The sequence below is a fragment of the Paenibacillus pabuli NBRC 13638 genome, assembly GCF_001514495.1.
Taxonomy (GTDB): domain Bacteria; phylum Bacillota; class Bacilli; order Paenibacillales; family Paenibacillaceae; genus Paenibacillus; species Paenibacillus pabuli.
Map to the genome: position 1 here is coordinate 230687 of NZ_BCNM01000008.1, position 41110 is coordinate 271796.

At 44.6% G+C, this 41110-nt stretch carries 35 protein-coding genes (1 of these 35 only partly in view); 8 read left to right on the forward strand and 27 right to left on the reverse strand.

What is annotated here, in order from left to right:
- Positions 1-717: the 3' end of a methyl-accepting chemotaxis protein gene (locus PPA03S_RS13230; RefSeq protein ID WP_245683606.1), read on the forward strand. 1023 nt of this gene lie to the left of the window's left edge; only the last 717 of its 1740 coding nucleotides appear in the window; its start codon lies beyond the left edge, outside the window; its stop codon occupies positions 715-717.
- Between the two features lie 113 nt (positions 718-830).
- Here PPA03S_RS13230 and PPA03S_RS13235 read toward each other — a convergent pair whose 3' ends face one another.
- The 9 genes from PPA03S_RS13235 to PPA03S_RS13275 form a co-directional block, all read right to left on the reverse strand.
- A complete protein-coding gene (locus PPA03S_RS13235) occupies positions 831-1793 on the reverse strand; it encodes a glycosyl hydrolase (RefSeq protein ID WP_062323565.1) in 963 nt (320 codons plus the stop codon).
- 36 nt (positions 1794-1829) lie between these two features.
- On the reverse strand, positions 1830-3521 hold the full coding sequence (locus PPA03S_RS13240; protein WP_245683607.1) for an ABC transporter substrate-binding protein: 1692 nt from the start codon (positions 3519-3521) through the stop codon (positions 1830-1832).
- 59 nt (positions 3522-3580) lie between these two features.
- Entirely contained in the window at positions 3581-4519 is a 939-nt protein-coding gene (locus tag PPA03S_RS13245; protein ID WP_062323566.1) for a carbohydrate ABC transporter permease, read from the reverse strand.
- A gap of 16 nt (positions 4520-4535) precedes the next feature.
- Complete coding sequence (locus tag PPA03S_RS13250; protein WP_062323568.1) at positions 4536-5495, reverse strand: ABC transporter permease; 960 nt, start codon at positions 5493-5495, stop codon at positions 4536-4538.
- A gap of 226 nt (positions 5496-5721) precedes the next feature.
- Positions 5722-7884 carry an alpha-galactosidase gene (locus tag PPA03S_RS13255; protein ID WP_062323569.1) on the reverse strand — a complete coding sequence of 721 codons (2163 nt, stop codon included), beginning with the start codon at positions 7882-7884 and terminating at the stop codon, positions 5722-5724.
- Between the two features lie 112 nt (positions 7885-7996).
- The gene (locus PPA03S_RS13260) at positions 7997-9592 is read right to left on the reverse strand and encodes a glycosyl hydrolase (RefSeq protein WP_062323570.1); all 1596 of its coding nucleotides are present in this window, start codon (positions 9590-9592) and stop codon (positions 7997-7999) included.
- A gap of 237 nt (positions 9593-9829) precedes the next feature.
- Positions 9830-11371 carry a response regulator transcription factor gene (locus tag PPA03S_RS13265; protein WP_062323571.1) on the reverse strand — a complete coding sequence of 514 codons (1542 nt, stop codon included), beginning with the start codon at positions 11369-11371 and terminating at the stop codon, positions 9830-9832.
- Positions 11359-13149, reverse strand: a complete 1791-nt coding sequence (locus PPA03S_RS13270) for a cache domain-containing sensor histidine kinase (protein WP_062323572.1) — start codon at positions 13147-13149, stop codon at positions 11359-11361. The genes PPA03S_RS13265 and PPA03S_RS13270 overlap by 13 nt, the downstream gene beginning before the upstream one ends.
- A gap of 406 nt (positions 13150-13555) precedes the next feature.
- Entirely contained in the window at positions 13556-14227 is a 672-nt protein-coding gene (locus tag PPA03S_RS13275; RefSeq protein ID WP_062323573.1) for an NAD(P)H-dependent oxidoreductase, read from the reverse strand.
- Positions 14228-14479: 252 nt separating this feature from the next.
- On the opposite strand from PPA03S_RS13275, the gene PPA03S_RS13280 reads away from it, so the two are divergent.
- The gene (locus PPA03S_RS13280) at positions 14480-14833 is read left to right on the forward strand and encodes a winged helix-turn-helix transcriptional regulator (RefSeq protein ID WP_062323574.1); all 354 of its coding nucleotides are present in this window, start codon (positions 14480-14482) and stop codon (positions 14831-14833) included.
- 139 nt (positions 14834-14972) lie between these two features.
- Here PPA03S_RS13280 and PPA03S_RS13285 read toward each other — a convergent pair whose 3' ends face one another.
- The 9 genes from PPA03S_RS13285 to PPA03S_RS13325 all read right to left on the reverse strand — a co-directional run bounded on the left by PPA03S_RS13285 (position 14973) and on the right by PPA03S_RS13325 (position 30893).
- Positions 14973-15377: a VOC family protein gene (locus PPA03S_RS13285; RefSeq protein WP_439955830.1), complete on the reverse strand. Its 405-nt coding sequence runs from the start codon at positions 15375-15377 to the stop codon at positions 14973-14975.
- A gap of 180 nt (positions 15378-15557) precedes the next feature.
- On the reverse strand, positions 15558-20111 hold the full coding sequence (locus PPA03S_RS13290) for a golvesin C-terminal-like domain-containing protein (protein ID WP_167666029.1): 4554 nt from the start codon (positions 20109-20111) through the stop codon (positions 15558-15560).
- A 296-nt stretch (positions 20112-20407) separates the two neighbouring features.
- Positions 20408-21616, reverse strand: a complete 1209-nt coding sequence (locus PPA03S_RS13295; protein WP_062323577.1) for an SGNH/GDSL hydrolase family protein — start codon at positions 21614-21616, stop codon at positions 20408-20410.
- Positions 21617-21633: 17 nt separating this feature from the next.
- On the reverse strand, positions 21634-23850 hold the full coding sequence (locus PPA03S_RS13300) for an FAD-dependent oxidoreductase (RefSeq protein WP_245683608.1): 2217 nt from the start codon (positions 23848-23850) through the stop codon (positions 21634-21636).
- A gap of 99 nt (positions 23851-23949) precedes the next feature.
- The gene (locus tag PPA03S_RS13305) at positions 23950-25569 is read right to left on the reverse strand and encodes a response regulator (RefSeq protein WP_245683609.1); all 1620 of its coding nucleotides are present in this window, start codon (positions 25567-25569) and stop codon (positions 23950-23952) included.
- Entirely contained in the window at positions 25569-27311 is a 1743-nt protein-coding gene (locus tag PPA03S_RS13310) for a sensor histidine kinase (protein WP_062323583.1), read from the reverse strand. Before PPA03S_RS13310 ends, PPA03S_RS13305 begins: the two co-directional genes overlap by 1 nt.
- Before the next feature lie 95 nt (positions 27312-27406).
- On the reverse strand, positions 27407-28993 hold the full coding sequence (locus tag PPA03S_RS13315) for an extracellular solute-binding protein (RefSeq protein ID WP_062323585.1): 1587 nt from the start codon (positions 28991-28993) through the stop codon (positions 27407-27409).
- Positions 28994-29062: 69 nt separating this feature from the next.
- Complete coding sequence (locus tag PPA03S_RS13320) at positions 29063-29932, reverse strand: carbohydrate ABC transporter permease (RefSeq protein WP_062323587.1); 870 nt, start codon at positions 29930-29932, stop codon at positions 29063-29065.
- 13 nt (positions 29933-29945) lie between these two features.
- Entirely contained in the window at positions 29946-30893 is a 948-nt protein-coding gene (locus tag PPA03S_RS13325; RefSeq protein ID WP_062323589.1) for an ABC transporter permease, read from the reverse strand.
- Between the two features lie 176 nt (positions 30894-31069).
- On the opposite strand from PPA03S_RS13325, the gene PPA03S_RS13330 reads away from it, so the two are divergent.
- From PPA03S_RS13330 to PPA03S_RS33935, 3 genes are all read left to right on the forward strand, one after another.
- Positions 31070-31471: a TetR family transcriptional regulator C-terminal domain-containing protein gene (locus tag PPA03S_RS13330; protein WP_062323590.1), complete on the forward strand. Its 402-nt coding sequence runs from the start codon at positions 31070-31072 to the stop codon at positions 31469-31471.
- A gap of 78 nt (positions 31472-31549) precedes the next feature.
- Positions 31550-32452, forward strand: coding sequence for an MFS transporter (locus tag PPA03S_RS13335; protein ID WP_245683610.1), 903 nt, complete (start codon positions 31550-31552; stop codon positions 32450-32452).
- A gap of 8 nt (positions 32453-32460) precedes the next feature.
- Entirely contained in the window at positions 32461-32760 is a 300-nt protein-coding gene (locus tag PPA03S_RS33935; protein ID WP_245683611.1) for a hypothetical protein, read from the forward strand.
- Positions 32761-32940: 180 nt separating this feature from the next.
- Here PPA03S_RS33935 and PPA03S_RS13340 read toward each other — a convergent pair whose 3' ends face one another.
- The 3 genes from PPA03S_RS13340 to PPA03S_RS13350 are packed head-to-tail and all read right to left on the reverse strand — an operon-like array spanning position 32941 to position 34264.
- The gene (locus PPA03S_RS13340; protein ID WP_062323592.1) at positions 32941-33255 is read right to left on the reverse strand and encodes a DMT family transporter; all 315 of its coding nucleotides are present in this window, start codon (positions 33253-33255) and stop codon (positions 32941-32943) included.
- Between the two features lie 3 nt (positions 33256-33258).
- A complete protein-coding gene (locus PPA03S_RS13345) occupies positions 33259-33600 on the reverse strand; it encodes a DMT family transporter (protein ID WP_062323593.1) in 342 nt (113 codons plus the stop codon).
- A gap of 55 nt (positions 33601-33655) precedes the next feature.
- Complete coding sequence (locus PPA03S_RS13350) at positions 33656-34264, reverse strand: GNAT family N-acetyltransferase (RefSeq protein WP_062323598.1); 609 nt, start codon at positions 34262-34264, stop codon at positions 33656-33658.
- A 241-nt stretch (positions 34265-34505) separates the two neighbouring features.
- Between PPA03S_RS13350 and PPA03S_RS33325 the strand changes: the two genes are divergently transcribed.
- Complete coding sequence (locus tag PPA03S_RS33325) at positions 34506-34679, forward strand: hypothetical protein (RefSeq protein WP_167666030.1); 174 nt, start codon at positions 34506-34508, stop codon at positions 34677-34679.
- Positions 34680-34858: 179 nt separating this feature from the next.
- Here PPA03S_RS33325 and PPA03S_RS13355 read toward each other — a convergent pair whose 3' ends face one another.
- Both PPA03S_RS13355 and PPA03S_RS13360 read right to left on the reverse strand, forming a co-directional pair.
- Positions 34859-35728 carry an SDR family oxidoreductase gene (locus tag PPA03S_RS13355; protein ID WP_062323600.1) on the reverse strand — a complete coding sequence of 290 codons (870 nt, stop codon included), beginning with the start codon at positions 35726-35728 and terminating at the stop codon, positions 34859-34861.
- Between the two features lie 416 nt (positions 35729-36144).
- Entirely contained in the window at positions 36145-37041 is an 897-nt protein-coding gene (locus PPA03S_RS13360) for an AraC family transcriptional regulator (RefSeq protein WP_062323602.1), read from the reverse strand.
- A gap of 162 nt (positions 37042-37203) precedes the next feature.
- Here PPA03S_RS13360 and PPA03S_RS13365 point away from each other — a divergent pair, with 162 nt between their 5' ends.
- Positions 37204-37962: an SDR family oxidoreductase gene (locus PPA03S_RS13365; RefSeq protein ID WP_062323604.1), complete on the forward strand. Its 759-nt coding sequence runs from the start codon at positions 37204-37206 to the stop codon at positions 37960-37962.
- 208 nt (positions 37963-38170) lie between these two features.
- On the opposite strand, the gene PPA03S_RS13370 is transcribed toward PPA03S_RS13365, so the two are convergent.
- The 3 genes from PPA03S_RS13370 to PPA03S_RS13380 form a co-directional block, all read right to left on the reverse strand.
- Positions 38171-38392 carry a hypothetical protein gene (locus PPA03S_RS13370; protein WP_062323606.1) on the reverse strand — a complete coding sequence of 74 codons (222 nt, stop codon included), beginning with the start codon at positions 38390-38392 and terminating at the stop codon, positions 38171-38173.
- 118 nt (positions 38393-38510) lie between these two features.
- A complete protein-coding gene (locus PPA03S_RS13375) occupies positions 38511-39047 on the reverse strand; it encodes a YfiT family bacillithiol transferase (RefSeq protein WP_062323608.1) in 537 nt (178 codons plus the stop codon).
- A gap of 47 nt (positions 39048-39094) precedes the next feature.
- The gene (locus tag PPA03S_RS13380) at positions 39095-39757 is read right to left on the reverse strand and encodes a nitroreductase family protein (RefSeq protein ID WP_062323610.1); all 663 of its coding nucleotides are present in this window, start codon (positions 39755-39757) and stop codon (positions 39095-39097) included.
- Positions 39758-39947: 190 nt separating this feature from the next.
- Between PPA03S_RS13380 and PPA03S_RS13385 the strand changes: the two genes are divergently transcribed.
- Positions 39948-40538 (forward strand): TetR/AcrR family transcriptional regulator, encoded by a 591-nt coding sequence (locus tag PPA03S_RS13385; protein ID WP_062323612.1) that lies wholly within the window; start codon positions 39948-39950, stop codon positions 40536-40538.
- A 164-nt stretch (positions 40539-40702) separates the two neighbouring features.
- On the opposite strand, the gene PPA03S_RS34255 is transcribed toward PPA03S_RS13385, so the two are convergent.
- Complete coding sequence (locus tag PPA03S_RS34255) at positions 40703-40831, reverse strand: hypothetical protein (protein WP_281189052.1); 129 nt, start codon at positions 40829-40831, stop codon at positions 40703-40705.
- Positions 40832-41110 lie beyond the last annotated feature (279 nt).

Consider the following 41110-nt stretch of genomic DNA (forward strand, 5'->3'; position numbering starts at 1 on the left):
ACTTCAGAACAGCTATCTGCCGTGCAAGTACAAGTTACACGTGAACATGAGGTTCTACTTGAAAAGAGTCGAGAGAATGCGAAGCGTGTTGAGCATCAGCAGGGAATTTCCAGATCACTAACGTCTCAATCGGAACTCGCTTCTTCCATTAGCGGACAAATACACAACATTTTAAAACAAACTCAAATTTTATCGCTGAATGCTTCAATCGAGGCAGCCCGTGCGGGAGAAGCGGGTAAAGGCTTTGCGGTCGTTGCTGGTGAAATGGGACAGCTGGCTCAGCAATCCGAACGTTCGATCCAGGAGATTGATGAGATCCTGAGTTCATTTGTTCAAGAGATACACCTTATGGGCAGTCATTTTGATGCGAACATGTTGGCGGTCAAGGAACAGGAAGGACAGATCGCTGATTGCCTCCAGACGTTCAGACAGGTTAGCCGCTTATCGACCGAGGTGCAGGAGCTGGCTCAGCGTTTGGAAAGCCGGACGGTAGATATGCACTCCATTCGTCAGGAAGTGGAACAGTACTTGAGCTATATCGCTTCCGCAACCGAGGAAACTTCAGCCATGGCCGAAGAAGTTACGGCAAGTGCTGTAGAGCAGCAACGGTCGGCGAGCGAACTGTCGAACATCTCCGGGCAGCTCGGCAGCCTTGCAGGGAACCTCAAATCATATTCCGATCAATTTCAGATTGAAGTCCGCAAAACAGATCTATAATAATGAAGAACCCCGTTACCTGTTGAAACAGACGACGGGGTTTTTGAAATATTTAATTGATTACTGAATAATACATTTCATGAACACCCTTTTTAGCTTGATTAAAAAAATGTTTAATATAGCTTCGGTAGCTTATCCAATGTTATCGCGTAGTCACAGTGATAGGCTCTCTGCAGCTCCTCTTTTGTCGTAAATTTCTCCGTTTTACCAAAATCCTGGGACCACGTCATAAACCACAGCCACGGAATACGTGAGGCAGATAAACTTCCGACACTCGGAATCGGACCAATCTCCCCGATAGCAGCAAGTTTTGATGTCCGTGTGATGGCAACCAGCTCCTCATACTCCTTTCTTAAATCCGTATGTTGATGAGCCGGGGGATACATATCCCTGGAAATAATGTCAACGACGTCATCCCCCACATAACCTTCGGCGAGGGGGGAGTTCCACACCCAAATTAAATTCGTTAGATTATGATAATTCGTATATCTCTGGTACATGATTCGGTACAATTGTTTTGCAATCTCGGGACCTTGGCTTCCCCACCAGAACCAGGTTCCTTCCGCTTCATGAAAGGGTCTCCACAAGATCGGAATGCGTTTGTCGCAAAATTCCCGGAGGATTTCGGCCATATGATCCATATCGGACAGCAGGGCTTTGTATTCTTTGGTCCCTTCCATAATCGCCTTACTCACGTTAAAATCTGTATGTTCCGTGTAGAAGCTTTTATCCCTTCCATTAAGCGGAGAAAACCAATGCCATGTAAATGTAAGCAAACCTTTGCTTTTTTGCGTCCACTCCCAAGCTTTTTGCAGCGTATCCTGATTTTCAGCAACTTCCAGCAAACACTCTTCACCACTATCTTCATAATTGATATTCGGTGAATAACCGAGAAGCTCAAATCCACATAACGCTGGCCACTTCCCTGTTACTTGATGAATATAGTCCAATTCCTCCTGTGCCATCGTTTGCGTGTGCTGTCCTGTAATGATGCCCTTCCCTTCAATCTTACTGAAATAGTTCAGTACAGACCGTACTTCATCCGAAGCTTTTGGATTGCAAGGTATCGTTTTCATCTGATCCTGCCTTTCTGTCTATCGTTTGTAACGTGCTCATTGATCGCTCCATAATTTAACGCGGTCTTTAACGTATTGTCCAAAAGCCTCTTCCATCTCTTCTACTCCTGCCTTTTCCAGCTCTGCCATGTAATCATCCCAGACTTTATCAAAATTTTCCGGTTTGGCCATGACAGCTTCAGGAATTCGCTTCCATGTAATATCCTTCATTTTGGCCATGAGAATGGTCGCCTGGCTATCACTAGGCAGAGCAATATTGTACACTGCACCGGCTTTACGTTCAGGAAACTCCTCTTCTTTTGGGAAAAGATCTCTCCAGTGCTCGACTTTGTAAGCAGCCAAGGCTTCTTTTTCGGATTCACTGTATGTAGCGGTTAGAAGATCACTATTGGTTTTCGTAAAATAATTTCCTGTGGAGTCTTCAATTCCGTCACCAAAATGAACCGAAAGGTTCCAATATAGGCCGAGACCCGATTCCTTCATGTAAGCACTGCCTTCACTATCCATCTTTTCTTGTACTTCCTTCGGTACGGTTCTTTTTCCATCCTGTACAACGTAATCTTTTCCTTCGATCCCCCAGTTCATAAGGATCTGCCCTTCTTCCGAAGCAAGATAATCCAAAAATTTAATTGCAGCTACAGGATCCTTGCATTCGCTGGAAATCGCAATGCCGTATCCTCCGTCAAAACCGGCTGACCAGAAATTTGTATCCTTGTACTCCTCAGACAACGTTACTGGATAATGGCCGTAGGTTTGGTCAAATTTGCCTGCAGCTTTCAGGGCTTGCTGTGCATCTCCATAGTCCCAAGCAGGGTCGATTAGTCCAAGTACTCGCCCGGAAGAGACTTTGGATTTAAACTGGTCCGTCTTTTGAACAAAGCTTTCTTTATCCAGCAAACCGATATCGTTCATGTGGTTTAACCATCGGAAATATTCCCGTTCCTCCGGACGGCGGAAATGATAAGTGACGTCGAATGTTTCTTGGTTCACATAATACTCACCATCATCTGGCGCACCTGTCGTGAAGAATCCCATGTTCGTTACCTGATACATATGCCAATCATCCGCATTAATGGTTAATCCGATATTTTTGTTGCCGTTTTCGTCCGTTGGATGTTTCGCCAGATAATCTGTAATCACCTTCTCATAATCCTTTATCGTACGAATCTCAGGATAGCCTGCTTCTTTTACAACACGATGCTGGAGCTGGAAGCCGCCATCCGCTTTAAATTTACGTTCATCGATCGCAGACCAGGTCGGAACGGCATAAATTGCTTGATCATCCAAACTGTATTTGGCGCGAACAATCTTATCACCCAGCATTTTTTTAATATTGGGAGCATGCTCTTCTATCAAATCCGTTAGGTCGAGAACTGCCCCAACGTCCACTAACTTTCCAATATCCGACTTGGCAGCAATGAGATCGGGAACTTCACCAGTAGCAGCCATAATAGATACCTTTTGCACAGGGTCTCCAACTGCGAATTCGGCATCCAACACGACGCCTGTTTTCTCAGTAATAACCCTCCCTATACGATCTTGCATGTTATTCCAGTTGGGACTCCCGTCCTCTGAAAAGTAGGTTAACGTAACGGGCCCCGTACCGTTACCAGCTTTACCGGAATCCGCGCCATCTTTATTCCCCGTACAGCCTGCAATCAGACTCAGCGCGAGACCAAAGGATACCATTGAAACGATTGTCTTTTTTCGAATTGGCTTTTGCATCATGACATGCACACTCCCTTTTTTCATCCTATATTAGCTGATTTCCCAGGAACCATCTTTACTCAGCTTTTGACAGCACCCAGTGTCATCCCTTTAACGAAGTACTTCTGCAAGAACGGATAGACGATAAGAATCGGAATCGTTGCAATAATTGTAATCGCCATCTTGACCGAATCCGGAGACACCTGTGACAACAGTTGAGACATATTTTCCCCTCGTACGTTGTTAGAGCTGACCGTGGTGCTCTGCAGTACTTTCATAAGCTCATATTGCAACGTTGTCAGGGATTCATTGGAGCCATTAAAAAGATAGGTGTCAAACCAAGAATTCCATTGGCCCACGGCGAGGAACAATGCGACCGTTGCAAGCGCTGGCTTGGAAAGCGGAAGAATGACACGCCAATAAATGGTGAAGTCGTTCGCTCCGTCCAGCTTTGCAGATTCTTGAAGTGCATAAGGAATCCCGTCGATAAACGAACGGATGATAAAGATATTGAAGGCGCTTACGAGCCCCGGTAAAATATACACGGCGAACGTATTGATCAGATCCAGGTTTTTTATCAGGATAAAACCTGGAATCAATCCTCCAGATACGTACATCGTGATCGCCAGAAACACAGAAACAAAACGCCTAGCTTGAAATTCTTGTCGGGACAGCGTATAGGCCACCATCGAGCCACTGACGAGCCCCGCGAGCGTTCCAACGACTGTACGAAGCACCGAAATTTTAAATCCGGTAATTAACCCATCGTAGCTGAAGATCAACTTGTAATTCTCCAGAGTGAACTCCCTGGGATATATCGAAATGCCTCCCCTAACCGTATCTACGGAATCATTGAAAGAGATAGCGAGTACATTCAAAAATGGATACAACGTCGCGACCGTAACGATTCCAATAAACAGGTACACGAAGGTATCGAAAATCCAGTCTTGGGGAGACCTGAAGGACAGCTTCGATCGTTTGATCTTACCAGTGGATGCTGTCGATTCGGATGCGTCCATGTCTAAAAATTCCTCCTCACATAATGCTTTCGTTTGCAAATTTTTTGAAGAAACCATTCGCAACGAACAACAGAATCACGCTGATCATCGAGTTGAAGATACTGATAGCAGTCCCGAAAGAATATCTCCCCATGGATAAACCGTAGTTCAACGCATATAAATCCAGTACCTCAGAATAATCGCTTACCATATGATTGCCTAGCAGGAACTGTTTCTCGAATCCGATTCCAACGAGATGGCCAATCGACATAATAAAAAGCACAATAATGGTTGGCCGGATGCCCGGAAGTGTGATATGCCATATTTGTCTGATCCGACTGGCGCCGTCAACCTTAGCTGCCTCATACAGTTCAGGTCCAATGCCGGAGATGGCTGCCAAATAGATTATTGCGTTCCAGCCTGTTTCTTTCCAGACGTCCGCTCCAGTCACGATCCCCCAAAATAATTGGCCCTTAGCCATAAACTGGATGGGCTGGTCGATAAGATTCAGTCCCAAGAGCAGGTCGTTCACGGCACCTCCTTCAGTCGATAGCATTTTGATGACAATTCCAGCTGCGACTACCCAGGACACAAAGTGCGGCAGATACGAAACCGTTTGCACAAATCGCTTCATGACCTGAACCCGAACTTCGTTTAGCATGACGGCGAACAGTACAGGAAACACGAAACCAGCCACAAGTCCCATAAAACTCATTGCCAGCGTATTTCTCAGCACCAAGTAGAAGTGCTCATCTTGGAACAACATCTGGAAATGATCGAATCCGACCCATTTTTGCTCAAAAAATCCTTTGCCCGGTTTGTAGTTTTGAAATGCCATTGTCCAGCCCCACAGCGGCAAATACTGAAACACAAAAACCCAAATTACAAAGGGAAAAGACATCATGTACAGGTATTTCTGATTTTTGAATACTATCCACTTTTGTGTGTTTTTACGCCTTTCATTGTGGGTTCGACTTTTAGCTGTTATCGCTTTCATTTTGTCCCCCTCCTTTCTTTTTACAATCATAAGGCAAAGGTTAATTCGACAACATATCAGGGATTTCGCATCATTTCATTCCACAATCTCCTTAATTTTCAGAAAAAATCATGATTTTCATTTTTATTCGAACGAATCCCCTGCTGATCGGAATAACCTGCAGGGGGTTCCAGTCTTTGAATATATGGAATGAAAAACAGAATAACTCTGGCTCCGTCCTCTCCTTTTATCGGGTAGAGATTAATTTATACCACACACTGCAATAATCGCCCGCAAGTTGGGGAAGGATCATTCCTGCATGCATCAAACGATCTCCGCCATAAGTTCCAACGATCCCTCCCGACCCTTCAATGGTGTAGGCAAATGAAGGATCAAGCCCTTTTAGCTTGAGCATTTCAGGTGCAGGATTAGGTTTGGCAAGAACACGAAAGAAGAACACAAGTGCCTCTGATCGATCTTCTGTAACGAACATCCAAGACGTTTCATTGCCTGCAAATGGACTGCGCAGCCGATAAAGGTCACCTTGTTGTACAAGAGAACGCAGCTCTTTGTACATAGCAATTTGTTCTCTAACCTGAGTCTTTTCGTCGTTGCTGAATGTGGTCAGGTCAAGTTCATAACCAAAATTGCCAGACATCGCAACATCACCACGGAATTTCAGCGATGTTTCACGGTTAACCTGATGATTCGGTACAGCGGAAACGTGGGCTCCAATGGTACTCACCGGGTAAATCAGGCTGGTACCATATTGGATTTTCAGACGTTCCACAGCATCCGTATTGTCGCTTGTCCATGTCTGAGGCATGTAATATAGCATACCGGGATCAAATCGCCCTCCACCACTAGAGCAGCTCTCAAACAATATTTCCGGAAAAGCCGAAGTCAATTTTTCCAGCAGTTCGTATAGTCCAAGCACGTAGCGATGCGCCGTTTCCTGCTGATGCTCCGGCAAAGCCGTCGCCGAGCATATCTCTGTCAACGCACGATTCATGTCCCATTTGATATAAGAGACGGGTACGTCGGTGAAGATGCTGGCTAATGCATCGTATAAATAATCGCGCACCTCCGGCCTTGTAAGGTCAAGCACCAATTGCCATCGCGCTTCCGTGCGACGACGACCAGCAACATGCAAACACCAATCAGGATGTTCGCGATACAAGTCGCTGTCAGGCGAGATCATCTCCGGCTCAAACCACAGACCGAATTTCAGTCCATGACGTTCGATCCGTTCAGCCAAGTCACGCAGACCGTTCGGAAGCTTCCGGTGATCTTCCACCCAATCTCCAAGGGAACTGTTATCACTGTCTCGTTTGCCAAACCAGCCGTCATCTAGGACAAAAAGCTCAATTCCGAGATCAGCGCCTGTCTCGGCAATGGCTTCAAGCTTCTCGGCAGTGAAATTAAAATAAGTGGCCTCCCAGTTATTTACGAGGATTGGACGATTTTTGTCCCGATGTATCCCGCGGCATAAGCGATTTCGATACAGCCTGTGATAGGTTCTCGACATTCCTCCAAGTCCTTTATTTGAGTACACCAACACAGCTTCTGGCGTCTGAAAGGACTCACCCGGTGGGAGTATCCAGGTAAAGTCAAATGGATTCAGACCAATCGCCAATCGAACGGTACCGAAACCGTCGACTTCAGCCTCGGCATGAAAATTACCACTATAGACCAGATTGGTCGCATACACTTCGCCGTGATCCTCATCCGTGCCGGGACTGACTATGGCCGCAAACGGATTATGCTGGTGACTGCTCATTCCCCGACGACTGCCAAGGCTCGTTCCTCCGGGACCAAGCGGCCTGCGTTGTATATGCGCCTCCCGCGCCCAATGGCCAGCCAGATATAACAATTCATAATTGCTCTTTCCATACAGATCTACACTTGCGCTAAGGGCACGAATAAGTTTTATAGTTCCCTGACCATGATTGGTAAAACGAACGGACCGGGTAATGGCTCCTCCCTCAAAGATGCTGTACCTCAGCAAGACTGTCATGCCCGTGTAGGCATCTTCCAGCTCCAATTCCAAAGTATCTGCTTCATGATCCGCTTCTGTATAAACATAAGGTAAACCTTCAAGAGCAGGTTTGCCTGCACAAACGGTGTAACCTTTATAGTGAAGTTCTGTGATGCGACTGCCGTCTTCAAGCTGGACTTGATAAGCAGGGGAGCGGAAATCCCCTGTACCATATTGCGGGTATTCTTGGGGCATGGAGTCCAGGGATAACAGGCTCATACCCGGAACAAGCTCCTCCAGATTACCTTCGTTCGACAACTGAGGTCCCCAATAACTAAGCAATGGATAACCATTTTTCACCTGAATAACATAGCTGATGTCATGAGATTGCAAATGGAAAATTTGATTTAATCCGTCAATGTGAATAGCCAAAATAAATGCACTCCCTATTTCCTTCTTGGTTGTCTTTTACTTCTACCCCAGATAATAATTCCTTAAGAGATTGTCTATCTCATTTTAGTCCGCCCGGCTGAACTCCGATTATTTAATGACTCCTGTACAAATCTTCAGGAAGTTCATCAAGCGTAATCACCTTGTCGTGATTGTATACCTTTTTTAGGTGTTCCACCGTATTGGTTTTGCCATCTCTGATGTGTTCGCCACTCCATGTATTGAAAAAACTCCAGTGAGCTCCGTAAGTCCACAGCAAATCAGGATCGGGGATGGACCCATTTTCGGCAAGTGCAACTATTTTTTTATGGTTTGCCAGAGATAAAAGCTCCTCATATTTGGCTATGCCTGGATTGTAATCCCCTGCAGGATTGTAGATATCTACACTTACGATATCTACGACATCATCACCCGGATACCAATCTTTTTTAACTGAATTCCACACCCAGATAAGATTGTTCAATTGATGTTCGTTGGTTAAACGGTCATACATCAGCCTGTATAGTTTTTTGGTCGGTTCTGGGCCTTTGGCTCCCCACCAAAACCAGCCGCCCTCCGCTTCGTGTAACGGCCTCCATAGAACAGGAACATTATGTTCTTGCAAGCGCTTTAACTGAGTGGCAATGACATCAATATCCCGAATTAGAAGTTTGTATTCTTCTGAGTTCGGATGATTAAGAGCATATTCGACGTCAAAAGTTGTAAACTCCGTATTGAATCCTCGCCACCATTCGTAACCCGGCTCTTTGCCGCCGATTCCTTTCGGTGCGTTCCAGTGCCAACTTAAAGCTACGATTCCTCCACGTTTGTGCCAATCGATCATTTTCTCTACTTCCGTAGAGGAAGAGCCGTTCTTCACACGCGAAGGGGAATAATCCATCAAGTCGCTGGCAAAAATCGCGGGATATTTACCAGTTTGTTGTTTGACCCACTCTACGTCCTCAAGGGTTTGCTGACCTGAGATCATATTCTTTCCGTATTGACTAAGCATATAATTCATCAAAGCCTTTGTTTCAGGCGTTGCTTCCGGATTATTCAATGCGTATCTAGCAATCATATTCGAGGAAACTGGTGAAACAGCCGGTTGAAGTTTGATATGTTCAATGCCGAAATACCCCCAGCCTCGCGAGATCTGGATCGTATTACTCCCAGCCTTCAGCAGCACTTTGGTCATCATTTTTTCAGCGCGAACATTTCCTGCAATAGGTGCATCCAGGGTGAGTTCACCCGTACCTGTACCATTCACTTGAATTTGGGTTACTTTGTCTCCGTTACCTTCAGGTATATAGTAGCCTAGACTCAGCTCGTACAACCCGGCTTTCGGAGCAACGACTTTAAACGTCGCGCTGCCCTTTGCTTCCGGTGCACTTGAATCCTCTTCAAAAAAGAATGAGATATATCCCTCTCCATCATATAAAGTGCCTTTTTCGGCAGGAACCTTACCCCGTTTCTCAACACCATAACCTTCTAACAATGCATCTTTAAAGGTCATTTTGATGGTTTTTTTTGAACTGGTCTGAGAACCTTCAGCAGGATCAACGACATAACCTGGTACGGTTATTGCAGCGTCAGCTGTATAACTGGATGAACCCGTTGCAGCTGTCAAAGAAAGGAACATAACAGAACTCATCATCAAGAATTTGTTGTTTGATTTTACTGACTTGAAATAAGAATTAGATTTCGATTTCATTTTATACTTTCATCTCCCCCCGAATATATTTCTGTTATCGCTTTCATGAGTTGTTAACATTCCCTCCTTCGTGCCTTAACTATAGGGTTTAAGAAAAGTTTGGAAAATACTACTTATGTAGAGCATTTTCATTATAAAATTTGTAATGTTTTCGGAAAGTATCATAAATTTTCAATATCAAGTGATAAAAGCTTTATGCCTGATGCAAACCACTTCCTCGCAAAGTCGTTTTACATTTTAAGATTTTGTCTGATAGGACGAAGGGGATCTCCCTTCCCTCTTTTTGAATTTGGTGTGAAAATAATTCACGTTGGAATACCCTACCTTCTCAGCCACCTCGTATACTTTCATCCCCTGAGAGAGCATTTCTTTTGCTTTTTGGATTCGAACCCGGTCAAGATAATCGTTAAAATATTCACCTGTGTGGCTTTTGAATAATTGACCTAAATAGGATCTGCTGTAATTAAACAACCCTGAGAGCATTTCGAGTCTGAGATTATCGCTATAATGCCGATCGATATAATCAAGCATACGTTTCATTTCGTTGTCCCGACTGTTATAATCCGCGCAATGTGCCAACTTTTCCATCAGTGTGGAGACATCGTTGACGAGATCCCGGATGTAATGAGAATTGTAAATTTCAGCCAGGTATTGAGCCGGTTCACCAGGATAACCTGATGTAGACCCGATTCGCGGATATATCTTTCGAATGGTCTCATTAGCAAGATAAAAGAAATATTCACGGATGTCTTTTTCATCATTACGATTTACTACCATTTGTGCTGCTATTCCATCCAGGAGTGAATGTATGGCTTCTGAATGTCCAACATCTACTAAATAATGAAGACGAAATGCCGCTTCCTCTTTGTCCAAAAAAGAGGTATCCATCGTAGAGGATCCTGCCATCTGGTAGCTTTCTGGAGTATCTCTAGTCAGCAGCCTTTCTTTATGGTAAAAAAAACTGCGCTCCAGCAGCGAACGTGCGGTGCGAAATGAATGGATAATTTCATGCAATGAGCGAACCGATTCTCCCACGGCAACATTCATCTCATAGCGTAGTTCTCCAGAAAGGAGTTTCAATTTCCTATACAATTCATCCCACCCCGACTCGCTGACAGGCGGCTGCCCGAGCAATAGAACAATATAGGGGCTAAAATAGAAAACAACGCCTTGACCATCCAATTGATAGGTTTCAGTCAACAAATCCCGAAAATGGTGAATACGCTTGTCTTCCTCTTGCTGCATCCCCGGAAATGCCATCAATAGAATCTGATACTTTGTCCAGTGTTCACCGAACAATTCTTTCAGCGAAGCGTTTTCTGAATCATACGTTCCTGACAGGAGCGAATACATTGCCCATTCAGGTGAATTTATTTTATTCTGCTTACTCTGCACTTCCCGCTTGGCAGAAAGTTGACTGTGAATTTTTTGAAGTTGTGCAGACAGTTCTTCCTTGTTTACGGGTTTAAGGAGATAGGCTTCAACACCATATTGCAGGGCACGTCGTGCATACTCAAAATCAGCATAGCCGCTAAGTACAATCGCACGCACGTCCCAGTTACGAAGGCGTATTTCTTGAAGAAGCTCCAGTCCGTCCATGCCTGGCATACGAATATCGACCAAGAGTACATCCGGGATCTGCTCTTCGAGAATGCGCAGTGCTTCATTTCCTCCCGCAGCCGATCCGATAACCTCATATCCAAGTTTTTTCCACGGAATCAAGGTTTGTAACCCCAGCCGTAACTTTGGCTCATCATCAACAATCATTACTGAAAACATTGTGGTTCTCCTTTCTGGGGTATACAAAATGTGATTTCCGTTCCTTGGCCCTCGATACTTTGGATAGAAAGTGCAGAACTTGGTCCATAGGTAAGTTGCAGCCGATCGTTAACATTGCGGAGCCCGATCCGCATCCCGCCATCTTCTGCTTCCATTAGCTGTCTTTGCAATTCCTTCAGTTTTAGTGGAGAAATTCCCGCACCAGAATCCTGGATTTCCACCATTACCTCTCTATCCTCTGTAAACTTCGTTCGAATGGTGATCCATGTCGCCCCCTCTTTACGATCCAGCCCGTGAAGAATCGAATTTTCAACCAAAGGCTGGATGATCAGCGGCGGGATCTCGACTTCCTCGGTTCCCGGCGCAATCTCCATGTTATACAAGAGTCGGTCCTCGTATCTAAACTTGTGAAGCTCCAAGTAACAGCTGACCATATGAAGCTCTTCGGATAGTCGAATTTTCCCGCTGCCAACTTCTAAACTTTTACGCATCAAGATGCTAAGCTGCCATACAGCTTGCGCCAAATCCTCTTCCCCTCGAAGATGAGCTTCCATCCGAATGGATTCCAGGGTGTTGAACAGAAAGTGGGGGTTGACCTGGCTTGCCAACATTTTAAATTTGATCTCGTTTTGTTTTTGCTGCAGCAGCTGTTTCTGTTGATTGCTATCTTCCACTTCCAGCATCAATTGGTTTATTCGAACTACTAGGGAGTTAAACTGTCTTGAAAGCTGTCCTATCTCATCTTTACCGTCTATGTCGAGGTAAGTATCCCAGGACGTGGTGCCTACTCTTGACATGTGCTTACTTAGACGAAGAACCCTGCTTGTTATCAGGGATGCTGAAGCATAGACGAGTAAAATCGCAATGATCAGGCAGCCGACCACTACCAGTGAAGCCACACGAATGACTTCATTTGCATCGCTAATGATATCTGATACTGTAAATACAGAGATAACCCTTAGTCCATTCCAGCTGCTCTCGGGAATCAAGCTGGCAATGACAACTTTGGACGCATTTCCATCCATAACTTCATCGAAGCTGCCTTCGGTTTGCGTCAACATATTGTCCCCGACGTTCACTTCGTCTAGGTTTCTGCCATAAAGATTTGGTCGGTTGGCTGCCACAATATTATTGTGGTAATCAACAATCATAGTAGAGAATGACTCTTGGGCAAGAATAGAGTTTAATACATCAGAATTGACATTGATGACCAAAACACTTTCTTTTTTAGGTTCGTCAAGGCTGATCTTCCGCACAAGACTCAGATAATATTTTAAATCCCTCTCATCCTGCATATATGCCCAGCCGGCTAATCCCTTTTTGCTCAGCGCAGTCGTATACCACTCGGCTTGCATGGTCTGAGAGTCTGGTTGCATGAATTCCCAGTTATTGAGCATTGTCGGATTGGGCGTATACAGCCGAATTGATTTAACGCCTTTGTATAACCGCATATAATCCCGAATGTCAGAGTATTGGCGATACGTTTGAATGACTTCAATATAACTATCATAATTACGGCTAGCGACAGACTTCATTCGGCTATCATTTGAAAGTTGATAGGAAATATCAAGAGGGACCTTAATAACTTCTTCCGTTCGTTTCCGAACACGTTCTACATTGTCAGTAGCCTGTTCGAAAGCATTCATTATCATCACTTCACGCAGCTTGCTAGTCAGATATACACCACTTGCCAGAAGCGGAAGTACAGCAACCGTAATAAACATCAAGGATAGTTTTTTTCTAATCCTGATATCATTTAACAATCGTATAAAACTCATATACGGCCTACTTTCCATCGAATAGTCTGATAATAAGGCAAAAGATAACAATAATTTCAATAGATAGATAACATAATAACACGTTTTAAACATTTTGTTATTGAATAATATCATTGTTATTTAACGTTTAAAAGTGATATTTATCAGATAAAATCAATACATTTACGCATATATGTAATAAATACAGATATGTTTTGTTATTCAATTGTTATTTTCGTCGATTAGAAGCAGTATTCACTACCTATACCGGCCTTCTTTACTAACCGCTACTACTATCTTGCTTAAGATCCGTGTTCATAAATCAAAAAAAACCGTTGATCATGATCAACGGTCATTGCGAAATACTAGAGTACCCTCATTCCAAACCAGAGAAATGCACTTCTTATTGGAGGCGATTCTAATTCTTTTATGACCAGCTAATCATCTGATCCATATTGCTTCTGGTTTTAGCTCGTTTCGGTTCTTCACTGCGGTATCCAAAAGCAACCATCACGGATGCTTTCAAGTTACCTCCCTCTAATAAACCTTCTTCTTCCAAGATATGATCGACAGCTGCATAATCAAATCCTTCAATCGGACAAGAATCAATTCCGGCTAAAGCAGCGGCGGTCATCATATTCCCCATAGCAATATAAGTTTGCTTCGCAGACCATTCATACAGTAAACGTTCATCTTCCAGCAAACCACGGACTTCCTGAACATCTTTTAATGCGCCAGAGATAAATGTAATAACCTCTTCGGGCATGTTTTGCACATTTTTCAATTGATCAAGCACATATTTCGAATCATATCTAACATCTGTCCGGGCGAGGATGACCAGGAAATGGCTAGCCGTATCCAATTGGCCCTGGGCACCTGGTGAAACTTTTTTCAGCTTACTTCGTAATTCCGGATTTTGGACAACGACGAACTTCCACGGTTCCAAACCAATCGAGCTGGGAGATAACCTTCCGGTTTCTAGAATATAGTTAAAATCATCCTCGGATATTTTCTTGGTTGTATCAAAGGTTTTGGTAGCATGTCTGTATTGAAAAGCAGAAATAACTTGTTCTTTACTAACGGGTATCATTGTGTTCATAAGTGTGTGATCTCCTCTTTTTTTATTTTACTTCCAAAGTAATCTTCCATCGTGGTGCGTGCTGTTATACATATGGTTTGGTGACAAAATGTTTTTATATGCTCCCTCGTTCCCTCCATCTCTTTTACATTGTTCAAATAAATATCATATGATAGAATTCTATCGTACAATAGTATTATAGAAGTCTCTTCAGAGAGTTTCTACGCTATAGAAGCAGCGTTAGTATGCACTTGGATACTGGAAAGGATAGCTATGAATTATACCAATGAAATATTAGAAGAATGCGGCTTTACAAGCGCTCAAAAAATATTATCTGGGAAGTGGTCTATGCTGATCATCCTATTTTTACATGAGAGAACGATGCGATTTAATGAAATTCAACGGTTGTTCCCGGACATTACACATGCAACCTTAACCAAACAGCTTCGCAGTCTAGAGGAGTATGGTGTTGTTGTTCGTAACGTATACCCTCAAATTCCGCCAAAAGTCGAGTATTCGTTGAGCGACATCGGGAAGAAACTCAAGCCGATATTAGATTCGGTAATGGTTTGGGGTGAGGAATATAAGGAATATTCGAATGCTTATACGGCAAAAGAAAAATTGTGATAGCCATGACCTCATAAGCATTGAAAGCTGTCGTCGACTTCACTTCATTATGTTCACGTCGATCCAGCTTCCTGAATATCTATAGCAAAAAGACTGCGACAAAGAGCGCAGTCTTTTGGTGATGTCTGCCTAATTCAATTCATTCCAGCACCTGTGCAATCTCCCACAAGTGCCCGTCCGGATCGGAAAAACAAGCCGTACGCCGACCCCAGGGACGCGTTATTGGTCCATTCAATAACTTCACGCCACGCAATTTCAGCTCATCGCATACCCGGTCAACGTCTGGCACTTGGATCGTGAATTGAAACCGCGCGCCATCTCCGAGGTGACCAACCTGCGCCGGCTCAATTAACTCGTGGGCATTGGATTGGTCCAACAGATTGATGCTTGTATTGCCATGATCGAACACCGCGCAGCTTTCATCTTCATATATGATCTCAAGTTCGAGAGTCTCTTGGTAGAATACCTTTGACCGATGCAAATCTTCCACAAACAATGTGATTTCGGTAATTTTGTTCGCCCAGCCAGCTGTCGTCATCCACATTCGACCCCATTTGCATTTTTTTACAATCCACTTGAATCATACGAATTGCTCGTTCCATTGTCAATGCCTATTCGTCTAAGCCACGGTGACGGTATGTGGATTACATGGACTGGTTCCATACAAATTCGATAACTCACAGTATATGCGAACTGCCTCATGCAAGCTTGCTGCAGCACCTCTTTATTCGGAAAGTGTCGGTTGATCGGGCACCTCATTTGCAGACAACTCCGGACTAGCGGAATGCCGTTCGAACTTCACTGCATCAGCCCTCGTATAGATCATATCGGCAGGAAGTGTTGGCGGGTCCACCGTTGTAGGAGTAACTCTGGTTAACCGAACATACTCACTGCCGTCCCCCGTAAAGTCGAACGTCCCTAGATCAACCCAACCCGATGGGCCGACTGTTGCATCGATATAGGTGACCTCGGTACCTGTCTTATGCTTCACTTCCACTTTGACATGATTATCGTTTGCCGTCGTATGGACGAGCTTGTAGATCGAGACTGTATATTTCCCCTCTGGAAACTGCCCTTTCCACGTTGCTGATGACCCTTCAACTGTAGAGTAACGAGACTTAACCCCAATTTTGTATCCGGCTAAATTGCTTTGGCTCCAAGACCCTTCTGTCGTGTATAACCCGGTTGTATTTGTACTATCGACGATAACCGTTAGGTCCTTGATCGCGATGTTCAAAGGCGGCGTTGTTAAGGTCACTCCGTCCATCGTTACCGTAGCCCACACCTCAATGTGGTCCGTTGCCCCATCGAGATGCAGAAGGGTCAACTTACCGGTACTATCCACTTCAGCCAGATCCGTACGATCTACAAAATACTGCACATTGGCCTGGGTTAGATCACCGATCAAACCGTTATCCAAATAGCCGGTTACACTCAGTTGTGCGGTTTGAGTCATCTGAAGCTCGTTTCGATCGGACAGGATCACGGCAGACTCCAATTGCGGTATCCGGTTCGGGTCCACCCACATGATTGCATCGGCAACCACCCTGGACTTGTTGGCCTTATTGGTTAGTTCCACGTACCCGCTATCACCTGCAGCAAAAGGATAATCCCCCAAGTGCACCCAAGTTCCATTCGCCGTTGTCTCATCAACGGTAACCGTCTCGGAGCCTCCGCTATAATAAACGGTAAATGAGGCATTCGTTGCCCAATTTTCACTCGCAGCGGTGATTTGCGGAAGCTTGTAATACACACTATAAGTTACGCTTTCTGGCAGATCAGGCCGCCATCTCATTTTGCTTGTCGCTGTGCCAGTCGTAGATTTGGCATACACATAGTTATCGTAGTAATAGTCGTTCGCCGTTGTATCCCTTATCCAGACGCCATCTGTATCCGCCTCCGTATTATCCACAATGATAGATGAACTCTCCTGCCAGTCGGGTTGGACTGGAGCTTCCGTTACCTGATCAGGCAGATAAAGTGTCCGCTTGCGGGTCTGTTTCCCCTCCGATTCCACGTAATACGTGAAAGTTTGGGATAAATCATCCACTCGTATCGACCATTCCATCGGGTATATCGTATCTGGGATGGTTGTATACGTAGCCCCACCATCCAATGAATAGTGGATTGTCGCTGGTTTTGTCGTTTTGGCCTGCACATAAGCATCGTAGACCGTTTCGTCGGGCTTAACGATCAGCATGCCTTTAACCGCATCAATTGGACTGTGGGTATCAAAGAAATAGCTTGCATCCGATGGTTCAGCCGTTCTAACCTGATGCAGCGGCACATCAATGTTAAGTCCTTCTACAATGATAGCGGTGATGCCCTTGCCTGAAACCGTGGCTTGAATGATTCCGCCACTCATAACCGTTTGCTCTGGTGTACCATTGTCGCGGATGATCGTTACGGTATAATCCTGTGCCGGGTTGAATCCAATGATTTGTTCATTCAATTCGATTGGAGTCTGTACTTCATCTGACGATGCGTTGCTCAGACCAATGTAGAATTTATCCCCGCTCTCACCCGTTATCCAGTTCAATTGAGGATGATTGGTCCTAATAATCCCCTTGGGCATCCACAGCCAAACGTCGGAATTACCATAAAATTGACCTGGTTTATTCCCATAAAGATGATATTTGAACCATAAAAAATTCGTTTCAAATACGGAAGGAAACGTAATACTGCCGTTCGATTTCAATGATTGTTCGCTGATCAAATAATCCATCGTTTGCCCGAGCTGCCCCGGAATATGGTGATAATAAATGGATGTAGCCCCGCTTGGGCCTTCCAGAGGAAAGTCCGGTTCAAGTTGGCTAACGGCGAAGCCTTTATAGTAATAACCTGGATAACTGGAATATCGACCAATAACCGCATTATGAGCAATATCCTGCAGCAGTTTATCCCCTGTATAGAGCGACAACCTCAGCATGAATGGAGCTTCCTGCGCATTCATCCGATAATAGCCGGTTGTACTTCCCGCTTCAAACGTCAATCCGCTCGGTGAAACAAGCCAACGATCCGCTGGTACGCCTCCGGCTACATCTTCCGGGAGCTTGAGTCTAGGATATTGAAATTTACCACTTTCCGGCCAATGGAACGACTCCGCGTAATTATACGTCTCAGGCTGCGGAATCGTAACGTTTCCTTCAGGAACCGGACGAGCAACGAACATCGTTGCATACCGTTTGGCTTCCTTATAAGCAGCATTCAAGTATTTGGGGTCCTGGGTTTCTTCGTAAAGCTCCAAGATTTCCATCCACAGCTTGCTATAATAATAAATGAACTCATTTTTACTCACATCGACGGATGCAGGCGTATCGATATGCTGCGTGATATAGCTGTCGGCTGCATCCTTCGCAGCTTGTAAATACTGAGCATCTCCCGTCATCCGATACATCATCAGGGGCTGAATGACAGGGCCCCGATCTTTCTGGTCAGGATCACGTACGAGGTACTCCTCCTGTGCCAGCGCCCCGATTCCTGCCGAAGTGCCCATCATCTGATTGACCGCGGCGACGCTTGAAACATCGAACGGCAGAGTAGCCATTTTCCACAACGAAGGTACGCCGTATACTTTCTTCTGCGTCGGCGACCAACCGATACCATTTCGCGATACGCCATACTGGACGGACGGCAGTGCTCTCGTATCGTATAGCTGGTCATCCCCAGTCAAATAGTAAGCTCCCAAAAGAACCGCATTCGAGCTTGTTCGGACGCTATCCTCGTTTTCGATATCGATAAAGCCCTTGGCACGGCTCCACCACCCGCTGGGTGATGGGACATAATTAACAGAGTCGTCCCCTTGCGGCTCAATCTTAAGCAAATCGATCATATTGAACATCGCGTCAGTAAGCGACTGATCGGAAACATTTTCCCGGTACGCCGAATAATCATACTCATTGCGGAGAATATCCGCGTAGGACTCATACAGATTGCTTTTTTGAGCGATTAGCCCCATATGAAACTGATAGGTGCTTTCTGCGGACATTTGCGAATAAGTCCCTAATTGTGGCGCATACAGGATGGGCTGCACGCTGCCTTCGTTGTTGACCAGGCTCATGCCGAGCCGTTGTTTCGTAACGCCTCCCGTCGGTTCAAATTCAACCGGGAGCTCTTGCGAAGGCACAAATACCCCATACGTCAACGGATTCCCCGAACCGTCATTCTTCTCAACCAGACTCATCGGAGCGCTCAGCTCCCTCAAGCTTGTTGATTCTACGGTACCTACCATTTTGGCATGGGACCTGAATCCATTCAACACTTCATTGATGCCAGAGACTACCTCTGTGGTGAAGGACTGATATCCAATCACATAATTGCCGTCGCGGCGAGGTGTAAAAGCAAAGGAAACATCGGGTTTATCCCCCGCCATGGACCAGTTCACTTCAAAATCGTAATCACTGCCATGCGTAGAATCGGTTAAGACCGCCGTGTGGCTGTCGGGAAAATGGATCCCGTCGAATGTAATCCATCGTTTATTCATCGTATCGTAGTAATTGGTTCGGCTGCCCGCATTCCCATCCAATAAAACCCATTGCTCCTCAAGTCTTTCCGACACATTATTGATGGGTGTCCAGTTCCCCGTGTCCGTGTTCTTGTAGAACATGTCACGAACGATGGATTTGCCTCCATCCCATGCTGCCTCATAGAAGGTCGCTTTATAGTTTTCATTTTCGATGCTGCCTTTTTCCGTGTAACTGAGATTCGCTAATGTGCGGCTCCGCAGCGGAGGCAACGGCGGTTCCTGCTGCCGGATATTTCCTTCAAACTTGACTGCATCAGCCCGCGTAATAATCGTGCCCGTTGTAGGTTGCGTTCGAGTCAGCCTGACAAATTCGCTATCATCCCCACTGAATTCATACTCCCCCAAGTCAACCCACCCGGTCGATGGACCCGACGAAGGTCTCAGATCCATAAACATGACATCCGTAATCCCGTTATGAACAATCTCAATTTTCACATTACTATCTGCCTTATCCGCCCAATTCAGCTTATAGAACGATATTCTCGCCGTACCTGCTTCCAAGCGTGGATTCCATGTGATGCTTCTACCTACGGCGTCTGTATATTTGGAGCTGGAATTATTGTATCCCTTCACTCCCGAGCTTGTGCTCCAATAAGGAGCGGAGAATCCGTTATTAGCGTTGCCGGAATCAACCGTGACGACATTATCAATTGTGAGACTTCCATCATCAATGATAATCGTCTGATAAGGTAAGGTCTCCGCATAAGCGGCCCTTATACCGATCAGGCTGAAAGGAACTCCTATCGTCAACATGAAAACGATGAAGAAAAACAACTTCCTTTTGACCATACAACTCACAGCCTCTCTTTTAATGATAACGCTTCCAAAATGATAGTGCCCTTTGCTCGAATGATCGTAAAAAAGCAATAGTCTTATCCTTCTGGCAGTCTCGCTCTGTCGTTTGTATCATAGCATGGCACATCACTGTGAAATTTCTATCATTTTAAGCATTTCTTATACGATTTTAAGCAAAAAAAGAAACCTGCATCCTAATTTGATTGCTAAATTGCAGTCAGATAGAATGTAGGTCTTCCAAGTGGAAAAATGAATTATAATGGCGGCTGCACCAGTAGCAGCTTTCCAACCTGAATGACCGTTTGATCATACCAAGCTGGATGCTGCCGAACATGTTCCATACTTCTTTCATTGCCGCTTGCTTCAAACACGGCTGCTTTGTCTGTCTTTTCGTGATCGATTTCGAAACGAACCGTATGTTTCCCATTCGGTAGCTCCGGCAAGAAAACATACTGATTTCGATTATGATCGTTATAGGGTGTGAATCGATCGACAAGAAAGGGTTCTCCTCCATCCACTGACACCTTCAATCGGCCAGAATCCGGCCCCCCGATATCGAATAACCCGATGTGCGTTCCCTCAAACTCCACCGTGATCGCCTCTCCAGGATCGACTGCTCGCCATAGGCCGGGGAACAACCAATCATACTCGCGCACTAAAGCAAAATCATCAGGGGTCATGTAAGACCACCCTGCCGAAAAACGAGTAAGACGGTCCAGCGGCAGCATGGTCGCATACTCCCACGGATTAGCCGGGACCAAAGGGTCCTGCGGCAAGTGATGTTCGACTTTTCCCATACCATCTTGAAGTTCGCTCATTTTCTCAAACGACCGGGTGATGGTATCCGTGTAGATCTGGTGTCCTTCGGGAATCGTCGGATGGATCGAATCATGCGTAAAAATAACGGCATCGGGAATGGACACGTCTGCCCTTAAGGTAAAAATGAGCTTTCCATCCAAAACCATTTGACTGACGGCTACGCCCAGATGGATCGAAGGAATGCCGTAATAGTCGGCGACTTCCTCTTGCATACGAGCTCCCTTCTGGTATTGGCCGGATTGAAATAAGGTTAGATCCCGCTCCTTAACCGTATACACAAACAGAATATCGGTAAACCGGCTGCGCTTGCGGATCTGCCGGACAATGCCTTCGATCCGCGCCTTCGATTCGGGAACTCCCCCATCGTTTCCAACAAATTCAACAAACACGAGATCAGGCTGATGACGCAGTACATCCGTCTCCACACGCGCACAGCCGAGGTCCGATCCTGTCCCATCAATGCCTGCATTCACAGCGCGGATATCCGCATGTGGATATTGCCCTCGCAGCCAATCCGCCGTCATAACCCTGTATCCTTCGGAACGCGTATTACTGCCGCCGAAATAGACGATGGTTACGGTTTCCCCATTTTCCAACTTTGTAATGACATTAGGCAGCCCTCTTCGAGGGAAAAATTCCTTCATCACGATTTCACCTGACCTCACTTAGCGTTTTTAGGAACAAAAAATTTTACAGCAAACACTTCATAATAAGGCGAACCATACGTTGAGAAGAAATGAATCCGGACTCGGGTTACACCCTCTGCATGCACCTTATGTTTATTCAACGAAAGATAATTCCCACGGATATGAATTTCACTCTCGGTTCCGTCTTCCAAGGTTAAGATCACATCATAATCTTGGATCAGTGGCTCGATCGGATCATCGAAATGCTCCAAGTTCAGCTGTGAATTAAAAACAAGATGGAGTTCATCCAGATTTCTGGGGTTTGCAAAACCAAATTCCAACCATTCCTGTCCTTCCGTACGTTCAGAAATCCAGCTGTTCGGCAGACCATAAGGTCTGGAGAAGCCGTTAATGACATTCACGGGATTATACATATTTTGAGAGGGCAGCAGCTCTTTGAAGCAAATGCTCTTATTAAGCTTTTTTAACCTGGACGGCACTTCTGGCCTATAATAAAAGCTGACCGCCCCTGTTATTGTCTCTTCATTGCCGTATACGGCAAGGCTCGCCGTACCTTCCAATACGATGTAGATTTTGTCATCAGCCGGCTTATTGCAGCTGAGGTCCAGCGTAATCCAGTCATCGTGCTTCGCTGAAATTTGCAAGCGATAGTCTTTAAGCTCGCTGGTGGGGATATAGTTTTCCTTCCGTTCCCCGCCAAACAGCTTTACTTGCAACGTTTCCGATTGCCCGGATCTATTTTTAATTTTGATCTGCACGCTTTCAGCCACGGTTGTCTGAATCGGCAGGACCAAACATAACGCTTGCTCCAAGCTAATCTCTTCCGTTGGACGAAGATGTTCATAGCTTCGCTGAGACGAGGCACGAATCGTTAATCCGTCAGCGAAATATGGATCCAACGGCTCTTGAAGCCCTACAATCGTTTGCCCATCTCGAAGCAGCTGCGCTTGAAGCTCACCCATATGAGCTTTGACGATGGCCGCGGGGTCTGCCTCATATTTTACGCATAACGCAGCAGCCGTTCCTACCGCCTGCCCCATACAACCACAGGTTGCCATCACCCTTGTAGACCCGAAAGCCACATGGGTAGCGCTTATATTGCGGCCAGCGAACATGAGATTAGGAATATTACGTGAAAATAAGCTGCGGAAAGGGATATTATACAATCCCGGTACAAAATTCCACGCGGTAGCCGGCCCTTCATCGTAGATGCCTTTATTCGCATGCAGATCCATATACCAGCCACCGACGGATACAGCATCTTCAAAATGAGGCTTTGCTGTAAGGTCGTTCTGAGACAGCATGTGTTCCCCTATAAACCGCCTTGACTCCCGCTTTCCCGGAATCGGGCATACATAATCCAGGATAAGATTGTCTACATCATCAAACTCGCCGCTATTTTTGATATAATCCCATATCCCGTACACCAATTTCCGCAGTTCCAATGCGATGTCTTCATTATTCTTGATAATATCCATATGTCCGCCGTATTCCAGCCACCACAATCCGCCAAGCCCATTGATTTTCCTTGGAAAAGACCGATGGTTTAAGCCTTTTCTGATGCTATCGAAAAAGGCCAACTTCGTAATGTCATATGCAAAGCCTGGCCTTTTGTAAGGAACGGAATAGTTTACGTCACGGGCTTGAAACAGAATCGTATCGCCCATGGTGTAATGATCCGCCACTTCTGGAGCGAGCTCCTCCTTATATTCATGCTTCGCCTCTCTTCCCCATCGGAAGTGAGCACCTGCTTGGTATCCAACAATCCCATCGCCGGAGCAATCGATGTAGGTAGGGCTTTCAAAACGGAATTTTCTTTCCGAAGCCAATTGAAGGCCCTCTACCCATTGAATTCTGCCGTTCTCCATGCCCGTTTCATGCACACATGTATTCAGGAATAGAGAAATGTTAGGCTCATCATAAACCATGTCGAGCAAGACCGTATCCGAAAGCGATAGCATAAGTTTCTTGTTGTATAACGGATTATAATGAAAGATCTTCAGCTTGAGTTCTTCTACCAACCCGCCCTCGCGAGCATAGTAAGATGGACTGTTTCCGAGATATGCCGACCCGTTGATATGAACCCTGACCTCGCTGCTCGCATTTCCCCCAAGAACCGACCGATCATTAATAAGTGAAACCTGCAGCCCTTGGCGTGCGGCAGCAATGGCAGCGCATATCCCGGCAATACCTCCGCCAACGACGGTTACATCTGCTTTTATAAGCTCCATTTGGTTAACCTCCATGATTAGATGCTCCTATCATGGTAATGGTTCTGGGCCCCTTTTTTTTACAGGATTTCGCGAAAAAATCATACATTTTTTGCATCCTTATTTGGATTCGTACCTTGTCATTTTTATCCGGTATTGCTTAGGCGTATCCCCCGTATATTCTTTAAACAGTTTGCAAAAGTAGCCTTCATTGACGATGCCCACTTCCTCGCACAATTCCAACAAAGAATAATCCCGGACATTTAACAGCTCGAGGGCTAATTGGATTTTTTTACGGTTGATGTAGCTGATCACGCCTTCGTTCATTGTTTTTTTGAATAAGCTGCTAAAATACGATGGTGCTAAATTCACTTCCTCGGCAATAGCCTCCAGCGTTAAACGCTGTTTCAGGTTTTTCTCGATAAAATGCATAGCACTCATGATCTCTGAACGATGTAATAGCTGGCCTGCGTGTACGTATTCGAATGTAAAGTCGCCAATATAGGCGAGCTGCTCCTGAAATGCCATAAACTCCATGGGGAATTCGGCTGCTTCCATGTACAGCTTGTTCCCCGATTTAAACTTCACGGTAATGTCTCTGTACAAGTCTCTAATCATCGGTGCCATGATGGACTTGTGGATTTTATGGTCCGTAACAAATTGGTTCAGATCGGCGAGTGCATTCTCCAGATCTTCTTTGGAAATCTTCCTTTTCACATACATCAGAAACTCAGTCAGTTTCTGTTGAAAGTCGGCTTTTTTGTCATTATGGTATTGGAACCGATGCATGGGTGTTTTTACGACTTTCTCTGTATGGTAATAGAAATCGTCACTCACATGATTAGCTTCCGTGTACGCTTGTTTGATCGATTCCCAGCCTCGATGTGGACCTCCAAAAGCGACGGATACCCTTTGATTCAAATATTGATGCAAATAAGAGACGATCTGACCTCCCAAGGATTGACAAGCATATTCCGTTTCCATATCACTGCGGTTGTTTTCCCAGGATAGAAAGCCAATAAAACGATGATCGGACAAATCCGCAGCTACGCCGCTGCCCCCATTCATCACCGTTTCTTCGATGATATTCGTAATCGCGTATTTCAAGATGTTTTGATCAGCGGCGGAGTATTCGTTTCGGAAACTCCCATATGTATTCATTTCAACAATGAAGCAGCAATAGTTGGCTTGAAAGAAATGAAATTGCATGCGGTTGGCAAAATCTGATGCACGATGTGAGGGGATTTCGCCTCGGATCAGCTCGTTAAAAAATTGCTTGCGGACTCTATATTTATTTTCAAGGACGGATACGTTTAACGATTGAAACTCAGCTTCTTTTTTCTTAAACTCATTTAAAATCCCAGCTGCCTTATTTAAAGCTCGGTCCAAATCCGCTTCTCTCAGCGGAACCTTTACAATGTACTCCAATACGTTGGCTTGAATAGCACGCTGGGCGTATTCAAAGGATGAATAAGCGGTCAAAAGGATGTATTGGGTATGGGGGAGCTCCGTCTTGAGCTGCTCAATCATGGAGATTCCATCCATTCGCGGCATAACGATATCGGAAATGACGATATCCGGTTTAAGTTTTAAAATCTCCTCGATTCCATTCAGCCCATTATTCGCTTTTCCCACTAGAACAAATCGCTTATCTCTATGAGAGAGCTCATTAAAAAACAATTCCAATCTTTGAATGATCAGGTCTTCATCGTCAACAATGAAGCAGGTATATTCTCTCATCACGATGCATCTCCTTTTTGCGAATCTGCCGGGAATAAGGCGCGTACACGGGTTATTTCCTTAGGTATGCTAATGATCTGAAGCCCGAATTGTTCTCCGTAGTGAAGTCTTATTCGGCCATGAATATTATTTAGCCCGATTCTTTTCCTTTTTACTTCCATTTCACTCGGTTCTGAGATTAAAATATGCTTTATTTTATCAGCTGGAATTCCCTCGCCTTGATCAACAACTTCTATGATGACGATACCATCCTCCCTGTACGCATGAATCGTAATAGGTCCCTCAATTCCCCCTCCGTTATAACCATGAAAGATGCTATTCTCCACAAGAGGCTGCAGCAGCATTCGAAAAACAGGGAAATCCATTAACCCTGCTTCGATATGTTCAATCAAGTGGAAGTTTCGGTTGTACCGAATGTTCTGGATTTCGATATAATCCGCTACATTGCGTAGTTCCTGACGTAAGGAAACCTTCTCTGAAGCATCGTCTATCCCGTATTCCAATAATGAAATGAGCGAACCGATCACCACATCTACTTTCTCTATTTGTCCGAGACGTATAACGTTGCTGATCGAACCAAGTGTGTTGTACAGAAAATGAGGGTTAATTTGAGACTGCAGCACCTGGATTTCCAGCTTCCGTTCAAGTTCATTATGAAGTTCAGCTCGCCGAATCAGTTCCACTATTTGTTGCAGCATCCGATCGAATGCTCGTGAAAGATCTCCAAACTCATCGTTTCGATTAATCGTTATTGTCGTTGTAAGGAAACCTTGCTCCACCTGCTTCATTTTTGTTTTGAGCGTATAGAGTGGTTTCCTTATATATTTGGCAACCAAAAAAGAAATGAACAAACTTAAGAGAAAACCAGCAGCTAGAAGCTCAATATAATAGGTTTCCAATCTGGACAAAGCTGCTTTCAAACGCGATTCATCGTTGATCGAGATAAGGGTCCAGTTGAATTTCTCCGTTGGTTTTTTCAGAAGGGAGACCGGCATGCCATCCTTGGTATGCAGTTGAAGACTTGTTTCTGTCGTATTCAAAATTTGTTCCGCTGACGTTTCCCCGATTGAAAACGTATGATCTTGAATATTCAGTGGTCCTTTATTTTCAGAAAATCCGGCAATGATTTTACCCGATGCGGTGATCAGAGCCAGATTCATTTGTTCTTGTTTATTAATCTTGAACAATGTTTCCTCAATGGCATTTAGATCCAAATCAACCGCAATGGCCATAGGAAACGGAGCGCCGTTCAGATATCGAACCATCGTAACGGTCCAGCCGGAATACTTCGATTTGTAAGGTTCACTCACAAAGGTAGTCCTTCTGCTCTTGTCAGCCGCATCAAATAAAGGTTCTCTTTCAGGTAAGGGTTCATCGAATATTCGGGTAGCGATACTTCCGCCCAGAATGGATAAATCGCTTTTGATCAAATAAATATTACTGACGTAATTACTGTTGAGTTCATACAGCTCTCTTAATTGCTTTTTAATCACTTCCGCATTGTCAATATTGGCTTTCACCGATGTTTCGACTGAAAAGAGAATCGTTTGGAAGGAGGAAAAATTCACGGTAAAATACTGGTCTACCTTGTCAAGGATTTGGTTCGTGTAATAAATATCATTGGTTCTTATTTCCTTTTGGACGTAGCGATAAGACAATTGGCTGATCAAGATGATGCAGCCTAATACAAATGCAAACACGATCAAAAATAATTTTAAAGGCAAGCTGATTCTTCTCCGCATCGATCATCTTCCTCTTTAGTTCCGTTTTAAAATAAGAATAGCATATGCTAATAAAGAGAGGGGCTACGAATAGCCACTCTCTTCGTTTATTTATTTTACTTGATAAGCCCGGCTTCTTTAAATTGCTTGATTGCTGTTTCCATATATTTCTGCATGTCAAACTTGGTATCCAGTGTCTGGAGGAAATTGTCCCAGTTGGTAAGCGGCTCTTTGCCCGTCATAAATTTAACCAAGCTTTCATTAATGAAACGTTGGCGGTCAGCATCCAATGTATCGCTCGGGTCTGGAGTCAATAAATTTCCGGGCAGCGTTGGCCCCACATATTGCTGGTTGTTCTTGAAAGCTTCCGCAGTCTTCGGATTCTGGAAGCTGAAGTACTCCGCATCATCACCACGGCGCGGCATTCTATAATGATCGACCCACAGGTACTTCTCTTTCATTTCCTTCGATAATTCGGAAGTTTTATTTTTGATCTTGCCGTCCACCACATCCCAATGAATCCCTTTAATTCCGTATGCAAAATTCGGATAGGCTTCTTCATCCGTAAAGAGATAATTCAGCATGGACAAGATCCGAATGATTTTGTCCTCGTCCGCTTTTGCGGATATGGCCCATGAATTGCCTTGGAACGATTTTCTCTCTACAATTTGATCCCCGTAAGGTCCTTTCATCGGAGGGATGACGATCCATTCCGGCACCTCTCCACTAATTTCTTTCATTTTCTGTTGATAATCCGGCTCCAGTCTACGAGCATCTCTGATCATGAAGCCAACTTTACCCTTAAACATCTTTTGGTCCAACAGATCAGGCGAATTCATCGTCACCCAGTCCGGATCAACCACCTTGGCTGCCATCATTTTATTAATGTAAGCAAGCGCCTCTTTCATTTTGGGATCGATAAACAAGAATACCGGTTCATTATCTTTTATCTCAACGGCCGAAGGAGGATTGACGCCAAACATCCACATCAAGCTATCAAAGCCGTAGGTTTGCAGATTGCCTTCTTTATTCATACCGCCGATGAATCCGTACGTATCGTTTTTGCCATTACCGTCCGGATCTTTCTCTGTAAAGGCTTTCATAACTTCGAACAGCTCATCCGGTGTCGTTGGTACTTCCAGATTCAGCTTTTTCAGCCAATCGTTCCGAATGAAAAAGCTTCTACTGATACCGTTTACATTATCATAACCTGGAACTCCGATCGTTTTTCCTTGATAGGACATTGCCTCCCAAGAGTCGCTGCCAAACCGTTTCTGCAATTCAGGGAATTGATCCAGATACGGTGTCAAATCTGCAAGAACACCTTGGTCATAATATTGCGCGAGATCAGCACGACTCTTCAAGAAGATCAAATCTGGAAGATCTCCGCCTGCAATGAGCGTATTTAGTTTGGTTGTTGCCTGCCCAGCTTGAGGAATCACCATATCCAAGTCGATGTTCATCTCTTTTTCCAACATTTGGCGTTGAATATCTTCATCACGTGGAGGGATCGGAGCAGCAGCATTGAACGTACCTTGGTTAAACATCGTAATTTTCATTTTGGTTTCAAACTGACCAGACTGCCCCTGCGAATTACCCGAAGTTGTCGATGTAACTTCTTCATTTCCCCCACATCCTGACAATAACGTTCCCAGTCCTAAGATTGCCGACAGAATAGCAAATGAAATCTTTTTACGCTGCATATTGACCTCTCCTTTGCTTGTATATTATCACGGTTTCCCCGTAATAACTCAGTTAGTTTGGAACACCTCTTACCCTTTAACGGATCCCAGAAGTACACCTTTGGTAAAATGCTTTTGCAAAAATGGGTAAACGATCAAAATCGGGATCGTAGTCACGACAACTGTAGCCATCTGCACAGCGAATGTACTTACCGTTCCGGAATTGGCAAGTGATTCAGCACTTTGTGTTGCGACGTTAAGCAGGATGTTGCGTAAGACGACTTGAAGCGGCATCAAGTTGGAATCATTGATATAAACAATAGCATCAAAATAACTATTCCAATGCCCCACTGCGTAAAATAAAGAAATGGTCGAAATTACGGGCAAAGACAGTGGTAAAATGATCCGCCATAACGATTGTAGTTCACTTGCACCGTCAACCCGCGCTGATTCCTCGATTTCACCAGGCAATTGCTCGAAAAAGCCTTTAATGATCACCAGATTAAATGCACTAATAAGATTTGGAATAATCAATACCCACGGACTGTTTAGCAACCCTAGAGAGCGAATTAGTAGATAAGTCGGAATTAACCCCCCACTGAACATCATGGTAAACACAATGAATAGTAAAAACGGACTGCGTCCCGGCAAATATTTCTTGGATAACGGGTACGCTGCGATGACCGTAAAAAACACATTTAACGCAGTGCCTATGATCGTTCGAAACAACGTAATTTTATACGCCTGCCAGATCCCATGAGAAATAAATACTTCTTTATAGGCCAGAAAGGTAAAGGATTCGGGTATAATCACAATTCCTCTTCTTAACACTTCCGATTCCGGCGTCACGGAGACGGCAATCACATATAAAAAGGGTAATAAGCAAAGGAGTGATAAAAAAATAAGAATAACATAAACGACGGATTGCCAGACTTTTTCCCCGATTGTCAAATTGATCATTTGAAAAACCACCTCACCAAATTTGCCCATCGAATTTTTTGGCGAGCTTATTTGCTGCCAAAACTAAACCAAATCCAATGACAGCTTTAAACAATCCTACAGCAGTCGCCAAGCCAATCTTCAGACGCTCCAACCCTTCACGGTATACCCATGTGTCGATAATGTCGATCTTCTCCTGGTTAAAGGTGTTGGCAAACATGAATATTTGGTCAAAGCCAGCATCCAGAATATGGCTTAATTTAAGAATCAGCATCAGAATAATGACTCCTCGAATGCCAGGTAACGTGATATGCCAGAGCTGTCTCCATTTGGAAGCGCCATCCATTCGAGCTGCCTCATATAAGCTTGGATCAATACCTGCTAATGCGGCGAGGTACAGTATCGCTCCCCATCCAATGTCCTTCCATATTTCAGATGCGATGACCAGCAGTCTCCCCCAAGCAGGCTCCGTAAGAAATGAGATGGGCTGAAAACCACTTTCCTTCAAAATCATATTAAAAAGGCCATCGCCTGGGGCTAATAAGGCTACCATTAATCCATATACAATGACCCAAGACAGAAAGTGGGGTAAATAAGTGATTGTCTGCACGATTTTCTTAAACCATTGGCTATACACTTCATTGAGGAGTAGAGCAAGTACGATGGGAGCGGAGAAACCGAACAATAACTTATACAGCGATATGATGATCGTATTTTTCATGATGTCCCAGAAATAAACGCCATTCATAAAATCCGTAAAATTTTTGAATCCCACCCATGGACTATCCCATAGTCCCAGAGCCAGGTTGTAGTTTTTAAAAGCAATCATGATTCCCGCCATAGGAATGTATTTGAATACCGCAAAGTAAATTAAAGCTGGTAATAAGAGAGCATACATCACTTTATACTTTTGTATCGTCCTTATCCATGTCTTTCGCTTTTTGGAGAGGGGAATGGCGTCCGCTGTCAATTTTGCTTGCATAACATCACCTCGTCTTTGTTTGTATTTGTATATTAGCACCCCCCTATTGGATAAATTTCTGAGATTTCATGAATTTCTTATAAGATATTTAGCAAGTGGACTTTACAACGAAGGTGAAAGCCGATTTATTATCTATCGCAGAATGATTAGGACATCAAGAATCCAGGACTAATTAGTTGATCTGTTTAGAGGTGGAGTGGATCGGCAAGTGGCGCGACATAGAAAAAACGCTTGGTTCGTCCCGCGAGAAGTTGTACCGGCTTGCCGAGCACTACGCTGAGGATTTCCGTAATCCGCTTCTTCGAGCTGCGGAAGAATTTTCGGGGAGCGAAACCGGGGATCACGAGATTCGGGATAAGCTTCTGCTGCTGACACGAATGCACTATCCGATCTTTCAACAGCTGTTGGAGGAAGGAATGCAAAGCGGCGAGTTTCGACCGATGCCGCTTGAAGATCTTACTTTTATCCTTTTCGGGTTATTTGGAGGCCTTAGTGTTTCGTATTACAATTACGAAACCGATCGGATTGTCGGCTTATATCGGACTGCAATCGATGTTTTACTTCAAGGGATAGAGTAGTACTAATTTTTTGCCCATCAATCAGACCGGACGCTCGGTTTTGTTCCGTCTTTAAGGGGATATGTTATTAAAGCATTATTGGCCAACCGTGTATTCCGGATCGTAGCGTTCGCTGACCTTCTGCAGCAGTCGGCGATCTGGATCCGAAATATCTCGCTGCTGTTCTATGTAATGGAGCAGACGGACAGCGATCCCGTCGCTGTTTCCCTTCTGACCGTGATGGAATATGCGCCGATTTTTCTCTTCTCATTCATTGGTGGCACTTTCGCCGACAGATGGAATCCGAAGCGAACGATGATCACAGGTGATTTGCTCAGCGCGCTGTCGATCGGAGCCATTCTATTGTTCGTGCTTGCAGGTTCTTGGCAAGCCGTATTCGCCGCGACGGTCGTGTCAGCCATCGTCAGCCAGTTCTCGCAGCCTTCTTCGGCTGTTATGTTTAAACGGCATGTGCCCGCAGAGCTGTTAGCACCGGCAATCGGTATTTCCCAAGGGATCATGTCCTTGTTCATTATTGTAGGACCTGTCATAGGGACACTCATCTATTCATCGCTAGGCCTGACCTACTCGCTGTCCGCGATGATCGTTATTTTCCTTACAGCGGCATTCGTCCAACTCTCCCTTCCTCCCTCGTCGCGCTCGCCTGAACGGAGCGCCGCACCAATTTTGGAGGATATGAAAGAGGGTTTCCGCTATATCCGCAGCCAACGGAATTTAATTGTTATTGCGCTTACGTTTGCCTGCATTGGGCTAGGGTCTGGCTTAATCCAGCCATTGGACATCTATATTGTGACCGAACGTCTTCAGCTTGACAAGGAAAGTATCCAATGGTTCTATGCACTGTCTGGCGTCGGAATGCTGATCGGGGGCTTGGCAGCAGCAGCTCTGGGTCCGAAGATGAATCCACCGTCATCTTCGCAGGCATCGCTTTCCTGTCATTCTCCATCATCGTCGAGGCTCTATCCGTCTGGGTGTATCTAACAGCTGCCATGCGCTTCATGGTTGGCGTCATGACGGCTTTCATGCAGATCGTGCTCGGAGCTATAATGATGAAACTGGTTGAGGAATCCTACATTGGGCGTGTGAACGGTACGATTACGCCACTACTCATGGCAGGAACGCTAACTGGTTCCGCTTTGGCCGGTCCGCTCATGAAGTCGATTACGCTTGTCCCTGTCTATGGACTGTCCGCCATAATTATTTTGATTGCAGCCTTTGCTAGTCTCAGTATGAAATTGGGAGAGTCCACCGCATCCAAAATGGATCAATCCGGAATGCATCTGGATTAAGTTACACTCCACTAGCTGGAGCCGTAGTTCATTCGTCAAGATGGACAACTCAGATCCGCTAAGCCATTAATTATTGGCGAATATCCAATAAGGTCCAGACTGATGCCTGTTACTTCAGCGAAAAACGTCAGCCGGTCGTGGTCGGCTGACGTTTGGTTGAGGATGTTATTTGCATTTGCCCTAGGATACTAACTTTAAACCAACTATGCTTACGATTATTCCGCTGACGAGAGCTAATTTTTTTAGATTTTTGGGTTCTTTGAAAACATACATCCCGAGTAGAACACTTCCAGAGGCACCGATACCTGTCCAGATCCCATAGCCGATACTAATCGGGATTTCCTTCAAAGATAATGAAAGAAAAATAAAACTTAAACCAAGGAATAAAGCAAAAGTTAATGTATGCTTCAGTTTAGTGAACCCTTCTGATAATTTCAGAAATATTACGCCACCAATTTCAAAAAAACCGGCTAACACCAAAAGTATCCAACTCATTCTCTATACACCTACTTCTTTTTTGGGTTGGTCAGAGACTAATTTCAAACCGATAATACAAGAAATCAGGGTATACACTAACACAATTTTAAGCGCACTTACTTTATCTCCTAGAAAAATCATTCCCACCAGCGCGGTACCAAAGGAGCCAAGTCCGGTAAAAACGGCATAAGCCGTGGATACAGGTAGAATTTTGATAGACTTTGCAAAAAAATAGAAGCTTCCAACCATCAAAATGATCGTGGGGATTACAATTTCCATTTTTGTGAATCCGTCTGAAAATGCTAACCCCAAAGCCCAACCGATCTCTAAAAATCCTCCTACGATAAGAAATAACCATGCCATATAAATTCCACCTCATCTGTCTTTATTAGAATTTAACTGAACTGAATTCAACAAATCATTTCAGCTTCTTGACCATTCTATATAGCGCTATAGTGGGTTTATTAATTTCTGAGGTGATTTCATAGCCGTGTTTTGCATATAATCTAGCTGCCAGATGATTCTCCTTTTTCACAGTTAAAGAACTGAATGCATACCCTCGTGAAATAGCTTCCTCCTCAGCGAAATGAATAAGCTGTGAACCTATACCTATGCCTCTGCTTTCAGGCATCGTTGCCAGTGAAGCAATATGAAATTCACCTTGAAATCCCTCTTTTAGTGTTACGGTGGAAAATAACCCCAGTGGGCGGAGCAAATTGTACAAAACGAGTCCCATTTTTCTAAGTAAAAACAATTGTTTCATTGTGGACCCGGTCAACTCTTCGAGCGCTGTGATTGGCAAACATGAGATCATCCCATAAGTTTTTTCTCCTACTTTTGCCTCATACGCATATTCATGACTGAATCGGTTGTTTTTCGCCTGCCATAGTTTTCTGAATGTAGCTTCGACTAATTTTTGATTGTTTGAACCTGCGATAGAATGAGCCATCTTGCCAATAGCCATTAAATGAAGCTTGGCTCCGCGTAACGAATAAGAACTGGCTTTGACGATTGAAATTGTTGTCATCTTATTGATGCTCCTGTTCATTTGATTGATTTGATATTATATTATTTGATAGATTAAACTATCATTCAATAAAATAATAATCCGTTTGCCTTCTATAGTCAATATGACAACTATCATACAAAGAATAAATTCATATGGCGGATTGTCAAACCAAGAGCGACAGTTCTCTGTGCCATCAATCCTCCCCGTTGAATAATGCTAGCGGGTATTCCTTACGAGAGATCAAATTTTCTGTAATCTGTTGCCGGATAACCTGGCGTGGGCTAAGGCATGGTATGGAGCAGACAATGTGCCAGCCAATCTTAGAGGCAATGTGCTGATCATGCAAACTGACGGTAATCTGGTACTGTACAATAATGAAAATCCGGCCTTGGGCTGGTATCCTGTCTGGGCTTCCAATACAGGTGGACATTAGGAAACCATAATAATGCCTTGCAAGTGGATTAACACATCATTTTTAATGTGATTTTCATTAAAAAATTGTTGTATACCAAAAGATCTCTTCACTAGTGAAGAGATCTTTTGGTATTTCACATCTAAAAACCGACATCTGCAATTCAGAAATTCAGTGATTCACCTAAACTATTTTCCTAATTAGAACCCGCCTCTGGAATGAATGATCTGTCCGGTAATCCATTGGGAATCGTCGCTCGCCAGAAAAGCAATCAGACGGGATACATCTTCAGGAAGACCGACCCTGCCCATCGGAAATCGCGGCAGCAGATCCTTCTTCACTTCTTCTGACATCCAACCCGTATCTGTAGGACCGGGATCAACCGCATTCACGGTAATGTGAAGCGGCGCCAGTTCTACAGATAGACTTTCGGTGAATGTGGAGAGGGCGCCTTTCGTTGCCGCATAAGCGAGATTGCCTGGCATCGGCCCTTTACCTTGACCGGACGTGAGATTGATAATACGGCCGCCGCGAACGATCTGATCGCTGGTCAGCCCAGCAATCCCGGCAGAGACGGCGTGGGTACTGCCGGCGCCAGTGTTATCAATGGTAGTCGCTGCCGCTGCAGTCTGCTCAACCTCCAGCATACGCGCGAATTCGACTGATAGCATAAACGTGCCTCTAATGTTTACAGCACAGTGAGCATCGATCAGCGAGGCGTTCAATTGATGGAAATCAGCTGAGACGCTGTAGGTAGCATTGTTGACGAGAATGGTCGGCAGCCCAACGGCCGACCGGGTTGCTTCAAGCAGTCGCCCTGGGGAAGCAGGATCAGTAAGATCGAGCTCCATATGCGCTGCCTTAATGCCGTAGGAGCGAAGCTCCTCGGCGAAGAGGTCCGGCCAATTCTCATCGGCATCTCCCGAATTCTCGGTCTTATCGTAATCGTACAGATGTGTATAGAACAGGTTAGCTCCTTCTTGCGCCAGCGTGCGGCAAATGGCGGCCCCGATACCCCCGGGGCGGCTTGTGCCTGTTACGATCGCTGTTTTTCCATATAATTTGGTCATTGGTTTCCCTCCGTTTAGTGGGGGGCGAGAAAACCATTTTTCTTTGGAGACGGGATTATCCCTGGTATAACAAAAAAAACGGATACATCAAGTATCCGCGACCGGGTTTATTCAAACGGTTTCTCGCGTCCCTTGAATGGTTGCTGATCGACATAACAAACAAGGCATATGGCTATTACCAAAACACCAAGTTGAGCGATCCAGTTTAAATAACCATTACAAAGAAGTCCACATTGTCCCGCGAGTCCCCTTTCCTTCATCTCCAACATATATATTACGGGTTAAATCCAATTTCTGTCAAGATACATACATGGCAAGTGAGAACTATACAATCCATGTTGTGTCCGGGTTGGTTTTGCTCAGAACAATGCTATAAAAAACAGGGGGACTTTCCCCACATCAAGATTCATGCACCTTTACCCTCTCCCTAGCGAATTATGCAGGTGTTGGATATCACTCATTGGAGGGCGTCCGAATAAACGTGCGTATTCTCTGCTAAATTGAGAGGGACTCTCGTAGCCGACGCGAAATCCTGCTGTTGCTGCATCCAAGCCCTCCGTGAGCAGCAGTCGTCGCGCCGTTTGCAACCGGATAGTTTTCTGATATTGCAGTGGTGTCATGGCAGTGATCTGTTTGAATTGCTTGTGAAAAGTTGTCGGGCTCATGCTGACATGAGCTGCCAACTCTTCGATGATTAGCGGCTTTGAGTAATTTGTGTTGATCAGATGAATGGCGCTTGAGATACCCTGAGCATAAGTTCCAAATACCGCAAATTGTCTAATGAGCGCTCCCTGTTCTCCCTGCAGTACCCGATAAAATATTTCCCTGATGACGAGCGGTGACAGCATGTCAATATCCGCGGGCGTATCTAATAAATGGACGAGGCGCAGCATCGCATCCAGCAACGGAGGAGTAGACGGATTGACCAGAATGCTCCTCCCTGATGTCGCTCCCCTTTCCTTTGGAGGAGAATTATATTTCTTGTTTATATCTACAATGACATCCGGGTTGAGCGTTAATGCTAAGCTTAAATATGGCTTCTCCGGCGTAGCCTCCATAATTTTCCCAATCACTGGAAGATGCATAGATGTCACCATATACGTACCCGGATCGAGCTGGAAGCTCTCCCCGACTAACGCCGCCGTTTTTGAACCTTGGACAATCACGTACAGCGAGGGCATGTGGATTGAATGCGTCGGTTCTGATTCTATGGACACACGTCGGAAGAAGAGCTCAGGAATCGCTGTTGCGTGCACCCCATCCTTCAGCGCAATACGGGCAATTTTCCGAGCTAATTCAGAAACAGGGTTCAAAACTTGTTCTCATCTCCTTTTCGTTCAACCTAGTAACGTTATTATAACCTAAGACTAGACAGGAATAGGCAAGGATTGCGTAAGAATGGTCTACATGGTTTTACTAGATTTTTCTTATCATGAGACAGGTAAGGCAAATATAAACTGAAAGAAGGAATCGTTATGAATATGAAAGATGAAATGATGTCAGGAATCAAAGGTAAAGTTATTGCGATTACAGGCTCAAGCAGTGGAATTGGTGAAGCAGCTGCTGTCCGACTCGCGGAGCTTGGAGCGAAACTTATCCTTGGGGCACGTAGCACAGATCGTCTTAAAGACATCGTGGAACGAATCGAAAGCCGCGGCGGAGTGGCGGTATATGCAAAAATGGATGTAACAAGCCGCGAAGACCTGACCAATTTGGTGCAGCTGGCTTGCGAACGATATGGTAAACTGGACGTGCTCATCAATAATGCGGGCATAGGCCCGATTTCTCCACTGGATGAACTGCGCGTCGAAGATTGGGAAGCGACCATTGACGTTAATACGAAGGGCGTTTTGTATGGCATCGCCGCAGCGCTGCCTGTTTTTCGCAAGCAAAACCTGGGGCATTTTGTAAACATCGCCTCTACCGCTGGACTAAAGACCGTTGTAAACCAGGCAGTTTATTCCGGTTCCAAGTTTGCCGTACGCGCAATTTCTGAGGGTCTCCGGCAGGAAGCTGGCAATCATATACGTGTTACTACCATTTCACCGGGTGTTGTGCAGACCAATTTTATTGATGGGATACCCAATCAGGAAGTAAAGGATCAGCTAGTAACGGTTAGAGACGGGCTAGGATTACGGCCGGAAGCCGTTGTCCGTGCAATCGTTTACGCGATTGAGCAGCCGTCCGATGTGGATATTAATGAAATCGTGATCCGTCCTACGGCACAGGTGTAAAGATAAAAAATCTCGATTGACTTCACGTCAAATCGGTTAAATCGATACAAGTTTTTGTCCTCGACCCGGGGCAAGAACCTGTACCGATTTAACAAAAATCCGCTAAATTAGCGACTTCCAATGGGACCTTGTTCATATCTCTCGACATCTCTCGATCATGCACTTGTAGCCTGAAAGCCATCTCCGATTATTCCATTCAATCTCCCTTTTACTCCTTTTCGTTCGGAATTAATTCATATAAGGCACGAACATCACAACCGATGGAATCGGCGATCGATATGGCCATTTTGAGTGGCATCACTCTTTTGTTTTCAATAAAGTCGTAAACTCGTTCCGGTTTAAAAAGCAATTCTTTTGCCAGCCATTCCGCTGACTTTCCAGATTCCATCAATCGTTCATTCAGTAAGCAGCGTCCTAATTCAAACTTCAAGAATGGAAGACCTCCCGCGGAAACATTGTATTTAATCATAAGCGTTGTCCATTGCCAGCATGATTATACTTTATAAAGGGAGCCAAACAACGAAATACCCCATGCATCTTCCCCTTTGTTAACCAGACAGCCAACCCATTCGACGTTTAAGTTGATTTATTTGTTCAATATGATGTTGCCCATGCCAGACATACCTTTGTATTGCAGCATCTAAGCTCATGGTTCCATGCGTCGGACTTATAAATTGTTTTGAGAACTCAATGGAGCTTAATGAACGAAGTAATGTGATAAAGCGATGGTGAAGTGCCTCAATTAGTATCAATGAAGTATCGATGGGTTCATTTTTATAGTCAAACAATTCTGCCCATAAATCCTCCCTGTATGTCGTAGATATAGGAGTATCTTCCGTTAGGGCTTTCTTGAAACGAATATAGGCATTCATATTATTATCCGCTAAGTGATGAACAATTTGTCTGATTGTCCAACCGCCTTGGCGATACGGAATATGCAACTGATCTACAGTAAGATCTTGTACAGTACACCTTAGGATTTTGGGCATCTCTGCAATGTCATTGATCCATTTATCCCGTTGTATTGAGGTTGGTTGTACTACCAATTCGAATTGCCCCAAAGGATAGCGAATACTGTCATTCATGAGGCACTGCTCCTTTTCACTTTTACTGTTCCAGTAACGGAATTTTGTTATTCTTTAGGCATTTCGTTAAAGAAAGCTACATCATCAACTGCCAACCTCACCGTCGGATGACCAGGCTTCTCCGCCTTGCCAATGGCGATCAACATAATCGGAACGTAGCGTTCTGATATGCGGAAAGCTTCCTTGAACTTTTGTTTGTCATAGCCGCCCATCGATACCGTGTCGTAGCCTTTAGCACGGGCGACAAGCATGAGCTGCATCGATACTAACCCCCCGTCGGTATATACTTTTTCGTGTATAGCCTCGGGTGGCATGCTCGAATACATCCCAGTATAGCGTTCCACGAACGATTTAGCTGTTTCTGCAGGCATGTAACCCGCTTCGACAGCCATTCCATAGATTTTCTCGGCCAATGTATAACACTCCAAATCTCCGAGTACCGCAATGACTGCCGAAGCCTCGACGACTTGCTGTTGATTGAATGCGATCGGAAGCAGCTTCTGCTTCAGCTCAGGCGAGTCGATAACGAGAAAACGCCATGGCTGCAGATTAGCAGCTGAAGGAGCCAACGTGGCTTGTTGCAATATGTCGGTCAATTCCTCCCGCGAAATCTTGGCCTCGGGATCATAACTACGAACCGACCTGCGTCCTCCAATAACATCGAAAAAAAGTTGGTGCTCCATCGTTACTGATGGCTGTGAAACTGACATGGTTCTTTCCTCCCTTTTGAAAAGCAGCATTCTTCATTTTCCCTCAATACAACATAAGTAGTTTGAACAACACTTGTTGTATTTATATGGTATAATACCAACCGAATGGTACGCAATCATCAATAAACATAAACCGTTGGATAGACAACACCACTGCTACAATGTCGTTTTATTAGGGGAGATCTTAAAGATGACCATTAAAAAAAATGATGCCGATCCTCGTGTAATACGTACACGGCGACTCCTTCAAGACGCTTTTTCTTCATTGACTCAAGAAAAAGATTTTGAATCGATAACCGTTAAGGATATTGCAGAGCGGGCGACGGTTAACCGAGCGACTTTTTATGCGCACTTTGTAGATAAATTTGAAATTCTTGAGGCTAAACTAATGGAATCATTCATGACAATCATAAATCGCAGAATAGACGGTCACGAAGTATTAAATGAAGAAACCATTCAGAGTATTTTTCTGGGTGTGTGCGATTTTCACGAGGGTCTGAGCACGATGTGCAAAAGAAGGTATACATCGCTTGGATCTGTATTCGAAATTCAAATAAAGGAACGAATTCAATCGATACTCCTTTCCTTTATAAACAAAGACAAGATGCTATCAAGTCCAAACGCGCACTTCTTAATAAATGCATCTTCTGTCATGTTAAGTTGGGGGATGTATGGGGCGGCTTACGTTTGGAACAATGAAGGGCGTCAATTAAGTGCGGAATCCTTCGTTAAACAGACTATGCCCTTAATGATGAACGGAGCTAAAGAATTACTGGAATAGGCACTGTTCCCATTGCACCTATCCTGCGCATACAGATGAAACCAATCCCGTTAGCCTGAAGAAATGTAAAAGAAAAAACCTCTAAATCATTGAAGAAGTCTTCATGATTTAGAGGTTTGTTTCGATTTGATAATCTAGATCACATATCTTTTATCTCACCAAAATTAATGTGCGGTATAACCCCCATCAACAAGCAAGGTCGCACCCACGGCCACAGCATCGGTAGGCGCTAGTGCTGCTGCCAATGCGAAGACTGCCGCCAGCATTAATAAAATAAATTCAAACAATTCCAAACAAATCTCACCTCCATATTTATCTAAAATAAGCAGCTTTTCGTAAAACAAGTGTCTAACAACAATTTCTCATATTGTAAAATGCATTTATGAACTGTATATGAATCGCTTTGCATCCAGCCTACCCAGAGCCATATTCTATAATCCCCCCGGCTAACGATTCATGTTATGTCCTACGGTTTAACATCAATATAAAAAAGCCGCAGTTTGGTATTATCCCCTTTTAGTAGACAAGAGAAAAAAGCCATCTGTTAAGATGGACTTAATCTTGCCTAATGG

Coding starts and splice junctions, on each gene's coding strand:
- PPA03S_RS13235 (WP_062323565.1), bottom strand. CDS start 1,793: ATGAAAACGATACCTTGCAATCCAAAAGCTTCGGATGAAGTACGGTCT.
- PPA03S_RS13240 (WP_245683607.1), bottom strand. CDS start 3,521: ATGATGCAAAAGCCAATTCGAAAAAAGACAATCGTTTCAATGGTATCC.
- PPA03S_RS13245 (WP_062323566.1), bottom strand. CDS start 4,519: ATGGACGCATCCGAATCGACAGCATCCACTGGTAAGATCAAACGATCG.
- PPA03S_RS13250 (WP_062323568.1), bottom strand. CDS start 5,495: ATGAAAGCGATAACAGCTAAAAGTCGAACCCACAATGAAAGGCGTAAA.
- PPA03S_RS13260 (WP_062323570.1), bottom strand. CDS start 9,592: ATGAAATCGAAATCTAATTCTTATTTCAAGTCAGTAAAATCAAACAAC.
- PPA03S_RS13265 (WP_062323571.1), bottom strand. CDS start 11,371: ATGTTTTCAGTAATGATTGTTGATGATGAGCCAAAGTTACGGCTGGGG.
- PPA03S_RS13270 (WP_062323572.1), bottom strand. CDS start 13,149: ATGAGTTTTATACGATTGTTAAATGATATCAGGATTAGAAAAAAACTA.
- PPA03S_RS13275 (WP_062323573.1), bottom strand. CDS start 14,227: ATGAACACAATGATACCCGTTAGTAAAGAACAAGTTATTTCTGCTTTT.
- PPA03S_RS13280 (WP_062323574.1), top strand. CDS start 14,480: ATGAATTATACCAATGAAATATTAGAAGAATGCGGCTTTACAAGCGCT.
- PPA03S_RS13285 (WP_439955830.1), bottom strand. CDS start 15,377: ATGTGGATGACGACAGCTGGCTGGGCGAACAAAATTACCGAAATCACA.
- PPA03S_RS13290 (WP_167666029.1), bottom strand. CDS start 20,111: ATGTTGACGATAGGAGTTCCTTTCAGCCTGATCGGTATAAGGGCCGCT.
- PPA03S_RS13295 (WP_062323577.1), bottom strand. CDS start 21,616: ATGAAGGAATTTTTCCCTCGAAGAGGGCTGCCTAATGTCATTACAAAG.
- PPA03S_RS13300 (WP_245683608.1), bottom strand. CDS start 23,850: ATGGAGCTTATAAAAGCAGATGTAACCGTCGTTGGCGGAGGTATTGCC.
- PPA03S_RS13305 (WP_245683609.1), bottom strand. CDS start 25,569: ATGAGAGAATATACCTGCTTCATTGTTGACGATGAAGACCTGATCATT.
- PPA03S_RS13310 (WP_062323583.1), bottom strand. CDS start 27,311: ATGCGGAGAAGAATCAGCTTGCCTTTAAAATTATTTTTGATCGTGTTT.
- PPA03S_RS13315 (WP_062323585.1), bottom strand. CDS start 28,993: ATGCAGCGTAAAAAGATTTCATTTGCTATTCTGTCGGCAATCTTAGGA.
- PPA03S_RS13320 (WP_062323587.1), bottom strand. CDS start 29,932: ATGATCAATTTGACAATCGGGGAAAAAGTCTGGCAATCCGTCGTTTAT.
- PPA03S_RS13325 (WP_062323589.1), bottom strand. CDS start 30,893: ATGCAAGCAAAATTGACAGCGGACGCCATTCCCCTCTCCAAAAAGCGA.
- PPA03S_RS33935 (WP_245683611.1), top strand. CDS start 32,461: ATGCGCTTCATGGTTGGCGTCATGACGGCTTTCATGCAGATCGTGCTC.
- PPA03S_RS13340 (WP_062323592.1), bottom strand. CDS start 33,255: ATGAGTTGGATACTTTTGGTGTTAGCCGGTTTTTTTGAAATTGGTGGC.
- PPA03S_RS13345 (WP_062323593.1), bottom strand. CDS start 33,600: ATGGCATGGTTATTTCTTATCGTAGGAGGATTTTTAGAGATCGGTTGG.
- PPA03S_RS13350 (WP_062323598.1), bottom strand. CDS start 34,264: ATGACAACAATTTCAATCGTCAAAGCCAGTTCTTATTCGTTACGCGGA.
- PPA03S_RS13355 (WP_062323600.1), bottom strand. CDS start 35,728: ATGACCAAATTATATGGAAAAACAGCGATCGTAACAGGCACAAGCCGC.
- PPA03S_RS13365 (WP_062323604.1), top strand. CDS start 37,204: ATGAATATGAAAGATGAAATGATGTCAGGAATCAAAGGTAAAGTTATT.
- PPA03S_RS13375 (WP_062323608.1), bottom strand. CDS start 39,047: ATGAATGACAGTATTCGCTATCCTTTGGGGCAATTCGAATTGGTAGTA.
- PPA03S_RS13380 (WP_062323610.1), bottom strand. CDS start 39,757: ATGTCAGTTTCACAGCCATCAGTAACGATGGAGCACCAACTTTTTTTC.
- PPA03S_RS13385 (WP_062323612.1), top strand. CDS start 39,948: ATGACCATTAAAAAAAATGATGCCGATCCTCGTGTAATACGTACACGG.